The following is a 56,323-nucleotide window of genomic DNA, read 5'->3' on the forward strand; positions in this document are numbered from 1 at the left end:
AACGCCCGGTCTCATTCCGAACCCGGAAGCTAAGCCCTCCAGCGCCGATGGTACTGCACTCGGGAGGGTGTGGGAGAGTAGGACGCCGCCGGACTTAACGTTGGGGAAGGCCCACACCAGTGATGGTGTGGGCCTTTTTCATATTCGCATGGAGCCCACCTTGGGGACGGGGTGGGCTCTTCGGCGTTTCTAAAGCTTTTTCGGCCGGTGCCCGGTCAGCCCGCGGTTGGTGGCAGCTCGGACGCTGATTGCCGGTCAGGGTTGGGCCCATTGCCGGTCAGGGTTGAGGCGATACAGCGGCGATGCCGACCGTCGTGCGGGCGACGCACGGTGCCGACGTCACCCGGGCGACGTCGCCCGGGCCGACGTCACCCGCCGACGTCACCCGCCGACGTCACCCGCCGACGTCACCCGCCGACGCCACCCAGGCGACGTCACCCAGGCGACGTCACCTGGCCGGGGTCACCCGTCGACGCCACCCAGGCGACGTCACCCAGGCCGGGGCCACCCCGGCTAGACCATGGCTCGGCCAGCGTCGCAGCCGAGAGCGGACTCAGGCCGGCAAGCAGAGGAGGCCGCGGGGCAAGACGCCGGCGCGGACCGAGGCCGCGGACCAAGGTCGGTGGGGAGACGCCGGCGCCGACCGTGGCCGCGGACCAAGGTCGGTGGAGAGACGCCGGCGCCAACCGAGGCCGCGGAGCGAGACGCCGGCGCGGACCGAGGCCGCGGATTGGCCTCGGCCCCGCGGATGGGCCCCAAGAGCGTGACCTGAACAGAGCCGATCATCGCTCTTGTGCCGACGGGCTGCCGGTTGGCAGTCGCGGCGGAGCATCCCGCGCACGACTACGCCGTCACACGTAGCGGACGCGGGCACCGTCGATCGCGGTCAATCGTCGGTCGGAACGCAGGCCCAGCTGCGAACCGGGTTGTCTGACCCGTTGCGAAGCAGGGGGTGGCGTGATGGAGTCTGGCCGCGTGGTCGTGTAGTCGACGAAGGCGGTGGGTAATAGGTGAACGTGATTGTCCGGGTGGGCGCGTTCGCCGTGGCCGTGGGTCTGCTGGCCGGGTGTTCCGCTGCCGACGGTGGTGGACGGGACTACAACCCCGCCCATCAGCCTCGCTATGTCGTGCCTGACGAGTCCGACGGGGTTCCTGGTCCGGCTGCCACGTGGCCCGGGTCCGGCACCGGTCTCGGGCTGCCCGGCATCGGACAGGCCGCACCCAGCGAACCTGACCATGTCGTCCGCGGCGGGGCCGTTTCCGCGATCAAGGACAAGCCCGCGACTTTCTCGCTCGTGAACGCTGCTGACGTCGTACGGGTGACGGTTGGGGATCTTGGTCCTGATCTTTTTGAGGTCTCCACGCCGGCGGAGTCCAAGGTGGTGCCCAAGGTTGATGGTGACGGGCCTGCCGTTGTCGCCGGTTTGCGGGGCACCGGGCTCACCGGCCCGGCGCTGGTCACCGTGGTGCTCAGCGACGACGTGCGCTGGAGTGTTCGCCTGGCCGGTGGTGCCAGCGACCAGACCGTTGACCTCAAGGGCGGGCCTGGGGGCGATGTCGACTTCGCGGCCGGCACCAGCCGGGCCGAGGTGTGGCTTCCGGCCGCCACTGGCACCCAGCGGGTCGTTCTCGGCGGTGGGGCCAGCCAGCTGGTCGTCAACCTCACCGGGGCGGCGCCGGTGCGGGTCGCCGCGAAGAACGGGGCCGGCGAGGTCACGGTGGACGGGCAGACCAAGTCCGGCGTGCCCGGGGGTGCGGTGTACACCGCACCTGGCTGGGACGCGGCCGCCGACCGCTTCGACATCGACGCCACCAGCGGCGTCTCCTCCGTAACGGTCGCGCGCAGCTAGACCGATCGCCGGCGCGGTAAGTGGGATCCCTCCCGGAAAGCTGACCCGATCACTGGCGCGGGAAGTGGATCCCTGCCCGAAAGCTGACCTGATCGCCGGCGCGGGAGTGCGATTCCTGCCCGAAAGCTGACCTGATCGCTGGCGCGGGAAGTGGATCCCTGCCCGAAAGCTGACCCGATCGCCGGCGCGGGAAGCGAAATCCGTCCCCGCGCTGACCCGATCATCGGCCCGGGAGCGTGACGGTCAGCTGACCGCGGGCTGTCCGGCGGCCCGAAATCGCTGCGGTGGCACGCCTGCCGCGGTCAACCGGGTCGCCACCTCGGCGGACAGGTTCTCCATGAAGACGACGACCTGGTGGTCGTCCGCCAGGTCGCACAGCGCCGCCAAGGTCCCCAGGTTGATCGGATCCACGTCCGGCACATCGCCCAGGTCGACGATCAGGCGCGGCGGCCGAACCTTCCGGACCGTGTGCACCAGGATCTGGCGGAACTGCGCCGCGCAGTCCGTTCCCATCGGGCCGTGGGGCTGGACCACCACGCTTCCGTCCGCGTCCGTCCGGACGTCGACCGCGGTGTTCAACATCGGTCTGCCTTCCGCCACCCAGCGTTCGCCGGGCGGTCAGCGTATGACGGTTCGCGCGGCCCGTCGACCGGCTGTTTGTGCCAATCCACGAGCGGCGACGACAAGCGGCGAGGTGCTGATCCGCCCCGCAGCGGCAGAGGAAGGCAGTAAAAGAAGCGAGCCAGAAAGGAAGCGGGGAGAGGAAGGGGAGAAGGGGAAGGGAGACGGCTAGGGCAGGTCGGGGTCGCCGACTACCTTGCCGGGGTTGAAGAGGTTCTGCGGGTCCAGGGTCTGCTTCACCGCCTGCATCATCGCCAGCGCCGGCGCCTCCAGCTCCTGGCGCATTCCGCGCCGCTTCAACAGGCCCACCCCGTGCTCGCCGGTCACCGTGCCGCCCAGCCCGATTGCCGCTGCCAGGATTTCCTCGAATGCCGCCTGCGCCGCCGCCCGCGCCACCTCGTCACCCACCGGTGTCCGGATCAGCGGGTGCAGGTTTCCGTCCCCCGCGTGCGCGATGGTGGCGATCGCCACCCCGTGCCGTGCCGCGCTCTCCTCGATCGACGCGAGCATCGTCGGCACCGCCGACCGCGGCACGCAGACATCCTCGGTCAGCACCGGACCCAGCCGTTCCATCGCCGGATAGGCCAGCCGGCGCGCGGCGAACAGTGCCTCCGCCTCGAATTCGTCGGTCGACTGCTCGGCCCACTGCGCGCCCGCGTCGCGGAAGACCTGGGCCAGGGCGTCCGCTTCGGACTGGCCCGATTCTCCTGGCGTGTCGATCTGCGCCAGCAGCAATGCCTCGGCCGTCGCGGACAGGCCCAGGTGCTTCCATTCCTCCACCGCTTGCAGGCACGCCCGGTCCAGCAGTTCCAACGCTGTGGGGAGCAGACCCATCCGGGTGGTCGCGGCCACCGCGTCGCCGGCGGCGACGATGCTGTCGAAAGCCCCCACCACGGTACGGGGCGCAGCAGCGCGAGCCGGCCGCAGCCGCAACGTGACCTCGGTGACGATCCCCAGCGTCCCCTCGGCCCCGACGAACAGGCTGACCAGGTCGTAGCCGGCCACACCCTTCGTCGTGCGGTGGCCGAGGCGCACCGCCGTACCGTATGCGCCGGCCGGGCCGCCCACGACGGCCTGCAGGCCGAGCACGTAGTCGCGGGTCACGCCGTATTTCAGGCAGCACAGGCCGCCTGCGTTCGTCGCCACGTTCCCGCCGATGGTCGACCAGGGCGCGCTGGCCGGGTCGGGTGGATACCAGAGGCCGTGCGCGGCGACGGCCGCTTTCAGGTCGTCGTTGACGACGCCGGGCTGGACCACCGCGATCATGTTGTCCGGGTCGATCTCCAGAATCTTGTTCATCCGGGTCAGGTCGAGGATCAGGCTGCCGTCGACCGCGTTCGCGCCGCCGGACAGACCCGTGCCGGCTCCGCGCGCGATCACCGGGATGCCCCGGGCTGCGCACGCCGCGACGATGGCGCTCACCTCTTCCGTGCTGCGGGCGCGGATCGCGCCGACCGGCCGCCCTGCCGGGGCCCACTCGGCGTCGTCGTGGCTGAGGGAGTCGAGGACGTCCGGGTCGACGATCAGGTCCAGGCCCGGCAGGTCCGCCGCCAGCGAGCCGGTCATGCCAGGCCGGCCAGAAACTTGAGCAGTGCCTCGTTGACCAGGTCGGGTTGGTCGATGTTGGCCGCGTGGCCGCTGTCCTCGAGGATCAGGGCGGCCGCGCGTGAGTTCGTCGCGGCCGCGGCGGTGGCGTGCTCGCACGGCCACAGCTGGCTGTCGCGGCCGGCGATGAACAGGCTCGGCACCGCGACCCGGGCCACCACGTCACGCCAGTCCTGCTCGGCGTGGTCCTGCAGCAGGGGCCAGGTCTCCGGGGCGCGGGCGTCGCCCATCTGCGGCACCCGGCCCAGCGCCTCGATCAGCCGGCCCAGCCGCTGCACCGACTCGGCGACCGGGAGGCCGCGGCCGGTGTCCGGCACGCCGTCCTCGAAGAACGTGCCGAGGTTGTGCCGGGTCAGACCATAGAAGCCGTGCTGCCACACCTCGTCGTTGACCATCTTGGGGGTCTGGTCGACGGTGACGATGCCGCGCAGCCGGTCGGCGCCGAACAGGTCGTAGTAGGCCCAGATCGCGCTCGCGCCCATCGAACCGCCGACCAGGACGACCTGGTCCAGGCCGGTGGCGTCGAGGAAGTCGCGGATGTCCTTGCCGTGCCGCGCCATCCGCTGGCCGTACGCGGGATTGTCCGAACCGCCGTGCGAGCGCCGGTCCAGGCCGAGCACCCGGTGGCCGGCCCCGAGCAGGGCCCGGCGCTGCAGCTCCCAGGTCTCGGCCGAGGCGGTGAAGCCGGCGATGAGCACGACCGGCTGACCACCGCCCTCGTCGGTGTAGTGCAGGTTGACCCCGTCGCTGGTGGCGATCGTCGACATGCCTCGACACTACGGCGGGCTCACGGCACGCGCTGGAGGAACTGCCCGGGGGCCAGCGCCCGGGCGGTGATCCGGACGTCGCCGAGCCAGCCGTAGAAGCCCTGGCCGTAGCGCAGGTCGAAGGACGTGGCGCCGAGCACGAAGGGGCGGCCGAGGGTGGCGATGCCGTGCGAAGCCTCGCTCGGGTTGCGCAGGATCTTCGAGCCGTCGATCCACACGGTCGTCCGGCGGCCGTCGTTCACCACCGCCACGTGCATCCACCGGCCCACCGGCACGGCGTGGCTCCACGACGTCGGGTCGGCGTCGCGGTCGGCCGGGTAGACGACGTACTGCAGGAAGCGTTCGGGGGACACGTTGAGGCTGCAGGTCGGCTCCAGCGGCGACCAGCCGCTGTGCTTGCCGGCGTCCCCGCTGCGGCCCTCCCAGCTGAGGATGCCCATCCAGGCGTGGTCGCCGACGAACGGATCGGGCAGTTTCAGGAACGCCTCGATGGTGTAGCCACCCGTGAAGGTCATGCCGTTCAGTGCGGCGTCCGGGGCGGTGTGCAGGATCGCGCCGCGGTCGGGGCCCTTGCCGCCGTCGAAGCGGAGGCTGGCGTGGGCGGGCTGGCCCGGGTGGTGCTCGGTGGAGAGTGTCAGGACGTCGGGGCCGCTGTTCGCCAGTCGCCGTACCGTGAGGTCATTGCCCTTTCCGGTCAGGTCCCGGACCGTGGCGCCGTCGGCGACCGACTGCCCGGCCGTATCGAAACGCCAGTAGGCGGCCGTGTGGCGGTCGACGACCGCGGCGGCCGGCCGGGGCGCGGGCAGCGCGGGCGGGTCGAAGCCGGCGAACCGCTCCGCGAAGTCGATCTCCAGGCTGAACCGGTCGGCCGGGCCGGTGAGCTCGATGGTCTCCGCCGCCAGCGGCGTGCGCGCCGCCGGTCGCTCGGCCAGGAACCACGGTGCGAACGTCTCGACGTCGATGGTGTCGCGGGCGAGGTCGAACGTGTAGGTCCGGATCATCCCCGCGCCGCCGTAGTAGCGGTCCTGGTAGTTGGTGATGTGCACGTGGACGTCGTGCCCGGCGTCGTTCTTCAGCACGGTGCGCCCCGGCGGCCAGTAGTGCCCGTTGAGGGTCAGGAAGATCTGGTCGTTGCCCTTGATCAGGCGGTCCCACAGGCGCTGCCCGTGGGCGGACAGGGCCGCGACTCCGGCGTCGTCGGCGTAGGCCAGGTCGTGGGTGGTGACGATCGCCGGCACCCGCCGGTGCTTGTCCAGGATGCTCTGCGCCCAGGCGAGACCGCGGTCGGAAATGCGCCAGTCCAGGGCGAGCACCAGCCACTGCCGGCCGCCGGCCGTGAGCAGATGGGCGTTGTTGTAGCCGTCGGCCGATGCCCCGGCGAAGGTGGGCATCCGGGCGAAGCGGTGCGGACCAAAGGCATTCAGGTACGCCGAATCGCCCCGCTGATCGTCCGTGGACGAGTTCACGTCATGGTTGCCGGCGAGCACGCTGTACGGCAGCCGCCCGTCCAGCCGCCGGAAGCACTCCCCGGCCAGCCCGAGCTCCTCGGCCGTACCGTGCTCGGTGACGTCGCCGAGGTGGGTCATGAAGACGACCTCACGCTGGTCCAGCAGGTAGCGGAACGTCTCGCGCAGCGGCGCCGGGTCCGCGCTGTCGGCGTCGAAGAGGTACTGGGTGTCGGGCAGTACGGCGAGCGCGAAGCGTTCACCCGTACCGCCTCGGGTCTTGTCCGCCGCCTGGGCGGCCGATCCGGTCAGCAGGGGTACGGCCGGGGCGGCCACAGCCGCGCGCAGCAGGTTCCGTCGATCCACGGTGATCACTCTGCTCAAGTCGTGGCAACAGCCGACGTCGGCGAGGCGAAGAACGGGCGAACAGCGCTCTTGTCGCCCACCGTTCCCGTTCCCGTCACAACATCGTGGCCTGGTGGAGCGGGACCGCCACCCATCCTCTGCCCATGCGAATCGCGCTGGTCACGGAGTCCTTCCTGCCGGATGTCAACGGTGTCGCACACTCGGTCGTCCGGGCCGCCGAGCATCTCGTGCGGCGCGGGCACGCCCCGCTGGTGATCGCGCCGCAGCCGCCGCCCGGGGTCCGCGGCAGGGTCGGCGGGCTGCCCTATCCGGTGGTGCGCATCCCGTCGCTGCCGATGCCCGGTTATCCGCAGATCCGGCTCGGGCTGCCGACCCCGGCGCTGACCGCGGCGCTGCGGGCGCACGGGACCGACGTGGTGCACCTGGCGAGCCCGTTCGTGCTCGGTGCCTGGGGTGCGGCCGCCGCCCGGGCGCTGCGGGTACCGGCCGTCGCGGTCTATCAGACCGATGTCGCCGCGTACGCCCGGGCGTACAAGGTGTCGATGACCGAGCATGCCGCGTGGCGGTGGATCCGGACCGTCCACAACGCGGCGTTCCGGACGCTGGCGCCGTCGACGGAGTCGGTCGCCGCGCTGGACGGCCACGGTGTGCGCCGGGTGCACCTGTGGCGGCGCGGGGTCGATGACGTGCGGTTCCACCCGCGGCACCGCAGCGCCGGCCTGCGCCGGGCGCTGGCGCCGGGTGGCGAGGTGCTGGTCGGCTTCGTCGGGCGGCTGGCGGTGGAGAAGCAGGTCGATCTGCTCGCGGAGACCAGCCGGCTGCCGGGGGTACGGGTGGTGGTCGTCGGTGACGGTCCCGCCGCCGGTACGTTGCGCCAGGCCCTGCCCGATGCCGTGTTCCTGGGGGCCAGACACGGCGCCCAGCTGGCCCGGATCTACGCGAGCCTCGACGTGTTCGCGCACACCGGCCCGTACGAGACGTTCGGCCAGGCGATCCAGGAGGCGATGGCCAGCGGGCTGCCGGTGGTCGCGCCGGCCGCGGGTGGGCCGCTCGATCTGGTCGCGGACGGGCTGACCGGGCATCTCGTGCCGCCGTCCCGGGCCGAAGGCTTCACCGCGGCGATCGCCGGGCTGGTCGCGGACCCCACCCGGCGCGCGCTGTTCGGTGCCGCGGGCCGGGTCGCGGTCGAGGGCCGGACGTGGGCCGCTGTCGGTGACGAGCTGATCGGGCACTACGAGGCGGCGCTGCAGCCGGCCGCCGAGCGGGTGCTGGTGCCGGCATGAGACTGGTGCTGGCATGAGAATCGTGCGGCTGGCCAACTTCGTCACGGCCCGCTCGGGTGGGCTGCGGACCGCGCTGCGGGAACTGGGCGCCGGCTATCTCGCCGCCGGGCACTCGCCGGTCCTCATCGTGCCCGGCGCCCGGTTCGCCGACGTCGAGACCGAGCAGGGCCGGGTCATCACGGTGCCCGGGCCGGAGGTGCCGCGGCTGGGCGGCTACCGGGTGCTGCTCGACCGGCGCCGGGTCGCGGACACCTTGGCCCGGTTGCGGCCGGACCACCTCGAGGTCTCCGACCGGACGACGTTGCGCTGGACCGGCAACTGGGCACGGCGGCACGGCGTCCCGTCGATGATGGTGTCGCACGAGAGCCTGGACGGGCTGCTGCGGCTGTTCGGTGGCGGCAACGCGCGGTGGATGGCCGACCGGCTCAACGCGCGCAGCGCCGCCGGCTTCGACCGGATCGTGTGCACCACCGGCTGGGCGGCGGCCGAGTTCGAGCGGCTCGGGGTGCGTGACGTGGCTCGCGTACCGCTGGGTGTTGATCTTGATCTGTTCTCACCGGTCCGGCACGACCCGGCGCTGCGGCGCCGGTGGGCCGCACCCGGCGACGTGCTGCTGGTGCACTGTGGCCGGTTGTCGGTGGAGAAGCAGCCGCGGCGCTCGCTGGCCGCGCTGGCCGAGCTGCAAGCCGCCGGAGTGCCCGCGGTGCTCGTGGTGGCCGGCGGTGGGCCGCTGCGGCCCGCGCTGCAGGCGGAGGCGGCCGAGCGTGGCCTGCCGGTCCGCTTCGTCGGTCATCTGCGCGACCGGGGCGAGCTGGCCGCCCTGCTCGCCACGGCGGACGTGGCGCTGTCGCCCGGCCCGATCGAGACGTTCGGCCTGGCCGCACTCGAGGCCCTGGCCAGCGGTACGCCCGTGGTGGTCAGCGCCTCGAGCGCGTTGCCGGAAGTGATCGGGACGGCCGGGGTGGCCGCCACGACCGACGCCTCCTACGGCGCCGCGGTCCGCGCCCTGCTCGACCGCCCCGACCGCCGGATCGCCGCCCGCGCGCAGGCCGAACGGTTCCCCTGGTCGGCAGCGGTGGCCGGTTTCCTGTCGATCATCACCGCGGACCGGGCGAGCGCCGGTCGACGAGCCGCCGGTACGGCATGATGGCCGGGTGACCGGGGGTTATCTGAAGGGCCGGATCCGTCGGGAGGACATCATCACGACGGCCGTCGCCGTGTACGCGGAGGCCGGCTACCACGGCTCGTCCCTGCGCGAGATCGCCCGCCGCGTCGGCATCACCCACGCCGGCCTGCTGTACTACTTCCCGACCAAGGAGGCGCTGCTCGCCGCCGTGCTGGAGCGCCGGGACGCGCAGGACACCGAGCGGGAGCGCCTGGCCGTACCGCCCGGCCGGGAGGCCCTGGCCCACCTGGTCGCGCTGGCCGAGCACAACGTCCGGCACCCCGGCATCGTCGACGTGTACGCCCGGCTGGCCGCCGAAGCAGTCGCCGCGGACCATCCCGCGCACGACTACTTCGAACGGCACTACCGGATGGCCCGTGACTACGCGACCGCCTCGTTCCGGGTGCTGGCCGCGCGGGGCGAACTGCGCGCCGGTGTCGACCCCGAGCACGCGGGCCTGAATCTGGTCGCCCTGATGGACGGCCTCCAGGTGCAGTGGCTGTCCAACGGCAGCGCGGTCGACCTGGTCGGCGCGCTGCGTTCCTACGTCCAGGACCTGATCACCGTCCCGCTCGACTAGAGAGTCCGGGCGTAGGGATCCCAGTCGGCCGGCAGGGCGGGTGGCGTGTCGGCTGTGCTCTGCACGACCACCGGCCGCCGGTCGGCGATGGACTCCTCGATGGACTGCATCGCGTCGAGCACGTGGTAGGCGAGCGCTCCCGAGGCGCGTTCCGGCACGCCGGCCCGGATCGAGCGGGCCAGTTCGAGGACGCCGGTGCCGCGCGAGGCCTGATGCCCTTGCGGCGCCAGCTCCTGCGGGTCGCCGCCGGCCAGCAGGTGCAGCCGGGTCGGGCCGTCGAACCTGTTCGGATCGGGCAGGACGGCGGTGCCCAGCGTGCCGGCGACCTCCAGGGTGGTCCGGGGTAGCGCCGAGTCGAAGGTCAGCACCACCTGCGCGGTGCCGCCCCGGCTGAACTCCAGCAGAGCCGTGACGGTGGTCGGGACGGTGACCGGGAATTCCGTACCGGCTCGGGGGCCGGAGCCGATCACCCGGGTCTCGCGGGCCCGCCCGCCGGTAGCGGTCACCCGGCCGATCGGTCCCAGCAGCTGCACCAGCGCGGTCAGGTAGTACGGGCCCATGTCCAGCAGGGGACCGCCGCCGGTCTGGAACAGGAACTCCGGCGCCGGATGCCAGCTCTCCGGCCCGGGTGACTGGAACAGGGCCAGCGCCGTCCGCGGCACACCGATCCGGCCGGCGTCGACGGCCCGGCGCGCGGTCTGCAGGCCCGCACCGAGCACTGTGTCCGGTGCGCTGGCCACCCGCAGGTCCAGCTCGCGGGCCCGGTCCAGGAGCTTGCGGGCGGACGGACGGTCCAGCGCGAGCGGCTTCTCGGCCCACACGTGCTTGCCCGCCTCCAGAGCGGCCAGACCCACGTCGACGTGCGCGGCCGGGATGGTGAGGTTGACGATGAGCTCGATCGCCGGGTCGGCGAGCAGTTCCTGGGCCGTGCCCGCCGCCGGGATCCCGTGCTTGGCCGCCTGCTCGGCGGCCCGGGCGGTGTCCAGATCGGCGACCATGCGGACGTCGACATCCGGGAAGCTGGTCAGATTCCGCAGGTAGGTCTCGCTGATCGTGCCGGCCCCGATGACGCCGACCCGGACCGCTCCGCCGCTCACTGCCCCTCCCCGTCCTGCTGCTCGCGGTCGCGCAGGAACGCCAGGCTGGCCCCGAGCGCGGTGAAGATGTCCCCGTCGTAGCGGTCGAACTCGATGACCCGCAGGGCCTGCGGAGCCGCGGCCAGCACCTCGAGGACCGGAACCCGGCCCTGACCGGCGGGAACCTGACCGGAGCCGTCGGTGGCGAGGTCGCCGTCCTTCACGTGGATCGCGCGGACCCGGTCGCCGAGGCGGCGGAGCAGGGCCGGCGCCTCCGCGCCGCCGGCCGTCGCCCAGTACGTGTCCACCTCGAGGACCACGGCCGGGTCGAGCTGCTCGGCGAGCACCTCGAAGGCGGTCCGATCGGCGATCCGGGACTGGAGCTCCCAGAAGTGGTTGTGGTAGCCGACCGTGACGCCGTGCTCGGCGGCCACCTTCGCAGCGTCGTTGAGCCCGGCCGCGGTGGCGGCGATGTCGGCGGGGTCCTGCCAGCGGGCCGGCTCGACCATGGGGTCGATGACGATGCCGATGCCCAGTTCGGCGGCGGCGGCGAACACCGCGGGCTGGTCGATGCGCTGGTCGAGGAGCTGGGCGTGGGCGGTCGGCGCGGTCAGTCCGTGGTCCGGCAGCGCGGTGCGCAGCACGGCGAGGTTCTCCCGCACGCCGTACGGCTCGACCTGGGTGAAGCCGAGGCCGGCGAGCCGGGCGAGGGTGCCGGTGGGGTCCTGGGCGAAGGCGTCTCGGACTGAGTACAGCTGGACGGAAAGCTTGCTCATCGCTACCTCCAAGCGGTCTTCATCTTTTCTACCAGCTGGTCAAAATTGACACCAGAGAGCGCTTCCTCGATCAAGCAATCGGCATGATCCACCGGCTTTATCGCGTGTCGCTATTTCACGGCAATAAGAGAGGAATGACGGCTCCGCCAATGGGTATGAACCGGTCCTAATAGGCCGAAAGTATGAGCCCTTGTGACCGCTGGTTGAGCGCTCATCGGCCGTTCGGTGGATTAGTCGACGCGGGGAACGATTTTCGGGTTCTCTGCCTGGTATGCACGCGACACGGACTATCACCTAATCGGGTTAATGTGGACGTAGGTCCACAATTCCGGCACTGGATCATGATTCTGTGGATCTAGTAATAAACCTGCCGAGAAAAGGTGGTTCCATGAGTAAGGCAACACGAATGCTGGCCATGACCGGAATGGCGCTGGTCGCCGGTGTGACGATGGCCGCCGGCCCCGCGGCGGCGTCTTCGTCGACCGCCCAGGGAGCCACCTCCGCCAAGCAGCAGCAGGCGGGGAACCACGGCGACCGTGACCGCGACTGGGTCGCCGGCTACTACCGCACGCGCCTCCAGTGCGAGCGGGTCGGCCGGATCGGCGAGCGCTTCGACCGCTGGGACGACTACGAGTGCGAGCGCGTGCGCCGTGGCTTCCGGGTGATCTGGCGCCTCGACGTCGAGCGTAACCGTCACGGCGGCGACTGGGACAACCACAACGGTGGTGGCCACGACTGGGACAACGACAACGACCACCACGGTGGCGGCCACTGGAACAACAACCGCCCGCGTCGCTGACGCCCAGCACCAACTGACCCGACACAACGTCGCCGGCCCGCGGTCTCCGCGGGCCGGCGACGCCCTTTCCGCCCCGGAACGGCGGAAGGCCCCGGCCGGGCGGTCGGGGCCTTCCTTTTCCGGTACGGCGTTACTTGGTGATCTTCCGCGTGTAGCTCTTGCCGGCCGAGGTGTTACCGACCTTGTCGGAGCCCCAGTAGGTGACCGTCAAGGTGCCCTTCTTGACGCCCTTGAGGCCGAGACTCCAGGTGCCCCGGGCGGTCGGCGTCACGGTGAAGACCGTCGCCTTGGCCGAGGCCTTGCTCTTCGAGGAGGTCTTCACCCAGGTGCGGCCGGTGTAGTAGTACCACTTGCCGTTGCGCTGCTCGATGAGCTTCACCCGGACCCGGGCCACCCCGACGCCCTTGTCGGTCGCCGTACCCGTGATCTTCGACCAGGAGGACGCTTTGTCGGCGTGCTTCGGCACGTTGAAGGTCACGACCGGCTTGTAGGTGTCCTTGGTGACCTTGACCGAGCCGACCGTGACCGGCGTGCCGGCCCCGGCCTGGTTGAACAGCGTCACCTTGACCGTGAACGTGCCGGCCTTCGGGTAGACGTGCGCCGCGCTGCCGACGTTCGGCGACATCACCGAGGTCGCGCCGTCGCCCCAGGCCACGGAAACCTTGCTGGCCTGGCTGACGCCGCTGAGGCTGAGCTTGACGGACTGGCTCGCCCAGATCGACTTGCGGTCCAGGGCGTACCGGCCCGGCTGCGCCGCGACCACCACCGTGGACGGACCGGTGAAGCCGGCCGCCGCGGTGTTGCCCGCCTCGTCGGTCAGCGCGACCGACACCGGGAAGCTGCCCGCGGCCGCATAGGTGTGGGTCGCGGTCGTCGCGCCGGCCGCCAGGGTCTGCGGCGCGCTGCCGTCGCCCCACGTGACGACCCGCCGGATGCCCGCCGGTGCACTCACGTCGTCGGTCAGTACGGTCTGGGTCAGGGTGACCGTCTGGCCGGGCCAGAGCGCCGCCGCGTTCAGGGCGAAGGTGCCCGTCGGCGCGGTGGAGTCCGACACGCCCGCGGTCGCCCGCGGCGCCGGGTCGGCCGTGACCGGCGTGTGCGCGGCGAAGTAGCTGACCAGCATGGTCAGGTCGTTGTCGCCGGTCGTCACCTTGTTGCTGCCCCCAGCGAGGGCGGCGAAGTTGTCACCGCCGGTGGCGAGGAACGAGTTCGTCGTCACCCGGTAGGTGCCCGCCGGGTTCAGCGTGACCCCGTTGAGCTTCAGCGACGAGGCGATGATCCGCTGACCCTGCGGCTGGGCGGCGTCGTAGGAGTAGGTGAGCCCCTTCGACACGCCCAGGTGCAGCACCGGACGGGACGCCCCGGCGGGCTGCCACTGCTGCTCCAGCGCCAGCTTGATGTCGGCACCGGTCAGCGTCTGGGTGATGACGTCGTTGGCGAACGGCTGCACGGCGAACGCGTCGGCGTAGGTGACCGTGCCGTCGGTGCCGTACTTGAGGTCGGACCGGAGGCCGCCCGGGTTCATCAGGGCGATCTGCGCCCCGCCCCGGCCGGCGTCGCGGGTCTGGTCCAGCTGGACGTCGGCGATGAAGTTGCCCAGCACCGACTCGATGCCGCGGTCCTCGTTACCGGCGGCGGTGTAACCGCGCAGGATGTCCCCGGTGATCTTGCCCAGGGTCTGCTTGCCGAGCTCGGCGGCGTTGGCCTTGGCCTGGGCCACGAGGTCGGCGATCGCCGGGTCCGGCGTGACGCCCGTGACGGGGAGCAGCTCAGCCGTGGACGCGGTCACGGCCCGGGTGGCCGGGTCGTAGGTCAGCACGGCCTTGCCGAGCTTGACGCCGTAGTCCTCGGCCTGGATGACCGGCCGCGTCCGCGACGTGCCGGGGACCGGCACCTGGAACGCGTACGGCTGGTGGGTGTGGCCGCTGAGGATGGCGTCGATCTCGGGGCTGACCTGGGTGTACTTGCCGAAGACGGGGTCGGCGGCCAGCTCGGCGGCCGAACCGATGTGCTCCGACGCGGCACCCTCGTGAGCCAGCAGCACCAGGACGTCGGCCTCGCCGTTCGCCTCGTTGCCGTCGGACAGCTCGGTGGCGAGCTTGTTCGCCTCGGCCACCGGGTCACGGAACTCGACCCCGGCGATGCCGCCCGGCGCGACCAGCGAAGCGGTCTGCTCGGTGACCACGCCGATGTAGCCGACCTCGACGCCGCCCAGGCTCTGCACGGAGTAGCCCGGCAGCACCCGCTTGCCGTCCTTGTAGACGTTGGCCGCCAGGTACGGGAACTTCGCCCGGTCCTCGACCCGGCCCACCAGGTCGGCGAGGCCCTTGTCGAACTCGTGGTTGCCGACCGCGGCGACGTTCAGCCCGCCGGCGTTCAGCACGTCCAGGGTCGGGTTGTCGTTGTCGATCGCCGAGACGAACGTCGACGCCCCGATGTTGTCACCGGCGGAGACCCACGCGGTGTTCGGGTTGGCCGCGCGCAGCTGGTTGACCAGCCCGACGAGCTGAGCGGCGCCACCGACGGGCTGACCACCCGCGGTGGACGGCGACTCGAGCCGGCCGTGGAAGTCGTTGATGCTGAGCAGCTGCAGGTCGACCGGCGCGGTGAGCCCGGTCTCCAGGCCGATCACCACCGGGTCGTGGTCGCTGGCCCGGTACGGACCCGCGTCGTAGAACGGCGCGTACACGTCGTACTCGTAGGCGTACGACTCGACGGAGTTGATGTTCCAGATGTCGACGCCGGTGACCCGCTCGGCGAGCGAGGCGGTGGCCAGCCCGTGGTCGAGGGAGCCGGTCTCGCCGCCGAAGACGTACGAGTACTTGTCCGGCGCGCCGGTCGTGTGCACGTCGGTGAAGCCCTTGTCGTACAGGGCCTGCATCGGGTCTTCCCGCGTGTAGGCGTTGAAGTCGCCGAGCAGGAGCACCCGGTCGCTGCCGCTGCCGGCCTTCAGCTGGTCGACGAAGCCGGCCAGCGAGTTCGCCTGCCGGACCCGGTCGCCGTTGTACGGGCCCTGGCCGTCCCCACTGTCGACGTTGTCGCCGCTCGGCGGGGTCGAGGCGCTCTTGGACTTGAAGTGGTTGGCCACGACGGTGAAGGTGATCGCGCCCGAGGTGAACGTCTGCGCGATCGGCTCGCGGGCGTTCGACCACACCGACTCGTCGTTGATCGACCGGGCCGCGCCCTTCGGGGTGACCTTGGCCGGCTTGAAGATGATCGCCGTGGTGATGAAGTCCTGCTGAGCGGCGGCCGGCAGCTCCGCCGGCGACCGCACGTAGTCCCAGGTGCCCGCGCCGTCGACCGCGTTGAGCGCGCCGACCAGCGTCTTGAGTGCCAGCTGCGGGTCGTCGGCCTCGAACCGGACCGAGTTCTCGATCTCCATCAGCGCGATCACGTCGGCGTCCAGCGCGGTGATCGCCGAGACGATCTTCGCCTGCTGCTTGGCCAGCGCGGCCGCGTCGGTGGCGCCACGCGCCTCGCCACCGAAGTGGACGAAGTAGTTCAGCACGTTGAAGCTGGCCAGCTTGAGGTCACCGCCGACCGCGGCGGGCGCCGCGGTGCGCGGGTTGGTGTCCTTGAACGTCGTGCGGGCCGTGGGCGGGGTGGCCGCGTCGACCGGGATGGTCGGCTGCAGCCGCCACTCGCTGAATCCGAAGCCCAGGACCGCGGGACCGAACGCTTCGACGGTGTCACCCACGCGGACCGGGTCGGTCTTGGACAGGTACGGCGGGGCCAGGCCGGCCGAGGACAGGTTCGTCGTGCGCCCGTCGTCGAGCAGGATCCGGCCGAGCTTGTTCGCCGCCTTGACCTGGGCCGCGGCCTCGGTGCCGGGGCGGGCCACGTCGGTCGGCACGCGGGCCGGGGCATTGCCGGCGGCGAGCACGATCTCGCCGTACCGGTTGGTGTTGTAGACGTCGGAGACGGTGAACGCCCCGACCGGCGCGACCAGCATGCCCTCGGCGGACTCGCGGGCGTCGTCGGCCAGCGGCAGGCTCAGCGGTACGGGCGCCGGCAGCGGCGCGTCGTGCGCGCAGACCTGCACGTCGGTCTTGGCCGCGATGCTGAGCTGGGTGAACGCGTTGAACTCGTTCGCCGTGCCACTGACGCGGACCAGGTCACCGAGGGCGACCGTGGGAGCCGTGCCGGTGGGCAGGTAGACGAAGACGGCGTCCGAGGCCGTGCCCGCGGCGACCGGACGATCGCCGCCGCTGCCCGCGGTCTGCACGTAGATGCCGTTGTAGCCACCGGTGCGGTGGTCGGCGGTCACGACGCCCTCGACGGTGACCCGGGTGCCGGCCAGCGTGGTGGCGGCGCCGGTGCCCTGCACCTGGGCAATGGTGTGGTCGACCGCGACGGTGCAGCCCGGCGCGGGGTCCGGATCGGGATCCGGGTCCGGCGCGGCGGCGTTGCGCACGCCGAAGGTGTTCGCCGCCGATGCCTTCCAGACACCGTCGATCTTCTGCAGCGAGTCGGCCGCGGTGGTGCTCTGTCCCTCGGAGACGCCGATGTCGGCACCGGTGGTGCCGGCCGCCGGCCCGCCGGTCGCGGGGAAGGCTCCCTCGTAGGTGAGGAACTCGGCGACCGCACCGGCCGGGTTCACCAGGGCCACGCCGTCCGGGCCGTTCTGGATGCCGTCCACCGGATACCGCTGCACGACCACACCCGCGGCCGGCACGGTCCCGGCGAGCGTGTCGGTGTCGTAGACCACGCCGCCGTTGCCGTTGTAGAGCACGATCTGCCAGCCGGACAGATCAAATCCGGCGGGCGCCTCGATCTCGACGGCCTCACCGCTGTCAGTGCCGGAATTGTCGTAGTGAATTTCGCTGATGAATGGTTCCGCCACCGCTTCCGCCGCGCGTACCGGCGTTGTTTCCGCGGCGCGGGTCGGCGCTTCCGCGGCGTGAGCCGGACCGGTGAGACCGAGGCCGAGGGTGGTGGCCACGAACGCCGCACCGAAAGCGTGCCGCCCTGACCGGGATCGCGGAGCGACCCCGGCTGCGGGCATGTATCGACGCATTGAATTTTGTCCTTCCAAGGTGCTGATCGCCGGAGCGTAAGCAGGTCCAATGACGATCAACGCTCGTTCAGGTAACGAACAGGCATACGAGTCGACACCCGAGCACGAGCATGCCTCACGTATAGTCGCCGCCGATCACCGCAGCACACTTTCTCGACACGGGGGATTCTGCATGTTCCTGTTCCACCGCAAGGCTTTGACGGTCGCCGGCGTCACCGCGGCGGCGGTCGCCTCGACCACGCTCTTCGCGATGCCCGCCCAGGCGGCGTCCGCGGGCGCGGCGAAGGTCGTCGGCTCCTCGGCCGTGCAGTTCAACGCCCTGCTCGGCAAGAGCAACGGGCTGACCATCACCATCTCGGGCCGCACGGTCACGCTGGATGACAAGGTCGCCATCAAGGCCGGCAAGGGCTGCAAGGCGGTCAAGGGCGACAAGACCAAGGTCAAGTGCAAGACCAAGAAGAAGACGTCGCGGCTCAGCGTCGCCCTCGGTGACAAGAACGACTGGGTCGTCAACAAGACCTCCGTCTACATGCTCGCCGACGGTGGTTCCGGCACCGACAAGCTCACCGGTGGCTCGGCTGCCGACCAGCTGCAGGGCGGCACCGGCAACGACAAGCTGTACGGCAAGGGCGGCATCGACACGCTCTTCGGCGGCTCGGGCAACGACCACCTGGCCGGCAGCACCGGCAACGACCGCATCGACGCCGGCCCCGGCGCCGACAAGGCCTACGGCGAGGCCGGGAACGACCTGATCCTGGGCGGCTCGGGCAAGGACCTCCTGTCGGGCGCCGCCGGCAACGACGAGATCGCGGGCGGCTCGGACAACGACACGATCGCCGGCGCGGCCGGCAACGACGTGCTCGTCGGCGACGCGGGCAACGACAGGATCATCGCCTCGACCGGCGACGACATCCTCTACGGCGACGCCGGCAACGACACGATCGCCGGTGACGCGGGCAAGGACATCATCTTCGCCGAGGCGGGCAACGACAACATCGCCGGCGGCGACGGGGACGACATCCTGTACGGCAAGGCGGGCAACGACACGATCGCCGGCAACAAGGGCGACGACATCCTGATCGGCGAGGACATCGTGTCGGGCCGGCCGTACGGCAGCGACGCGGCCCTGGACCGGCTCGACGGCGGCGCCAACGCGACCGCGCTGGGCGACTACTGCCTGGCGCTGGCGGCGGCCACCGTGCGGAACTGCGAGGCCACTGCGGAGTCTGCTTCGGCGCGTACGGCTGCTCCGGCCGCACAGCTCGAGATCGCCCGGCAGGCCCAGACCCGGGCGGCCACCGCCCGGGCGGCGGTCAAGTAACAGCACGCACTGACGGACGGCCCGATTGCGCGGGATTTACCCCCCGCTTGATCGGGCCGTCTTCCGTGTACTGGTTTCGGGTGAATTCCGGTGGCATGCTGGCTTCGGAAAGCGGCCGGAGGTGCGCGGTGGAGACATCACCCCAGCGGGACGGGGCAGGCGACACCCCCTCAGCCGTGCGCGTTCTCGTCGGGGCCTACCTGCGGCAGTTGCGTGAGGACAGTGGCCTGACCAGGGCCGAGGCCGGCGCTCCGCTGCACCTCGCGGAGCCGGCGATCACCGGCATGGAGCTGGGCCGGGTCCCCCTCGAGGAGCCCGACGTCCTCGCTCTGCTGTCGCTCTACGGCATCCACGACGCTCACGAACGGGCAGCCCTGCTGGCGCGCGTCCGCGAGGCCAACGCGCCGGGCCGCTCGCATTCCTACAGCGACGTGACACCGAACTGGTTCCAGCGGTACCTGAGCCTGCAAGCGCGGGCGTCGCTGATCCGGACCTACGAGGTGCAGTCCGTGCCGGGCCTGCTGCAGACCGAGGCGTACGCCCGGGCAGTCGTCCCACGCCGGGTACGGCAGCGGCTGGCGCAGCAGCAGGTGCTCAACCGCCCCGACCCGCCGAAACTGTGGGCGCTGGTGCACGAGGCGGCACTGCGGCGCCCGGTCGGCGGCAGGGCGGTGCTGCGCGACCAGTTGGAGGCGCTGATCACCGTCGTGACCAAGTCGCCGAACGTACGGCTGCAGGTGCTGCCCCTGGCCGCGGGCGGGCACGCGACGGCCGGCGGCTCGTTCACGATCCTGCGGTTCCCGGAGCCGGACCTGCCGGACATGGTCTACCTCGAACAGCTCACCAGCGCGCTGTACCTGCACAGCCGCGCGGACATCGACTTCTACTTCCACGCGGCGAACCGCCTGTTCGTCGAGGCCGCGCCGCTGCGGGACACCGCCGGGATCCTGGAACGGATCATCGACGACCTGCACACTCCGCAACGGACCCGCACTCCACAACGGACCCGTTCTCCACGACGGACCCCACCGAACGAAGGGCATCCTCGATGACCGACGGACAGGCACCGCAGATCGACACCACCGTCCCGCAGACGGCCCGGGTCTGGAACTACTGGCTGGGCGGCAAGGACAACTACGCGGTGGACCGTGACCTCGGCGACCAGATCGCCAAGGAATACCCGATCATCGTCGACATCGCCCGGGCCGACCGCGCGGTGCTGAACCGGGCCGTCCGCTACCTGGCGGGCGAGGCCGGCGTCCGGCAGTTCCTGGACATCGGCACCGGCCTGCCGACCACGAACAACACCCACGAGGTGGCCCAGGAGGTGGCCCCGGAGTCCCGGATCGTCTACGTCGACTACGACCCGCTGGTGCTGGTGCACGCCCGGGCACTGCTGACCAGCGGCCCGGAAGGCGCGACGGACTACATCGACGCGGACCTGCGCGACACGGAGACGATCCTGCGGGAGGCGGGGCGCACTCTGGACTTCACGAAGCCGGTCGCGCTGATGCTGTCGGGGATCCTGGCGCATCTGCCGTCGGCCGAGGAGGCGGCGGCCATCGTGCGAAGGATCATGGACGCCTTGGCGCCGGGGAGCTATCTGGTGGTGGTGGACGGGACCAACACCAACCCGGAGCTGAACGAGGTCATGAAGATCTGGAACGCTACGGCGAATCCGCCTTATGCGATGCGGAGTCCGGAGGAGATCGCCGGCTATTTCGAGGGGCTGGAGCTGGTGGAGCCGGGTCTGGTGGATGTGACTCGGTGGCGGATCGAACCGGGGGAGACGCGGCCGCTGCACAACTTGGTCGGGGTGGGTCGCAAGCCTGCCTGACGTCGGGCCGGGCGCCGGGGAGAGGGTTGCCACTGCTCCCTGGAGCGGCCGCCGAGCACGGCGAATGTGATTGAGAAAACGACTCGCCGATCAGCAGCAGCACGATCACCGCGATCACATGCGACGTGATCAGCACGATCCGAAGCGGTTCGCGCTCTCCCCGGCGAGCGTTGTAGATGACCCAGCCCAGCCCGCCGAAGACCCCAGCGACCCGGTGTCCAGCAGGCCGGCAGGCCGGCAGGCCGGCAGCGATCATCGTTTCGGTCCACGCCCGGTTGCAGCTCTGCTCGCCGGAGAGCACCGAAAAGAAGAAGCTGTCCAGGAGCAGGACGAAGAACGACGGCAGCATGAGAACGTACGGCTAGGAGTCGTTCTCCCGTGGTTTTTGCTACCCGAGCATTCCAGTCCAGGTGGCTGCAGTTGTCCACGCGGGCCCCCAACGTTTCTCCGTAGGAGAACGAACGTTGCTCGATGTGGCAGTCCAGCGGACATCCGCCGATCATCCATTAAAAATGACGCGCGAAAGCCGGACAGCGGGACAGGCGCGAAGCCTGCACCGATTCCACTGATCGGACTATCACCGCCACCACCGGACGGCGCAAACAATCCGATCAGGAACGCGCCGCGTGCCCGACCGGCCGATGTGGAGGGACGCGTTTCGGGTCAACCATGTGCCTCGGCGACGCCGGTCGCCGGCTGACATGGGCCACGAAAGGTGGGAGACATCGCGTGCTGGTGGCAGCGGAACCCGCGGACCTGCCCGAGATCGCCGGCTACTATTCGCAGCTCGCCGGGGTGCTGGCGGGCTTCTCTTTCGCGGCCCTGGTCGCGGTCGCGACACTGCGGCCCGACATCGGCGCACCCACCGCCTTCCAGCGCAGCCTGGCGCCGTTGACGAGCGCCTTCGCCGCCCTCATCGCGTCCAGCCTCAATTACGCGGTGATGACGGGGGAACGGGCCGGCACCCCGCGCGTGGCAGTCCTCCAGGCGATTTCCGGCATGGGATTCAGCGTGGCCGGCATCATGCTCTTCTACTCCGTTCTGGTTCTGCTCAGCGATCTCTGGCGGGACAAGGGCCTGGTCGCCCTCGTGCTCCTGCGCAGATTGACGGTGTACGTGCTGCCGCCACTTCTCGTGCTCCTGATGTGGGGTGGAGTCCGTGATCACCTCGGTCAGAAGTACGGTCCTGACGTCGGCTTCGTCGCCGCGGACTGGGTGGCGATCGGTGCACTGGCGACGACCGTCATCGCGTGCGTATCCTTCCGCTTCCTCCCCTCAGAGGGCAGGGACGACCAGGGCGCCGCGTCCGACCGGATCGATTCCCGGCTGTCCGGAGCCGGCGCCGGTCTGGCGTTCTTCTCCCTGGTTTGTTCGGCCACGCTGATCTCACTGACTCCTGCGGACGCCGTGCTGCCGGACGCCCTGCCGGTCGTTGCCTTGCTCCTGGGCGCGGCCTTCAGCGTGGGAGTCGCCTATGCCGCCAGCGAGCGCCGCGCCGCTGTGGCGGCCGGAGATTCCGGTTCACCTTTGCCGGACGAGCCGCCCGAGCCGCCGGAGGGGAGCGGGCCGGCGACCGCCGTCGCGGAGAAGAAAGAGATGACCGAGCTGGAGCCGTTGAATACCGTGGTCCTGGCGCGGCGTTCGATTGAGATCTTTCCGCAGGGCTACCTGATGAACATCAGCATCATTCAAGGCGTGGCCCTGAGCGTGATCACGGTCGAGACGGTGAAATATTTGAAGGCGGCCGAGAGCGGTCAGCTCGCGCCAGCCATCGCCCAATCCGCTCTGAGCCTCGCCGGTCTGATCATTGTCTCGTACGAATATTTGTGGTTCAGCACGATCCTGCGCTGGACACCCACCTTCCGAGACACCGCCATCCCCGTGGTTCTCGGTGTTACGGAGATCATTCCCTCGCTGCTGCTCGACAGCGGCATGGCCTGGTGGATCGCGACAGCGGTATTCGCGCTGTTCGGCGCCGCGGCGTTCACCAACACGAACACCCGCCTCACCGAGCAGATGTTCGAAGGGGAGGGTTCAACTCCCCATGCTCTGGTGCGCCGGCTGCTCCGCGTCTGCGCCGCCATCTGTCTCGTCACGTCCGGTTTCGCGGTGGCGGTCGCGGTCCTGGTGCAAAGACTCCCGGAGCATGCCGCATGGATCTCCACCGCCGGCGCGTCGACGGTCGTCCTGCTGAGCGTCGTGGTGATGGCCGGCTACAGCGAGAACGTGCTGAACAAGGTGTACGCGGGCTTCGGGATCAGGCGCCGTCCGCCCGCGTTCAAGTGGATGCGCGACGTCCTACACCGTGATTGATCCGGGTCGGATCACAGGCACGGCGGGGTGTAGCGGTGGAAGCGCATGCCCCGGAAGGTCAGCTCGTTCGGGGTCTTGCCGACGAAGACCAGGCCGCGAGCCTCACTGATCGCCTCGGCGAACGAGTGGGCGGGGGCGCCGAGCTCAGGCACTGCCGTCCACGCCTCGGGCCGGAAGCTGAAGAACCTGGTCACCGTCCGCCCGTGGGTCGAGGGGATGGCGGTGGCCCATTGAGCGCCGCCGCTCCAGTGCGACGCGGGCCGTAGTTGCACGTACAGGTCGTCGGTCGCGCTGTAGGTCAGCCAGAATCCCCTGGATCTCGACAGGTCGACCTGGGCCTCGAACTGGTTGGCGAGCCAGACGACGACCACGTGCCATTCCGCGTTCAGGAAGGTGACTTCGGCTTTGTAGCCGGTGCGGGTGGGCACGAGCAGGCTGCCGGTCGCTGGGATGGTGGTGCCCTCGCCGCTGGCCAGCCATTGCTGGAGGCGATCGATCGACGGGGTCGCACACTCGTGGGTGCTTGGGGATGGTTGGTGAGCGTTCGCGGCTGTGGGGGCGATGAGCAGGCAGGCGGCGAACGCCGCCAGAGATGACCTCATTGCCACCGACAGTCGCTGCATGGACAGCCTCCCCGCTTCAGTTAACCTTGTTAAAGGTTGTCTGGCGGCTCAAAGGAAGTCAAGGGCATCGATGCCGTTCGGGTCGAGGCTTCGCCCGGGTGCTTGGCCAGCCACAGCTCCAGGCCGTCGAGCACCCGTTCGAAGGGGGCGGGGACCGGCCGGCATTACTCGGTCGGCGGAGGACCGGCTACCCGTACACGGAACGCGTCCGCAGAGGCAAGGATCGCCCCGATGTCGAACGCGGCTGGCGCCTCGTCAATGCTGGAGACCGGCGAACCGTTACCGGTGAACCACTCCTCGACCTGCCCTGGTGCGAACACCGCGGCCAGCCGTGCGGTCTCGCTGCGCACCAGATAGCTGTGCGCGACACCCCGCGGCCCGTAGGCGGCCTGCCCCGGCTCCAGGTCGAACGTCTCGTCGCCGACGAAGAAGCGGATTTTCCCGTCCAGGACGATCCAGACTTCCTCCTCGCCCTCGTGCACATGCATCGGTGGCGCGTGGCCGGCCGCGTCGGTGAACTCGACGACCGACAGGGTGCCGCCGGTGGTCTCGCCGGGCACGAGCACGCGGGCCTGCCCACCGAGGAACCAGAACGGGGAGCCGGCTTCCGGCAGCGTGGTCATTTCTTTCCTTTCAGGAAATGAAGCAGTAGGCCGGTCATCTGGGCCGGGTGCTCTTCGTAGACCCAGTGGCCGGAGTCGGCGACGGTGATCGGGGTGACGTGCCGGGCATACTCGGCGGCCTGTTCACCGACCAGCGGCCCGAGGCTGCCGGACGCGCCGATCGCGAGTACCGGCATGGTGAGCTTGATCTTTCGATTGCGCGCGTTGTCCGACATGTCCTGCGGCAGGGTGCGGAACCACGCCAGGCTCGCCCGCAGGTGGCCGGGTTCGCGCAGGTGCCCGGCGAACACGGCGACCTCCGCCGGAGTGATCGAGCCTTTCTTGACCTCGAGGTTGTCGATGAACTTGTCGATCCACAGCGCCTCGCGGCCCTGAATTACTTCCTCGGGCATGCCGTTGGCGAGAGCGAAGAAGCCGAAGTGCCATGCGCCGGGCCCGTCCTTGGTCAGCGAGGGGAAGTCGTAGATGCCCGGGTCGGAATCGGCGCCTCGCTGAGTACGAGCTTTGTCACGTCGGCGCGGTGCGCGGCGGCGTACGCGTAGGCGACCATCGTGCCGATGTCGTGCCCGACGATCCGGACGTCCCTGGTCCGGCCGAGCCGGCTCAGCAGCCCATGCAGGTCCGCGGCCAGGGTCTTCTTGTCGTAGCCGGTCGCCGGGGCGTCACTGCCGCCGGCGCCGCGCAGGTCGGGCGCAATGACCGTGTAGTGCTCGGCCAGGGTCGGCATGATGTGCCGCCACTCGTACCAGGTCTGCGGGTAGCCGTGGATCAGGACCAGGGTCGGCCCGTGCCCACCGATCACGTAGTGGATGCCGACCGGGCCGATCTGCGTCTTGTGCTCACTGAAGCCGGCGGGGATCTCCTCCGCGGCGGCCGCGCCGGAGACCGGTGGGACGGCGCCGGCCTGCCGGGTGACGACAGTACCGGTGAGGCCGGCCACCGCCATCACCGTGGCCAGGACGAGGCCGAACGGACGGGAAAGCGTACTGGGCAAGCGCATCGGGAACTCCTGGTGATCACAGGGTGCTGACGAGGCCGCCGTCGATGGCGAAGTCGGCGCCGGTGATGTTCGCGGCTCGGTCGCCGGCCAGGAACACCACGAGGTCGGCGACCTCTTCGGGCCGGGTGAACCGTCCGGTCACCGCATCGCCGGCGGCCTTCTTCGCGACGGCTGTCGGATCACCTCCGGTGGCCTTCGCGACGGTCTCAGCGACCCCGCCGTCACCCAGCCACAGCGCGGTCGCGACCGGGCCGGGACTGACCGTGTTGACCCGTACACCGGACGGCCCGAACTCCTTGGACAGCGATTTGCACAGGCTGGACAGCGCGGCCTTGGCGGCGCTGTAGTCGATCACCAGCGGATCGGGCAGCACGGCGTTGACCGAGCCGACCGTGACGATGCTGCCCCCGCCGCCCTCGACCAGCCGGGGAAGCGCGGCCCGGGTCATCCGGACCGCGGACAGCAGGTTGATGGCCAGCGTCGCGTCCCAGTCGTCGTCGGTGACCGACAGGAACCCGCCGACCCGGGGCCGGACCGCGCCGACGTTGTTGACCAGCACGTCCAGTCGCCCGAAGGCCGCGACCGCCGCCTCGACGACCTCGGCGGCCCCCTGCGGATCAGTGAGATCTGCTGGGACGGCCAGTACCTGCCCGGTCTCCTCCAGCGCCTTCAGGTCAGCCGAACCGTTCTTGGAGACCGCCACCACGGACGCGCCCTCGTCGGCGAGGGCGCGCGTGACGGCCAGGCCGATGCCCCGGCTCGCGCCGGTGACGATCACGCTCTTACCGGACACGCCGACATCCATGACAAACCCCTTTCGACGTACGGACTCAGAGCGACTGCCGGCGCAACCAGGTCAGCGCGGTGTCGGCGACCTCGCGCCAGCCGCTGTCGATGGTCAGCGAATGACCCTTGTCCGGGAACTCGACGATGTCGGTCACCGCCTCGGAGTGCCGGTACTGCTTGAGCGTCGCCCGCACCACCGCCTCCGGAACGGTGTGGTCCTTGCCCCCGGTCATCAGCAGCAGCGGGCCGCGCGATTCGTTGCCGGTGTCGACCTTGGCCGGCGAGTGCGGGCTGAAGTTCGCGGCGGCGGCCTCGAACAGCGGCTTGCCCGGCGCCGGGATGGTCCACTGCTCGAACAGCGCGTCCGACTCCGCCTCGGGGATCGCGTTGCCGAACGCGAACCGGAACTGCTCGGCGGTCAGCGAAACCGCGCGATGCTTGTTCGCCGGGTTCTTGAACACCGGCAGGGTGGCGCGTAGTGCCGACAGCGGCAGCGGCAGCACGCCCTTGATCTGCGCGGCGTCGATCGCCACGGCAGCCCGGGCCAGATCCTGCCCGAGCAGCTTCTGGGCGATCATCCCGCCGAACGAGTGACCGATCAGGATCGGCGGTGCGTCCAGTGTCTTGATGATTCCGGCGAAGTGCTCGACGACGTCGTCGATGCCGTGGTCGGCGATGCTCTCCGGGTTCTCCCGCGCCTCGGCCACGGTGTCCGGGTCGCCGGGCCAGCCGGGGGCGATCGGTGCGTAACCCTCCGCGGTGAACAGTTCGATCCACGGTTGCCATGAGGTGGCGTGCAGCCACAGCCCATGGATGAAGACGATGGGGGTCGGTGTCGTCATGAAGGTCCTCCGAGCGCTGAGCGGATCTCTCGGTCAGGACACCACCCGGACGGTGCCTTCGAATCAGGGAAAGGCCACAGTCCGGGTATCGGGGTTGCGCCGCACAGCTGGGGATTTCTAGAGTCGTCAGTTGCGGCCCGGGACGTCGCGGTGCAGGTTCAACGGGTGGTCGCCACGGTGCCCAAGGAGCGATCTTGACCAGTGGTGAACTCTTCGTGGGCCGGGTGCGCGATTCCGAACGGGTGCGGGACTGCGCCGACCAGGTCAGGGCCGGAGAGTCGTGGCTGGCCGTGGTCGAGGGCGAGCCCGGGATCGGCAAGACCTCTTTCGTCCGCAGATGTGCCGCCTCCCTGGACGACTTCACGGTCCTGTGGGCCACCGGTGACCCCTCGGAGGCCGACCTTCCGTACGGTGTGATCGAGCAACTCATCCGGCGTGCCGACCCGACCGCACTGCGGCAGTTCCCGCTGCTGACCGACCCCGCCGCGGAGACCGGCCCGCATGTGATCGGCGGGCTGCTGCTGCTCCTGCTGGGCGAGTTGCAGCAGCCCGGCAAGCCGGTTGCGGTGATCGTGGACGACCTGCAGTGGGCCGATCGGCAGTCGGTCCAGGCACTGAGTTTTGTGCTGCGCCGGCTGTGGGCCGACCGGATCCTCACCGTTCTGGTGACCCGGCCGGACGGCGGATCGTCCGCCGAGACGGTGGACCGGCTGCTGCGCGCCTCTGACCGTACGGTGAAAGTCGAGCTCGGCGGCCTGGACGACCGCGAAGTCGTACAGTTCGCCCACGCTCTGCTCGACGGCGCCTTGACGCCGGCCCTTGGCGACCGGCTGTACCAGTACACCCGCGGACACCCGCTGCACGTCCGTACCGTGCTGTCCGAGATCCCGCCGGACGTGCTGCGCGACGGCGCGCTGGAACGGTGGCCGGTGCCCGGCTCGCTTCTGGTCGGTATCCGGGCCCAGCTCGACAACCTGCCGGCCGAGTCGCGAGAGCTGCTGGAGGCGATGGCGGTCTTGGACGCGCGGGCGCCACTGGCCACGGTGGGCCGCCTCGCCGGCTCGCTGAACCCGACCCGCGCCTTCGGCCCGGTCCTGACCGCCGGACTCGCGCAGTGGTGGCCCACAGAGCCGGACAGCCCGGTCGCGCTGGTGCACGCCCTGCACCGGGACGCGATCTACGACACGCTTGGCCCGGAACGGCGCCGGAGCCTGCATGCCGGCGCGGCGGAGCTGGCGAACGCGGCCTCGAGCTGGGCACACCGGGTGGCGGCGGCCACCACCACCGACGAGGACCTCGCCGCCCGACTGGAGCGGTCCGGGATGGCGGAGGCCGCGCGCGGGCGCAGCGCGGTGGCCGCCACCCGCCTCGCGTGGGCGGCGTCGCTGTCCGCCGCCCGCCCTGATCGGGAGCGCCGGCTGCTCGCCTCGTGCGCCCAGACGCTGCGCACCCCGCAGCCCGCGGGCATCCCGGCGCTGCGCGAGCAGGTCGAGGACTGCTCGCCCGGTCCGCTGCGCAGTTGCGTCCTCGGAATCATGGACATGATGGCGGGCCGGCTGCCGGCCGCCGAGACGCATCTGGAACAAGCCTGGCAGGATGCCCGGCAAGCACCCGAAACCGGCTGGGTCGCCGCCTTGGCCGGCACGTTCCTGGCCCAGATGATGATCTGGACCGGCCGGGGCGCCGAGGCGGCGGGAATCGCCCGCCGCACGCTGACGATCGGTGATCTCGACCCGGCCACCGTCGATCTCACCCGGGCGCTGCTGGCGACCGGCCGGATGTGGCACGAGGGCCCGCGCGCCGCGCTCGGCGACCTCACCCACCTGCCGATGTCGAGTGCAGCGGTGCGCAACGACAACCTGGACACCCTGGCGACCCGCGGCGTCCTGCGGCTGTTCCTGGGTGATCTCGTGTCGGCGAGCGCCGATCTGTCGACCGCCGCGCTGCGCGACCGGCAGGGCGCCGGGTCCAAGCTCGGCCCCGTGACCCTGGCGCTGCAATCCGTCGTCCTCTACCTGGCCGGCGAGTGGGAGGAGAGCGAGTCCGCCGCGGAGCGGGCTCTGGCCGTGGTCCAGGCCCAGGAACTGACGGCCTTCGAGGCGGCGGCCCGGTTCGCGACCGTCTGCGTCGACGCGGGTCGCGGCGACTGGGACCGAGCCCAGGGGCGCCTCGTCGAGCTCTCCGATCTGGTGCAACGTCTCGGGTCCGCCCCGGAGACTGTTTACTCGTCACTGGCGGCGGCGACCATGGCGCAGGCTCGCGCCGACCATCCCGCCATGGCGAGCGCGCTGCGGCCACTGCTCGACGACCCCGGCGGGTTTCACCTGCGGTACAAGCCCTTCTGGCTGTGGCAGCAGTCGCTGCTCGTCGAGGCTCTGACCGGTATGGATCAGCTGGACGATGCCTCTGCCGCGCTGCACGACCTGCGTGCCCAGCATGACGGCACCGGCTATCTGCGGGACGTGGTGGCGCGGATGGACGGCCGGCTCGCCGAGGCCCGGCACCGTCCGCTCGACGCGGTGGAGATCTATCGGCAGGCCCTCAGTGCCGAGGCGGACGCGGACACCGCGCCGCTGTACCGGGCCATGCTGGAACACGCGTACGGCAAGGTCCTGCTGGCCACCGGAGCGTCGTCACGTCGCGACGCCGCGGGCTGGCTGCACCGCGCACACCGTCGCTTCGGTCTGCTGCGGGCCGTGCCGTTCCGGCGGCGGTGCGAGGCCGACCTGGTCGCGAACGGACTGATCGTGTCCGAGAACGATTCCGGTGTCCGGCCGACGTTGACCGAGCGGGAGACGTCGGTGGCCTATGTCATCGCGAGTGGGCGCACCAATCAGGAAGCCGCGGCGGAGCTCTACGTCAGCCAGAAGACCGTCGAATACCACTTGTCCAACATCTACGCCAAGCTCGGCATCTCCTCCCGCCGGCTGCTTGCCGACGCCCTCCGTGTCCCGGACCCCGGATCTGACGCCTAGGGTCCGACCCTAGGGCCCCCGGAAGCGTCCGATGTTCCCCTTGTTCCAGGCGGAACACGGGGGCGGTGCGGACATGGAACGGACGGGACTGTTCATCGGCCGGCATCGGGAGCGGCGCGTCCTGGCCGACCTGCTGGCCGGCGTCCGGGAGGGACGCAGCGGCACGCTCGTGCTGGTCGGTGAGCCCGGGACCGGCAAGACCAGCCTGCTCGATGAGGCCGCCGCCGGATGCCCGGACGTGCACACCGTACGGATCGCCGGGGTGGAATCGGAGATGCGCCTCGGCTTCGCCGCCCTGCACCGCCTGCTGCGTCCCTGGCTGTCCCGCATCGACGCGCTACCCGCACCGCAGCGCGACGCGTTGCACACCGCGTTCGGCCGTCTCGCCGGCGTCGCGCCGGACCGCTATCTCGCCGGAATGGCCGCACTCACCCTGCTCGCCGACGCCGCCGGACCCCAGCCCCTGCTGTGCGCGGTGGACGACGCGCAGTGGCTGGACCGGGAGTCAGCCGAAGTGCTGGCGTTCGTCGCCCGCCGCCTGCAGGCGGAGGCGATCGGGCTGCTCTTCGCCACTCGCCCGCACGGACCGGACCTGGTCAGCGGACTACCCGCGCTGACCGTGGCCGGGCTGCCCGACGACGACGCGCGGAGCCTGCTGTCGACCAGCATCACCGGACATCTCGACGGCGGGGTTGCCGCGAAGATTGTCGCCGGCACCGGCGGCAACCCGCTGGCGCTGCTCGAACTCGCACGTGCGCTCACCGCCGAGCAGCTGACCGGGATCACCCCGCTGCCCAGCCCGCTGCCGGTCGGCGCTTTCCTGGAGAACCACTTCCTCCGGCAGATCCAGCAGCTCCCGGCCGAGACTCAGACGCTACTGCTGCTCGTCTCCGCCACCCCGCCGGAGGACCCCTCGCTGCTCTGGCGGGCCGCCGACCATCTCGGCATCGCCGCCGACCGGGTCGACCCCGCGCTGTCCGCCGGCGTCCTGACCCCGCAGCTGCACTTCCGGCACCCGCTGATCCGTTCGGCGGTGTACCGCGGCGCCGATCCGGCCGGCCGGCGCCGGGCCCACGCCGCCCTGGCCGCCGTCTGCGATCCGGCGCTCGATCTCGACCGCCACGCCTGGCACCGCGCGGAAGCCACCATCGGGCTCGACGAGCAGGTGGCCGCGGAACTCGAACAAGCCTCCGAACGGGCCCGGGCTCGCGGCGGTAACGCCGAGCGGGCCGCTTTCCTGACCCGCGCGGCCGAGCTGTCCCCGGAACCCCGGGCCCAGGCCGCGCGCCTGGTCGCGGCGGCCCACGCCCATCTGGTCCTCGGCGACCCGGCGGCCGTCGGCCCGATGCTGGACCGGGCCGAGCGCGGTCTCGACCATCCGGTGCCGCGAGCCGTTGCCCGGCAGACCCGGGCGATCGCCGAGATGTACACCGGCCGGTTCGCCGGCGCCGCCACCATCCTGCTGGACGCGGCCGGGTCGATCGCCACGGTCGACGCCGGCCTCGCCCGGACCATGATGTTCGAGGCACTCCAAGCCGTCCTGTTCACTGACGACGGCGAAGCCGCCCTCACCCTGCAGGACCTGGCCCGCGCGGTGCTGGCTTCGCCGGCCTCGACCCGGACCGATGAATTCCGGTACGGCTACGCCGATCTTTTCCTGTACGGCTACACCACCCGCATCTCCGTCGGCTATCGCCCGGCCGTACCGCTGATGCGTGCCGCCTTGGCCGCGTTGACCAGCGCGAGCCTCGCCGAGGAGTGCTTGCCGCTCGCCGTGATCAGCATGTTCGCCGCCGAGGACGTGTGGGACGAGGACGGCGGCCGGCGGGCGTGGCGCCGGCTCGAGGCCCACGACCGCGACCACGGCGCACTGGGGACCCTGCGGACCACGCTGGTCGCCGGGGCCACGTGGGAGCTGCGGGCCGGCCGCTTCGAGGTCGCCGCCGCATTCCAGGACGAGCTGGCCGACCTTTCCGACGTGGTCGGCCAACCGCACCGTGGCGGCATCCAACGGATCGAGCTGCTCGCCTGGAGCGGACGCGAAGCCGAGACCCGGGCGGTCGCCGCCCAGCAGCTCGGCTTCGACGACTGCGTACGAAACTCGTTGGCCGTCCTGGAGATCAGTCTGGGACGTTACCGGGAAGCGCTGGTGCTGCTGCTGCCCACCTTCGGCCGCGACAAGCCCGGCGTCGCCACCCGCTCGCTGCACGAGATCGTCGAGGCCGGCGTCCGCGGCGGCGACGACCATGCCGCGAAGGCCGCGCTCACGCGGATGGAGGAACGCGCCCAGGCCAGCGGCACCCCCTGGGCGCTGGGCCTGCTCGCCCGCTGCCGGGCCCTGATGGCCGACGACGAGCAGGCCGAGGACTTCTACCGCGAGTCAGCGGACCTGCTCGCCCAGACCACCATCGTCACCGAACTGGCCCGAACCCACCTGCTCCACGGCGAGTGGCTCCGCCGTCGCCGCCGGCGCGCCGACGCCCGCGCCGAACTACGCACCGCCTACGAAATGTTCACCGACATGGGCGCCGCCGCCTTCGCCGAGCGGGCCCGAGCGGAGCTGCTGGCCACCGGTGAGAGACCCCGCAAGCGCAACGAGCAGGCCACCCGCGACCTCACTCCGCAGGAGAAGCAGGTCGCGAGCCTGGCCGCGGCCGGCGCCACCAACAGCGAAATCGCCGCCCGGCTGTTCCTCAGCACCTCCACCGTCGAATACCACCTCACCAAGGTCTTCCGGAAACTCACCATCACCTCCCGCCGCAATCTGGCCTCGGTCCTCGCGGAGCAGCGACGAGGTTAAGTGGGTCGGGTCAGGGCTCCCCGGCGGCTGCGTGGCGATCCGGAGCCGATTACAGGACCACCAGCCGGCGGCAGAGCTTCGCCAACGACACGTCACGACAACGTGAACCAGGGCAAGGGCGACCAAGACCCTTCGACCTGCAACCGTCGATCAGCTTCTACCGGTGCACCTACGCCAAATGGGGATCGCCGTGAAGTCGTACTGGGCACTCACGCTGCGGGCATCGGAGAAGACGGTCCTGCAGACAATGCGCAACACCTGCACGGCCTGAGCCTGTAGCGGTCCTGGCCGTCAGCGCCGCGCTCGGCCTTACGGGCGAGGGGCAGAGCGGATGTTCCGCTCTGCCCCTCTGATGTATGGGCGTGCTGTGGTGTTACCGGTGCACGCGCTTCGCCCACAGGGGGGCGACGACGGCGATCAAGCCCGCGGCGGCGGCGATCTGGATGATGTGGCGAATCCAATCGATGCCCTTGGTGTCCTCGACGCCCAGGGCGGAGGCGATGAGATTGCCGATGATGGCGCCGACCACACCCAGGAGGATGGTCAACCAGATCGGGATGTTCTGCCGGCCCGGCAGGATCGCTCGTGCGATCAGACCAATGATCAACCCGGCGATGATGGCCCAGATGAACGACATGAGGCGCCCTTCGGTGAGGTTTCCGGTGTGCTTGGGATGTCTGTGCACGTGCCGGGTGATACACGAGCCCGCCAGCGAGGACCCAGCAAAAGAATCATGCTGTGAGGTCGGTTGCGGCAAGCACGATCAACGATGACGGTTGTTTCCCTAACGCGTGACCGGCAAACACACGCGATGAGATCAGGTAGGACCTTGGCCAGTCAGTGCTGGAGGCAGCGGCTGGCCTTCTGATCTCGGACGCCGCCGACACGAATTCATGACCGTCGACCGCTGAGAGCCACCGGCGTTCCATCCGTACGCCGACGCACTCCTGGAACTCGTCCTCCTCGGACCTTTTCACGGTCCTCCTCCCACACGGCTCCGCGGGCACGACGGAACCACGGTGTTCGAGGTTGCACGCTGCGTGGTTCGGTAGCTGTCTCCTCGGCCACTGCGGAACCCGCCGCCTGCCGGACCACGCCGCTACGAGCCGGACCACGTCATGACCGCGTTCGGGCTGGTTGCTGCATGGTTGCTCGCAGATCCGGCAAGCTACGAACACCAACCCTGCTCAGCAGTCTGTTGCTCGGGCGGCATCCCTCTGAGCAGCGCAAACACCGACGCGCCAGGGACAGGGCACTTGTCACCAACCCTGGGCAGGTACCCTGATCGACGCGGGCTGCTAGCTCAATGGCAGAGCTGTGGACTTTTAATCCATAGGTTCCGGGTTCGAGTCCCGGGCGGCCCACTTTGACCTGCGATTATGTCACTGAGTAACCGGATCAATACGATGTATTCGCCCGGTTCCGGGTAGCCGGCGAGCAGTCCACGAGCAGCCACGACGGTGCATCAGTCCAGCCCTGATCCGCTTTGCATCCGCGGGACCTGCCTCGTGGGTGTCGCCTGTCCCTCGCCGCTGCGGTCGCTGGGCTCCTCAGTCCGGGCGACGCCGGCCCGGGGCCGCGAGATATGTCAGGACGGCGAGCACGCGACGGTGCCCGCCGTCGGTCGGGGCCAGGCCCAGCTTGCCGAAAATGGCGTTGATGTGCTTGTGCACGGCGTTCGCGGTGATGAACAGTCGGCCGGCGATCTCGGTGTTGTCGCGGCCCTCGGCCATCAGGGCGAGCACCTCCCGCTCCCGTGGGGTCAGCATGGAGACGGGGTCGTCGCTGGCCCGGGTCAGCAGCTGGGCGATGACCTCGGGGTCGAACGCGGTGCCGCCGCCGGCTACCCGGCGTAGCGATTCGATGAACTCGTCGATGCGGCTGACCCGGTCCTTGAGCAGGTAGCCGATGCCACGCGGGGCGCCGGCGAGTAGCTGGGTGGCGTACTCCCGCTCGACGTACTGGGAGAACACCATCACCGGGAGGTCCGGGTGGCGGCGGCGGGCCTCGATGGCGGCCCGGATGCCCTCGTCGCGGAACGTCGGTGGTAGCCGGACGTCGACGACGGTCACGTCGGGGCGGTGCTCGTCGACCGCGTCGAGGAAGGCGTCGGCGTCGGAGACGGTCGCGACCACTGTGAAGCCGTTAGTGCTGAGCATCAGCTCCAAGCCGCCGGACAGGAACTCGTTGTCCTCGGCGATCACCGCTCGGAGCACGGCACCTCCAGCGTGATCTCGGTCGGTCCGCCCGTCGGGCTGCGCACGTTGAGCGTGCCGTCGAGCGCGCCGGCCCGCCGGCGGATGCCGGCGAGGCCGGTTCCTCGCGCCTCGTCCGCCCCGCCGGCGCCGTCGTCGGTCACCGTCACGGTCAACAGATCGCCGTGACGGGACGCGCGGACGCCCGCCCGAGTTGCGCGACTGTGCCGGGTAACGTTGCTCAGCGCCTCGGTGACCGCGAAGTATGCCACCGTCTCCACCGCCACGGGTACCCGGCCGAGGCCACTGACGTCCACAGTGGTCGGTAGGCCGCTGCGGGCCGCCACAGCGACGAGCGCGCCGGCCAGGCCCCGGTCGGCCAGGATCGGTGGGTAGGTGGTACGGATTACCGTGCGTAGCTCGGCCATCGCCTCCTCGGTGCCCTGGTGCGCCTCGGCGACCAGCCGGTTCACCAGGTCGGGGTCGCCGGCCACCTGCCGGGCCACCGCGAGGCGCATCGCCACCGCGACGAGCCGGGCCTGCGCGCCGTCGTGCAGGTCACGTTCGATGCGACGCAGTTCGGCGCCGTGCGCGTCGAGCACGTCGGCCCGGGTGCGGGTGAGATCGACGACCCGGGCGGCCAGCCGCTCCGCCTCCGACGGCGTCAACGCCCAGCGAGTGACCCGGGCGTGGGCGCGGGCCAGCGCCGGGAACGTTCCGTAGGTCACCGCCGCGAGCACCGCGAGCTGCACGACGCCGAGCCCGACCGCGGTCGCCCACCCGGCGACCGGCACCTCGACGAACAGCGTGACCGGCTCATCGGCCGGGAACGCCCACCAGAGCGTCATGGCGATCATGGCGGTCACGAGGTTGCCGGCGACCAGCAGGGCGAACAGTCCCAGAGGCAGTCCGGTGGTGAAGTGGACGGTCAGCCAGAGCAGGTATCGGCGGAACCGCACCGGGTGCCACTGCCGGTCGCCGGCCAGCCGCAGGTGCCACCGGGCCCACCGCTCGCGCACGCCGGGCAGGCACAGCATCGGCAGGCCGGCCAGCGACACCACCGCCGTGCCGAGTATTGCCAGGAGGTAGGCCGTGGCCCGCCGACGCGTCATGACCACATCTGTACCCGAACCGATCATCGGCCCGCACTACAGCCAGCTGTAGCCGTCGGTACGGTAGCCAGCGGTATGGGGTGCGGCACCGCGGATTCCTAGGTTTCAAGGCATGAAACTTGTACGAATCGCAGTGGCAGCGGTCGCACTGGTCGCGGGAGTCGGCGTCACCGTTGACGCGCACGCCGGTTCCGGGCGGCTGACCGACCTTGACCGGCTCCGTCGTGACACCGCAGCCGTGCACGCCCTGGGCCTGCCGGGAGTGCAAGCGCGTCTGGTGACCCCGAACGGGCGCGCGGTCGTCGCGACCGCCGGCGTCGCCGATCTGCGGACCGGTCGCCGGGTGCCGCCGAACGGCCGGGCCCGCATCGCCAGCACCGGTAAGGCCTTCATCGCGACGGTGGTGTTGCAGCTGGTGGATGAGGGACAGATAGGCCTCGACGACCCGGTGGAGAAGTGGCTGCCGGGCGTGATCCGCGGCTACGGCAACGACGGCCGCGCCATCACGGTCCGGCACCTGCTCCAGCACACCAGCGGCCTGCACGACGACGTGCCCGACTTCGCCACCGCCGCCGACTACTACGAGCACCGGTACGACGTGCACACACCCGCTCAACTGCTTGCGCGGACCTTGCGGCACACGCCCGACTTCGCGCCCGGGACGACGTGGCGGTACGCGAACGTCGGCTACATCGTGGCCGAGATGGTGATCGACAAGGTCACCGGACGCCCGTGGCACGAGGAAGTGCGTCGGCGCGTCCTCGACCGTGCCGGTATGCGCGACACGACGTGGCCCGGCAACCTGCCGACACTGCCCGGCCCGCATGCACGCGGCTACCACGAGTTCGATGCCGGCGAGCTGACCGACGTCACCGAGCAGGTCATCGCCGACGGCGGTGCGGCGTTCATCTCAACCACCGCAGACATCAACCGCTTCTTCCGAGCGCTGCTCGGTGGCCGGCTGCTGCGGCCGGCGCAGCTCGCCGAGATGACCCGTACGGTGCCACTCGGGCCGGAGTTCGAGGAGCTGCTGCCGGGGGCCAGATACGGGCTGGGCCTGTTCGAGCGGCCCCTGCCGTGCGGCGGCACTTACTGGAGCCACCCGGGCGGTGGCAGCGGCTACACCAGCGACAACGGCGTCACCCGCGACGGCCGTCGCAGCGTGTCGGTGTCGGTGTCAGGTACCCGGCCGGACCTCGCTCTGCGGCACCAGCGAGCCACCGATGCGGTCGTCGAGAATGCACTGTGCGGGCAACGCGGAATATGAGTACTCGCTCCGGGCGGCGTGCCGAAGCGGTGCGGGGCACCCGAGGCAAGCGCCAAATCCTGTAGTGACCTCCGCGTTCAGACGACGCACCGAAACCCCTTGCGATGAGGAGTTTCAGGTAGGTCCATGACTTTCGGAGCGGTTGTAGGTCAGGAAAGCGGCACCGCTGCCCAGCACGGTGTGGTCCGTGAGTTGCCAGCCGCGCGGGTCGAATGTCGCGGTGCGGGAGAACAGTGGGATGCCCGTGCCGATGGTCAGGGCGCCCACTTTGAGGATCAGTTGGTCGATCTCCTGATAGAGCGCGCCGGCCAGTTCGGCGCCGCCGATCAGCCAGATGTCCTTGCCTTCCTGGCTTTTGAGGTCGCGTGCCGTCTCAGCCGGGTCGGTGGCGACCAGTTCGACGGTGGGGTCCGGGCTCTCGGTGAGGGTCCGGGAGAAGACCAGGTGGCGCAGGTGCGGGAAGGCGTTGGTTACCCCGGCCTTGAGCCCGATCTCGTAGCTGCGGCGCCCTTCCAGCACGGTGTCGAAGTGAGTGCCTTCGGCGGTGATGGACAGGGCGGCGCGGGCCGGGGCGGGCAGCGTCTCGGGGTAGTGGGTTGCGATGTGCCCGATGTAGTCGGCCGGCAGGGGCCAGAAGCCGTGCGGGCCGGTGGGATCGGCGCCGTCCGGGCCGGCGATGAAACCGTCGAGGGTGGTGGCGATGTAGTACACCAGCTTGCGCAACGGGAGCCTCTCTTTCCGGGACTGTCAGGCGGCGTGCGGAGTGGGCCACTCGACGAGGCCGCCGGCGACGGTGAAGACCAGGATCACACTGAGGAGAATCTTTCCATGGCCACCCCCGCACCCGCCGCGACCGCGGGGCTGCGCGAGACCAAGAACCAGTCGGCGTCAGAGGCCGTGGTGCATGGGCTGCCAACTGGGTCGGCAGGGCGGGGTAGCGGGCACGGTGGCCGCGCACCGCTCGGTGCAGAGCTACTGCCCGCCGCGGCGGTAAGGTCCGGGCCCACGAGGTGGCCGGGGATCGCCGAGGCGCTGGCGCGCCGCGGCGCCGTTGCCCTGGAGGTGCCGGACCGCACCACCTGGGTCGGTGACCGGTGGAGCGCTGCCACCGTACGGGTCCGGCGTGCGTACGGCCTCGATCTGACCGTGGTCTGGCCGCGGCTGTGGACCGTCCTGCCGGAACAGTCACGGACCGATATCGCCGCTGCTCAACTGGCGCCGCCGATCTCTACGGTCCTGCTCTCGCCGAACAACTGCGTGTGACCGTGTCGGGGCCGCTCACCACCGATGTCGGCGACGAGATCGTAATACGCGGCAGCCCGGCGCCGAGGCGCCGGGCTGCGGTAAGCGAAGGTCGGTGTGCCGGTCGCCGGAAGGCGAGTGGCGCGACACGGCTCCAGCCGAACGGTATTCCGTGAAGGCAAAGGGGTGAGGCCCTGGGACACTGAGCACACCGACACTCGTCACAACGGGACGGCGGTCCCGGGCAATCCCGGCCCGCCGGTGACGCCGATCACGTCCCGACGCGATCGGTCTGCTGACCGTCGGCATCACGGAAGCGGGAATCCCCTGGCTGTAGGGCTCGTCCGCACTCGGCACACTGCAAATCCTGCAACTCCTTGTTATTGCATCGAGGGGTATCTATTGTCCCCAGGTAAGCGCTTTCCTGCCTGTGGGCGGTGGTGCCACGTTCTCGATGACGAAGGTGAGACAGGGATGAAGAGATCAGTTGCCTTGCGGTGGATAGCCGGCGGGGCCACCGCGGCCACCAGCGCCGCGATCCTGCTGGCGATGCCGATGTCGCAAGCTTTGGCCGCCGACAACCTCAGCCTCGGCGCCGGTGCCGACGGCTCGAGCAAGGCCAGCGGCTCCAGCTACGGCAACGTCAAGGACGGCAGCACCAGCACCTACTGGGCGCCGGGCAGTTCCACTGGTTACGTCTCGGTCAAGTGGGGCAGTGCCACCACTGTCTCCTCGGCCGTCATCAAGCAGGCCTCGGGTGGCGGGTCGATCAGTTCCTGGCGGCTGCTCAACGCTGACAACGGCGCCGTCCTTGCCAGCGGCAGCGGCAGCCCGAGCAGCATCTCCTTCTCGTCGACGTCGCTGAAGAAGCTCACCCTCGACATCACCGCCGCGTCGAGCGCGCCGCGGATCGCCGAGTTCGAGACCTACGCGACCGGCGGCGGCTCCACCCCGACCAGTACCCCGACTGCCGGTCCGACCAGCAGCCCCACCCCCGGGCCGACCCCGACGAGCAACCCGGGCGCGCCGACCGGTGCGTGGCCGGCTTCGGCCGGCTCGGTCAGCATCTCCGGTACGGTCAACGTCTCGGGCACCTTCGACGGCGGCATGAAGACGTACTGCTGCATCGGCGACGGTTCGCAGAACGAGTCCCAGGATCCGATGTTCAAGATCGCCAACGGTGGCACCCTGCAGAACGTCATCATCGGCTCGCCCGCCGGTGACGGTGTGCACTGCGAGGGCACCTGCACCATCCGCAACGTGTGGTGGAACGACATCGGTGAGGACGCCGCGACCTTCAAGGGCACCGGCAACGGCACCAGCTACGTCATCGGTGGTGGCGCGCGGTCCGGCAGCGACAAGACGTTCCAGCACAACGGCAACGGCACGGTCAGCATCTCGGGCTTCTACCTGAGCGGCGCCGGCAAGCTGTACCGCGGCTGCGGCAACTGCACCAGCTCGTACGAGCGCCACGTCAAGATCGATAACGTGCTGCTGAACGACATCGACATGGTCGCCGGCATCAACAGCAACTGGGGCGACACCGCCACCATCACCCGCGTCACGATCAGCAACAGCTCCAGCGTCGTGGTCTGCGGCAAGTACAAGGGCGTCGCCAAGGGCAGCGAACCGAGCTACCTCGGCGAGGGCTGGAACGACAGCAACTGCAAGGTCAACCGGAGCGACATCACGATCAGGTAGATCTTGTGTCCTTCAGGGCGCCCGCCAGTCGGTGGGCGCCCTTCTGGTCACCAGGCGTGAGCCTGCGGGGCAGGCGCAGCGCGCCGAGGCCGAGCTCTGGGCCAGCGCCACGTCGCAGCCGGCGAAGTTGCTGCTGCCCACGTAGATGATCTTGCCTTCGCCGGCCAGCTGCTCGATCGCCTGCCGATCTCCTCCACGGCGGGGTGATGGCCGCGTCGATCGCGGCGCCCTGACGGCTCGGACTCGGCCTGGACGCGTTGCCCGTCGAGCCTGCGCCCGGCGACATCGACCTTGATGCCCTCCTCGGATACACCGGGAGCGAGTGTGGCTGAGCAGGACGGATTCGGTCCGGCAGTGACCGTTCGCTACGGGATGGTCGGGACCGAATAGCCGTTCGGCGAGCGGGGAGCCGGGGCGGGCGCCGGGTTGACGAACGGACCGCTCTGGCCCGCGCCTAGCACCAGCGTGTCGTCGTCGTCAGCCGGCATCACGAACTGCATCGGGTTCTGGTGGGCGGCCTTGAGCTGCTGGTGACGCCACTCCTGCAGGACCGTCTGGGCCACCTCGCGCTGCACGTCCACGATCTCCTGCACGAAGGCGTCGATCGAGGCGGTCTCCGCGGTGCGGCGGGCCTGGTTCTCGTACAGGGCCAGGTCCTGGCCGCCCTGCAGGTCGTCGGCGGCCACGTCATGGAAGGCCTCGTCCTTGCGCTCGCGCAGCCGGTCGTAGACGCTCGGGCTGCCGATACTCAGGAGGATCTTGAACAGCACCGGCAGCACCTCGAAGGCGGTCAGGAACAGGATCAGCACCAGGTGGGCCATGCTCAGCGTCGCGTTCGCGTCGGTCAGCCGGCTCATCGCGGTCATCCGGGCCAGCAGGCCCTCGTTGTTGCGTTCGGAGGCGGCGAACTCCGCCTGGGCGGCGTCGCGCGCCTCGATCGACTTCGCAAGCTCGGCCCGGGTGGCCTCCAGGTCCGTGCGAACCTGACCGAGGCTTCCGGTACGCGTACCGCGCGCGGCCGCCTCAGCCTGCGCGACGACCTCGGCCTGGGCGGCCCGTTCCCGCTTGAGCCGGTCCCGGTTGGCCTTCTTGAGCTGGTACGACGTGCCCTGTCCGGCCTTGCCGGTGCCGCACTTGCCGTCGTTCTCGCAGATGACCTGCTGCACAGCGTCCTGGTACTCCTTGTCGGCCGCGGCGTAGTCGGCGCGGGCCTTGGCCACGGCCGGGTTGCCGCTGACGTCGCCGCCCTTGTCCAGGTCGGCCTGCATGGCCGCCACCGACTCGGTGAGCTGGGGGATGCGGGCGAACCGCTCGTCGGTGGCCAGCTTGCGGGCGAAGGTGTCCTGGGCCTCACGCTGCATGACCTGCAGTTCGGCATTGATCTCGTCCTGGAAGATGCGCAGCGTCAGCGGGGTCGACACGACCAGGCCGATCAGGACGCCCAGCAGCACGCGCGGCGCGGCGAGCATCAGATTCTGCCCGATGGTCGCGCGGCGCTGGGTGCCCGAGATGAGCCAGCGGTCCAGGTTCATGATCGCCACACCCCAGGCGAGGGCGAGCACCACGGAGACGACCAGCGGCAGCCGCATCGCCATGTGCAGGGCGAAGCCGCAGGACAGCGCGCCCAGCATCGAGGTGGTGAGCACGGCGCCGCCGAGGCCGAGGTACTTGACGCGCTCACCGTACGGGCAGCTCCGGAGGATCTCGGGATCCGCGCCGGACAGCCAGATCAAGGGTGAGTTCATGGGTTGTGCCTTTCGATGTTGATGCGGTCGGTGTTCCGTGGGCGCCGGAACGACGGGAAGCGTGGTGGTGCGGAGCCGGCGAACCGCGGCGCGGCCGCGGGCAGCCGGGCCGCGACGGGATCCGGCAGGGCGGGCCGCTCGGCCAGGGGGATCGGCGAGGGCGGCCGGGCCGGCGGCGGTACGGGCGCACGGAAAGTCGCGTCCCCGGGCTCGCCCGCACCGGATCGCAACGACAGCGGGAAGCGCACCCGCACCGCGCCGAGCTGGGGCACCCGCAGCACCTCGATCCGCACGGTGCGGGCCTCGGCCACCCCGAACGGGCCGACGGCGTGCAGCACCACGGGACGGGGCCGGTCGATCGGCACCGCGACGCTGCCGTTGGCCGGCCCCGCGTCCCGGCCGTCGAGCAGGATCCGGTGCGCGAACCGCGTACGCCAGGAGACGGTGACGCTCTCACCGCTCAGCACGTAGCCGCGGTCGACACGCAACTCGTCGATGACCGGGTCACCGATCCACCGGCCGAGCGTGTGCACCCATGCGTCGGCCGCGGGCCGGGCCGTGCCGTCCTGCCAGCCGTGCTGGAAGGTCCGCGCGAAGAGGTCGTGCACCTCGGCGGGCAGGAGCCGCAGCGCGGCGGCATAGCGGTGCGCGAAAGCCGCCGAGCCGGCCAGGTGATGCTCCGGCCAGGTCCGGTTGCGCAGATAGCCGCCGATCACGCCGGGGCTCAGGTCCGGCAGGAAGTGGTACGGATGGTGCCCGGTCAGCACCTCGTGCAGGGCCACCGCCAGCGACCAGCGATCGGCGGCGGCGGTCGCGGCCTCGGGGTGCTCGCCGACGCCGTCGTACAGCTCGGGCGCGAGGTAGCCGGCAGCGGCACCGACGGCCAGCGGCAGGTGGCCCGCGTCCGACGCCATCGTCGCGGATTCCACCTCGGTGATCCGTACCCGGCGGCCGGCGACGTGCAGCAGCAGGGTGGACGCGTCCAGCCCGCCGTGCACCGCGCCGAGGCCGGCCAGGTCACCGGCCGCGGCGGCCAGCGCGTACGCCAGCTCGAAGCGGGTGCGCATCGGCTCCGCCGCGAGCAGGCCGGAGGTCAGCGCCTCGTGCAGCGACAGGTAGCCCTCGGCGTACGGGTCCGGGGCGAGCACCGCGTGTGTGCCGGGCCGGCCGGGCAGGTCCACCGTGCCGTGCCACACCGCGGCCGCCGCCAGCCCGTCCGGCAGCGGGTGGGTGAACGAGGCGAGCCGCCGGCAGAACTCGGCGGTGTGGGCGGCGTGCCGGTCCCCGAGCACCGGGAAGCCCAGCAGCAGCCCGGAAACCGGCCGGCCGTCCAGGCTCATGACCTGGTACCCGTACGTGCCGACGCCGCCCGGCCGGGGGCGGAAGCCGAGCGTGGCACCGACCATCGGCAGCCCGGGGCCGGCGCTGGTCCGGACCGTGCGTACGTTCACCGTCCGGGTGCTCATCGCAGCAGCACCGTGTGCCGCCGCCGGGAACGCAGCTCGGCGAGCCGGACCCACCACTCCTCGGCGAGGTCGGTGGGATCGTCCACCGCGGACAGCAGGACGCGCAGGTCGTCGGGGCAGACGACGTGGGCACCGGGGGAGACGAGGGCGAGCACGTCGACTGCGCCGGGCAGCCCGTCGGGGGTGTGGGCGAGGAACTGCTCGGCGAGATCGGCGAGTGCCACGGTCGCGCCGTCCGTGCGGGCCGCGGTGGGGCAGGGCACCCACAGGTCCCACGGCGGCGGGGTGCCGACCGGGATAACGCGTACCAGGTCGCAGCCGTAGACGACGGCCGCGAAGCCGTGGTCGTCACCGCCGGGTGCGGCGTCGACCCGGGCGATGGTCTGCGCGATCGCGTCGCCGACGAGCCGGCGTCCGCCCGGGTCGTCGCAGTAACCGGCGTCCACGGTGAAGACGACCAGGCGGTGCGCCGCGCGGGGCCGGGGTGGCCGGGCGCCGGTCACGGGAGCCTGCCCTCGGCGCGGACCGTGCGCAGGACCGGCAGGAAGCCGTGCCGGCGTACGGCGGCTTTGATCTGCCGGAAGCCGTCGCCGTACACCGGGTCGGGATCCCGCGCGATCGCCTCGCGCAGCAGTCGGGCCCGCGGGTCGCGTTGCCGTTCCAGCCAGCCGTCGGAGGCGAACTGGCTCAGCCCTTCGGCGATCGGCGGTGCCACGATGCCGAAGCCCCGCTGGACCATCCACGCGTGCATGCATTCGTGCGCCACCACGGCACCGAACTGCGGTGCGGGCAGGCCGGCGACGATCGCCAGGTCGACGACCTCCGCGTCGATCGACATCGTGCAGCCGGTCACGGTGCCGGCCGGGGCGCCGCTCATGGCCACCATCTCGCCCGTGGAGACCAGGCGTACCCGTACCGGGGTAGTCAGGCGCAGGCCGAGCCCGTGCAGGCCGGTACGGATCCGCGGCAGCAACGCCTTCACCCCGTCCTGGGTCACCACCGCGGTACGCGTACAGCGTGGACAGAGGCCGTCGGCGTCCGCGCCGGGCACGGCACAGGACCGGCAGGACGGCTCGGTGTGCCGGAGGCAGACCCGCTCACCCATCGGTGTCTCCCACCACGTGTCGCCGAGCGGGGCGTCGCACAGCCGGCACCCGTACGGATCAGGCCGGGATCCAGCCATGCGGCCCGCGCCTCCATCCGGTCTCGCGGGGCTGCCGGATGGGCACGGCGGCGGGGACCACCGGCATGGCCGCGATGCCGAGCCGGGAGCGCAGGTAGAAGACCCATTCCCGGGCCAGCGGACGCCCGGCCGGGTCGGCGCCGAGGCCCAGCTTCAGCAGCCGCAGGCCCTGGGTGTCCAGCACCGCCGACGCGCTGCGCCAGTCCCGGTTGAGGGACGAGCCCTTGCCGGGCACGAGGCAGCGCAGCACGAACAGCGCCAGCTTGTAGCGGTCGGTCGTGAAGCTCTGCCCACCCGAACGTTCCGGCGGATCCCAGTCCGGGCTGTGCTGCTGCTTGTTGACCGCGGCGCTGCCGTGCACCCGCGCCGCGTCACAGTCGACCAGCAGGACATCCGGCCGTGGCCGGAGCTGGTAGAGGACATTGCGGGCGGACACATCACCGTAAACGAGGTTGGCGCCGTGCAGGATCGACAGGATGTAGGAGAAGCGCTCGCAGATGCGCAGCCGGGTGTGCGGATCGCCGTCGGCCGGCACGTCGACCTCGCGGCGCCGGGCCACCGCCGCCTCGAAGATCAGGTGCTGGACCTCGCGGGGCACCTGGTCGCGGCGGCCGGACGGCAGGGCCATCTGCTCGAAGTAGCCGCCGGGAATCAGCTTCATCAGCACGCCCAGCGGTTCGTCGGCCGGACCGGCGACCGCGCACAGCGGCCACACGGTCATCTCGTCCAGCACGGCCCGGCGCTGGGCGGCCAGGCTGCGCCGGACGTCGACCAGCTTCTCCAGGCCGCCCAGCGACGCCCGCACGACGCTGAGGTTGTACTCCTTGAAGACCAGCTCACCCGGCTCGTCCACGAGCTGGAAATCGTCGAGCCGGTGGATCGTGCCGTTCGCTCCGGAGTTCAGCCGGGTCATCGGGCCCAGCGCCGACACCGGTACCGATCCCCGGCGACGGGTGGCGGCGCCCGGCCCGGCTGGGCTCATCGTGGTTCCTGCGGACTCGCCGGCCAGATCGCCACGACCGTACGGTCGTCGTCGTAGCTGCGCCGGCCGAAGCCGACCTGGTCGGCGAAGGCCAGCGGGGCCGGCGGCCGCTGCCACCACTCGGCGAGCTGCGCGGCGACCTCGCCGCGGGCCTCGGCGATCGGGTCGCCGGTGCCGTCGGTCATCAGCAGCAGGGTGGACCGGTGGTCCAGCATGTGCTCCTGGTACGGCAACGCGCCGGGGTCCCGGGGCACCTTGGGTAACGCGACGACCCGGGAGCTGCCGACCTCCTCGCCCTCGCCCTTGACGGCGGACAGGCTGGTCCAGGCGCCGTCCGGCGCGATCGCCCAGGCGGGGGAGTCGCCGGTCCACGCCACGTAGACGTGCCGCAGGCCGTGCCGCTGGTAACCGGTCTCGCAGACCAGGAAGGTGGCGGTCGTCGCCATCGCCGCGGCGACGTCCGTCTCGGTGGGAGCGTCCGTGGCGTACCGCTCGGGGTCGTATCGGCGCAGGCTGCGGGTGCCCTCGGTGAGGATCGTGGCGGCCAGGCCGGTGAAGATCTCGTGCCACGGCAGCTCGGCCGCTTCCGTACCGTCGTCGAGGCGGCGCACGACCTCCCGCGGACCGCGGCGCGCCACGAAGGACGCGGCCTCGTGGGACAGGTGACCCGCCGAGACGCCGTCGGCGACCACCGCCACCAGCCAGTCCTGTCCCGCCGTGACCGCGAAGCCGTAGGCGTCCTGGCGTGGGATGCCGTTCTGGCGGTGCGACAGGCCGCGAACGCTCGCCGCGCGGATCTCCAGATCACGGACCGAGCCGTGATCGACCGTGGTGTCCGGTGGGTGGGCGGGATCGGTGCGCAGCAGCGGGCGGACCTCGGCGTGGGCCCGGCCGGGATCGCCGATGGTCGCGGGTGGGTCGGCGACCGCCCGCGGGTCCTGCAGCGCGATGTCGACGTCGGATTCGATGGTCACGGTCAGCTCAGCCAGTCGTCGTCGACGTCGATGGTCGGCGGGAGCTGGCTCTTGTCCGGCAGGACGAAGCCCGAGTTGCCGTCCACCGCGCTCTGCCCCGAGGACAGCACCGACGAGATCAGGATCTCGGCCATCGCCTTGATCGCGGCGGCCGCGTCGGCGCCCGAGGTCATCGTGTAGAGCTTGCTCTTGCCGGGCGGATGCACGAGCTGGCGCATGGTGTCCTTGCTGGCATCGGCGACCCCGCAGGGCACGAGGACCGGGTACCACTTGAAGCCCTGGCCGGTCTCCTTGTCGTACGTGGTCAGCGCCGCGAAGTCGTTCTGCCAGCCCTCCATCGGCTCGCCGTCGCTGAGGAAGAAGACCGCCGGCCGGTGCACCTTGAAGCCGTCGGCCCGCAGCTGACCGATGTCCTGCTGCAACTGACTGCGCAGCAGCCGGAACGCCGCGCCGTAGTCGGTGCCGCCCCGCACGACCAGTTTCGGCAGGTAGTCCTGGCCGCTCATGTCGGACAGCGGCAGGACGACCTGGGCGTCGTCGGAGAAGTCGAGCAGGCCGAAACGGATCTTGTCGGCCAGGATCGGGTTCTTGGCCAGGGCGTCGGCCACCGACGGCAGAATCTCGTTGGCGGCGTCGATGTTGCGGCCGGCCATCGAGTACGAGACGTCGACGACCAGGTAGAACGGCAACAGGATTCCCTGTTCGGACATGGTTTCCTCCGTGCTGGGGGGTGCTCAGGACAGGGTCTGGACGATCTCGGCGATGCCCTGGGCGGCGCCGGCCACGGCACCGACCTCACCGGCGCCGACGGAAAGGTCCCGCAGCAGGGCGAGCAGGCGGTCCTTGCGTGGCCGCGGTTCGCCGGCCTCGGCGCGCAGGGCCAGCGCGGCCGCCTTGACCCGTTCAGGCTCGGCCAGCGCGGCGCGGTTGCGGTTGACGACCTCGAACAGCGCGGCGATCGCGGCGGTCAGCTGGTCGGCGGGGGTGCCGTACTGGTGCACCGTGCCGTTCGGGCCGATGACCTGGGTGCCGCCGCTGATGTGCTTGATCTCGACGTTCATCTCGGGCTCCTCGCTACGGGATGGCCGCGGGCGCCCACGGCGCCGCGGTGGGCTGACCCGGTACGGCGGCGGACGGCTGCTGCACGACGGTGCCGTTCGCGCCGATCACGGTGTTGCCATTGGTGATCGAGCCGATGCTGATGCTCTGGTTGACGATGCTGGTCTGCTGCCGGGTGAACTCGGAGGTGTCGATCCCGTGCGCGCTCAGGAAGTCGAAGATCGACTCCAGCATCGCCTGGCGCAGGATGCCCAGGTCACGGTCCTCGTCGGCGTACTGGAAGAGGCCGATCCGCTCCGCGCTGGCGGCATCCTCACGCAGCCCGCTGCCGGCGCCGTAGTCGTAGATGGGACTGCGCCGGGCCTGCTTGCGCTGCCGGTTGGCGGCTCGCGCCCGGCGGGCCGTGCCGCGCGCGCCGCGCAGCAGAGCACCGGGGCTGCGCAGCAGCTCCCCCAGCGTGCCGGTCACCGAGCGCAGCACCACCCGCCAGGCCACGTTGCTGGGCAGGTACGCCGCGACGCACAACTCGGCCCGCAGCGGCAGCAGTACAAAGGCGTGATGCTCGACGAACAGGTACGCGGCGGTCCGCTCGACCCGGACGAACACCTCGACGACCAGGTCACCGCCCCACGAGACCTTGCGCAGGCACAGGTACGTACGAGTCGTCGGCTGCGGCTGGTCGATCCCGGCGCGCAACGCGGCTGAGCTCACGGTGGTGAGCGGACGGTTCATCGGATCGGGATGCAGCCCCGGTACGGTGCCCGCCGCGGTGCCGGCCACGAACAGCCGGTTGTGCACGTCCAGTCCCGGAATGCCGGTGCGCCGGGCCGCCAGCGTCAGATCCTTGTGCAGGTCGGCGGCGGTGAACGGGCGGACGGCCGTACCCGCCCGCGCGGGCCGGGTGCAGTTGATGTTGAGCTTCCAGCGGGCCAGCAGGGACCCGGAGCCGACGAACGGCTCCCCGCCGGAGAAGACGACCACGTTCGAGGTCATCACCGAGGCCAGGTACGCCTCCGTCGCCCTGTCCAGCGGCGGTGCCAGGTCCCGGGGCTGGGCCGGATCGTCCCGTACGGCCAGCGCCCGGCGGTAACCGTCGAGGCGATGCACCAGCAGCACCGTGAAACCGGCGATCCAGCCGCCCAGCATCACCATGATCAGCAGGGGCACCGCCGCCTCGCCGCCGGCCACCAGCACCGGCAGGGCCAGGGCCAGCGTGCCCGCCAGCACCCCGGCGAGCAGGCCGCGCTGCCGCCGGTGCCGGGTCACGGCGAGATCGGCGTGCCGGGCCAGCGCCACCAGGTCCATCCCCGGGCTGGGCCCCAGGGCGTCCAGCGAGTCACCGGTGAGGACGCCGAGCACGTAGCCGGCGAACCCGTCGGAGAGGTGCACGGCCGAGCACAGGTAGCGGTCGGCGTACGAACCGGTGCTCGTGGTGGGGGTGGTCATGGGACCGGCACGGAACCCTTCGTCTATGCGTTCGTTAGCTGCAGAGAGAGAACTTAGGGACGCTCTGGCGCAGCTATGGCGCACGAGGATCGGGGGAACGGTTCGTGACGGGGGGCGACTCGGGGCGGCAGGGACGCTGCACAGCCGAGCTGCGCCGCCTGCTGGAAGGCCCGTACCGGTACGTCTGGCTGCGGTCGGTGAGCCGCGCGCACGGCGAGCAGATCAACTTCAGCGCGGTGGCGAAGGTGCTGGCCCGGACGGCTGAACTGGACCGCCCGGAGGGTGTGCACCACCGCGAGCTCCGCGATCGGGTGCGCCGCGCGCTGACGCACGACCGCCTGACGAACGACACCCTGGACCTGTTCATCCGGGCGTTCGGGATCCGCACCCCGGACGCCGAGCGGCTGTGGATCTTGCTGCTGGAACGGCCCGCGGTGCCGGAACCACGAACACCGCAGCACAGCGACAGCGGTGTCGAGATCGACGGCCGCTGACGCAAAAGGCCCCGCCGAGCTGCGCCGGGCAGCTCGGCGGGGCCTCCGCCGTCAGGGGTCAGGGCAGGTTGACGGGGCGCAGCACGCGGTCGACGGCGTGCGCGATCTGCCGGTTGCCGGCGTTGATGTTGAAGACGACGACGCGCGGGTCTTGAGCTTGGCGTTGTCGGCCTTCTTCTCGCCCGGCGTCCTGCCCGCCTTCGTCGCCTCCTTGGCCAGCTGCTGGAACGCGCCGTCGGTGGGCAGGAACGCGGTGTGGTCGAAGCCGCTCTTGTCTCTTGTCCTTCATCAGCGGACCTTCCTGTTCGAGCGGCGGGTCGTGACTGCTGTCACGACTACTGCTTCGCGCGGGAGGCCCTGGTGGATGCGGCGGACGACCGCCTTCTCGCCGGAACAATCCGGTGCCGCCGTTGGTTACGACAGTCAGCGCAGGTGGAAACCGGGCCTGAGAAGGTGATGAAGGCCATGGCTCAGCCGGACCGCACCTGAGACGATGCTTGTGGCAGTGGCCGGGGCACGCTACCTTTAGCGCAGTCGGGACCTGGACGTAGGCGGCACTACCCGCCCCTGGGAATCCCAAATCGGCCGAGTTTCAGACACCGGCCCCCTGTTTCTTTTTTCCGGCGCACGGGCTGTCGTCGATCTTCCGCAGCCGCGCCGACGCGTATCCGCGTACCTCAGATGAGGAGTAGTTCATGACAGAGCGTGACGTTCGCTCCGGCGAACGCCGTACCACCAGTGCCCGCCGCCGGCCCGCCGGCACCGGGCCCCGCAACCGCCCGGCCGATACCGGCCCCGGCGCCCCCGGCGCCGATGTCGCGGTCGACGGCCTGCTCGACATCGTCGACGACAAGGCCTGGCTGCGCGCCGACGGCTACCTGCCCGGCCCCGACGACATCGCGGTGTCCTCGGCCCAGGTCCGCAGCCACGGCCTGCGCCGCGGTGACCACGTCACCGGCATCGCGCACGTCCCGAGCGGCCGCAAGCCGGCCACCCTGGACGTCGTCACCATCAACGGCGAGGACCCGCTGCGGGCCACCCGCCGGCCTGATTTCTACCAGCTGACCGCCCTGTACCCGCAGGAGCGGTTGCGGCTCGCGACCGAGCCGCACGTCCTCACCACCCGGGTCATCGACCTGGTGATGCCCATCGGCAAGGGGCAGCGCGCGCTGATCGTGTCGCCGCCCAAGGCCGGCAAGACGATGGTGCTGCAGGCGATCGCCAACGCGATCACCCACAACAATCCCGAGGTGCACCTGATGGTCGTGCTCGTGGACGAGCGGCCCGAAGAGGTCACCGACATGCAGCGCTCGGTGCAGGGCGAGGTCATCGCGGCCACCTTCGACCGGCCGCCGACGGATCACACCGCACTGGCCGAGCTGGCCATCGAGCGGGCCAAGCGCCTGGTCGAGACCGGCCGCGACGTGGTCGTGCTGCTGGACTCCATCACCCGGCTGGGCCGGTCGTACAACCTGGCCGCGCCGGGCCGCGGCCGCACGATGTCCGGCGGCCTGGACTCCACGGCGCTGTACCCGCCAAAGCGCTTCCTCGGCGCCGCCCGCAACATCGAGCACGGCGGCTCGCTGACCATCATCGCGACCGCGCTGGTCGACACCGGGTCGGCGATGGACACCGTCATCTTCGAGGAGTTCAAGAGCACCGGTAACGCCGAGCTCAAGCTCGACCGTTCGCTCGCCGAGTCCCGGCTGTTCCCGGCGATCGACGTGACCGGCTCGGGCACCCGGCACGACGAGGCGCTGGTGGCGCCGGCGGAGCTGGCCCTGATGCACCAACTCCGCCGGGCACTCGGTGGTGAGGACCGCAAGCAGAGCATGCGGCAGTTGCTCGACCACCTCAAGGCGACCAGCACGAACGCCGAGTTCCTGCGTCGCGCGACACGAAATTAAGGCAGGTCGACCGGGCGCAGCACGCGGTCGATGGCGTGCGCGATCTGCTTGTTGCCCTTGTTGATGTCGAAGGCGGCGACCCGCGGGTTGCGGTCGTTGCGGTCGGCGTCGATCAGCGCCACCTTCTTGCTCCGCCACCAGGACCGGTAGACGTCGACGGTGATCGTCGCGCCCGCGGCGGTGGTGAGCCTGGCGCCGTCGGCCTTCAGCGCGGCCTTGCGGTCGATCGTGGCCCCCGGTACGACGTGGTAGAGCAGCACCGCCTCGACGGTGTTGATGCCCAGGCCGGCGACCGTGGTGAACGCCGCCTTCTCGGAGGGCAGCCGGCGGGACTTGCTGACCTCCTTGGCGAGCTGACGGAACGCACCGTCGGTGGGCACGAAGGCGGTCAGGGCGACCGTACCGTCGGTGAGGACCTTGACCGGGCTCGCGGGCTTGGCGTCCAGCACGGCCAGCACGGCCGCGGTGAGCACGTCGAAGTCCTTGGAGTTGCGGTCGAAGCCGCTCTTGTCCGCGGTGAGCACGGCGGCGAGCGACTTGGTGCCGAGCGGTTTGGTCTTGCCGTGGGCCTGCGCGGGCGCCCCGAGAGCAGCGGTGGCGAGAACGGTGGCCGTGGCCCCTGCGGCGATGCGGGTGGCCAGTCGAGCGATGTTCATCAACACGCCTTTCGTCATCCGTACCGGTCGGCGGCGAGTGCCGCCTCCTGGTGTTCGCCCACGATCGGGGCGCTGGATGCACGTGGCGCTCAGCGGTCCAGGAATTCACCCAGCAGCCGCTGCCAGGCGGCCGGCTGGTCGAGGTGCGCGTCGTGGCCCGAGTCCGGGATCGTCACCAGTTCGACGTCGGGACGCAGCTCGAGCATGCGCGCGACCTCCTCGTCCGGGATCCGGCTCTCCGCGCCGCGGACCAGCAGTGTCGGCACGCGGAGCCGCTGCCAGCTCTCCCATTGCGCGGTCGCGGCGACCTCGCGGATGGCGGCCTCCATGATGTCGGCGTCGAAGCGCGGCCAGTAGCCGTCCGGTCGGTGCTCCAGCTCCTCGGCCCAGGCGCGGGCCAGTGAGCCTTCCCCCAAAAACTCGACCGCGGCCGTACGGGACGGGAACGGCACCGGCCAGGAGGCGAACCACTTGCCCAGCCGGCCGGGGTAGTCGTCCTCGCTGCCGCCGACCCCGCCCTCCAGCATGATCAGCCGGCCGACCAGCTCCGGATGCCACGCCGCGGTCAGCATCGCGGTGTGGGCGCCCATCGACTGGCCGGCCAGAGCCACCGGGCCACCACCGGCCAGCGTCTCTATGACCTTGACCACGTCGGCCACGTAAGCCGCGCGGGAGACGTCGGCCGGCCGCCGGAGGCTGTGACCGTGGCCGCGCTGGTCCGGGGCGATGACCAGGTGTCCGGGCCGGGCCACCGCCAGCTCCTGTGCGCTGCCGGCGAGGCCGTGCAGGAGCACCAGCGGCGGACCGTCCGCATCGGAGACCAGACAGGACAGATGATCAACCATGACACGCCGCATGTCCCCATCATCGGTTCGCCGCACCGGGGTCCGCACACCGGACTTTCGGGCAGCTAACCTCCGCGCTACGGACAATTCAGCTCACGGCAGAGCGAAGTCGCTGGTCGTCGACCATTTCGGCGTGCCAGGCTCTGCTGGTGAACTCAGACCCCGCCACAGTGCCCGCCCGGGTGTACACCGCCGAGCAGACGGATGCCGGATGGCGTTCCATGTCCCTGCTGGTCCGGCATGTGCAGCGGGGTGGTCACCCGGTCGCCGTGACACCGACGGTCGAGCTGGAGGCCGAGGAGAAGCAGTACGGCTCCTTCCTGGTCGACGCGTCCGCGTACTTCTCCACCAAGGTGGACTATTCGAGCAGCATCTTCGCCAGCGGCGGGCTGTTCTTCACCGGGCACAGCGCCGAGCAGAGCAGCGAGGCCCGGGCAGGCTGGAGCGACGGTGAGCGGCGGGCCGCGACCGTCACCAGTCAGCGGCTGCTGGTCGGCGACACGGCTTACGACTTCCGCTCGCTGATCATGATCCAGCCCAACCCGCTCGACTGGTCGGTCAACCTCTACTTCCAGGGCGCCCAGCCGATCATGCTGCGCGGGCCGTGGGTGCCGTGGATGACCGTGGTCATGTGCGCCGAGCTCTACGGCTCGCCCTGGCCGCCCGGGCACGCGCCGGAGATGGACATCCCGATCAAGGACATGTGCGAAAACGCGCAATAGCGCGGGCGCGGCCCGGGAAATCCTGTCACGCTGAGGCCCGTGTATGACTACGACGTGTTGGTCCTGGGCTCCGGGCCCAGCGGTCAGAAGGCCGCCATCGCCGCCGCCAAGCTGGGCAGGCGGGTCGCCATCGTCGACCGTCGCGACATGCTCGGCGGAGTGTGCATCAACACCGGCACAGTGCCCTCCAAGACCCTGCGCGAGGCCGTGCTCTACCTGACCGGCCTGAGCCAGCGGGACCTGTACGGCAGCAGCTACCGGGTCAAGGAGCAGATCACGGTCAGCGACCTCGCGGCGCGGACCCAGCACGTGATCACCCGGCAGACCGACGTCATCCGCAATCAGCTGGCCCGCAACCACATCGCCATGCTCACCGGCACCGGCCGCTTCGCCGACCCGCACGCGATCTGGCTCGATGGCGGCACCGGGCACGACGCCAAGGTCAGCGCCGACAAGATCATCATCGCCGCGGGCACCCGGCCGGCCCGGCCGGACAGCGTCGACTTCGACGACCGGACCATCGTCGACTCGGACGGCGTGATCAACCTGGAGGCCGTGCCGCGCAGCATGGTGGTGGTCGGCGCCGGGGTGATCGGCATGGAGTACGCCTCCATGTTCGCCGCCCTGGGCACCAAGGTCACCGTGGTCGAGCGGCGCGACAAGATGCTCGACTTCTGCGACGAGGAGATCGTCGAGTCGCTGAAGTACCACCTGCGCGACCTGTCGGTGACGTTCCGGTTCGGCGAGGAGGTCGCCGCCGTCGAGCGTCACCAGACCGCCGCCCTGTGCATCCTCAAGAGCGGCAAGAAGATCGTCGCCGACACGGTGATGTATTCGGCCGGTCGCCAGGGGCAGACCGACGACCTGGCCCTCGAGGCTGCCGGGCTGAGCGCGGACAAGCGCGGCCGGATCGACGTCGACACCAACTACCGCACCGCGGTCGACAACATCTATGCGGTCGGGGACGTCATCGGCTTCCCGGCGCTCGCCTCGACGTCGATGGAGCAGGGCCGGCTCGCGGCCCAGCACGCGTGCGGCGAGCCGGCGCGCGAGATGCACGAGTTGCAGCCGATCGGCATCTACACGATTCCGGAGATCAGCTTCGTCGGGAAGACCGAGGACGAGCTGACCGACAGCGCGACCCCGTTCGAGGTGGGCATCGCCCGCTATCGCGAGCTGGCCCGCGGGCAGATCGTCGGTGACTCGTACGGGATGCTGAAGCTGCTCGTCTCCCCGGACGACGGCCGGCTGCTGGGCGTGCACGTCTTCGGCACCGCGGCCACCGACATCGTGCACATCGGCCAGGCCGTGATGGGCTGCGGCGGCACGGTGGACTACCTGGTCGACGCGGTGTTCAACTACCCGACCCTGTCGGAGGCGTACAAGGTGGCGGCCCTGGACGCCAGCAACAAGATTCGCAACATCACGAGAATCGACGGCTAATAGACCCAGACCCGGGTGTCGACCGGGATCTTGTCGTTGGTCCACAGCCAGTTCATCGCGGCGATGGACACCCGTGCGCAGCCGTGCGACGCCGGGTACGGCGGCACACTGTTCGCCCCGTGCACGGCGATGCCGCCGTTGAAGTACTTCGGCCGCCAGAGCAGACCCAGCGGTGCGTGCCGCCAGCCGTCGATCTGCCGCGACACCCGGAACTTGCCGCTGGGGGTGTCGGCCAGGAACGTCGCGCCGTTCTGCTCGTAGTGCTCCATCGAGCCGGTCGAGGTGTTGAAGACGTGGCTGACGGTGCCGTTGTCGACCAGCATCAGCAGCTGACGCTTGAGGTTGATCTCGATGACCCGGCCGTTCTTGCTCTTCGCCTTGGGCCGTACGCCCTGGTCCAGGGCTTTCTGGGTCTTGGGTCCGACGACGCCGTCGCGGTTGAGGCCCGCCGCCTTCTGCAGCGCGTAGACCGCCTGCTGGGTCCGGCCGCCGAAGGTGCCGTCGGCCTTGCCGTTCCAGTAACCGAGGTCGGTGAGGCGCTGTTGCAGCGCGACGACCCGGGCGCCCTTGACGCCGGTCTTCAGCTTCTGCGGCTTCGGCGGGGCGGTCGGCTTCGGGCTCGGCGACGTTGAGGGCTCCGGCTCGGCGGACGGGGGCGCGGTCGTGGGGGTCGAGGCCGGGGCCGTCGAGGGGACGGAGGTGGGCGCCGCGGCCTGCTCGGAGCCGCCGGTGTCGCACCCGGCGGCCAGCGTGACGAGGGCCGCCACCGTCGTCGCGTACGTCAGAGCTCTTCGCATGGTCACAGGCGAAAACTTCTCAGTGCGGCCAGCGCGCCGTCAAGCGCGGCCTCCAGCGGGGCGATGGAGTCGCGGGCCTGCATCAGCAGCAGCCCGCCCTGCAACGCGGCGAAGACCGCCACGCCCAGCCGCTCCGGATCGGCGTCGGCGCGCAGCTTGCCCTGCTCGCTCATCCGGCGCAGGCCGGCGGTCAGGTACGCGCACCAGCGCTCGGCGTGTCCGTTGACCTCGGCGGCCCGCTCGGGGTCGTGGACCAGCAGGTCGGTGACCATCGAGCTGATCGCGCAGCAATTGTGGGTCTGCGACGCGTAGTGCTCGACCACCGCGTCCCGCCACGCGTCCCAGTCCTCCCAGGTGTCGAGCGTGTCCAGCCAGGGGCGCTGCGCGGCCAGGACCCGTTCCATCTGGAAGGCGGCGATGGCGCTGACCAGCTCGCTCTTGCCGCCGGGGAAGTAGTGGAAGAGCTGGCTCTTGCTGGTCGCGGTGCCGGCCCGGATGTCGTCGAGGCTGGTCCCGTTCACCCCGCGGGCCAGCACGAGGTCGGTCGCGGCCTCGACGATCCGCCCGCGGGTCGCCGCGCCCTTGGCGGTCAGTCGGGTCATGAGCACCACACTAGC

The 56,323-nt window shown here is 70.7% G+C and carries 48 protein-coding genes, 1 tRNA gene, 1 rRNA gene and 1 pseudogene; 20 read left to right on the top strand and 31 right to left on the bottom strand.

The genetic code is table 11. The features are described 5' to 3' along the window. Together rrf and ACZ6S4_RS42970 are read left to right on the top strand one after the other, a co-directional pair. Nucleotides 1-94: ribosomal RNA gene (gene rrf, locus ACZ6S4_RS42965) — 5S ribosomal RNA — on the top strand; the annotation flags it as partial. Nucleotides 95-1,010: 916 nt separating this feature from the next. Next, complete coding sequence (locus ACZ6S4_RS42970; protein WP_465480398.1) at nucleotides 1,011-1,850, top strand: hypothetical protein; 840 nt, start codon at nucleotides 1,011-1,013, stop codon at nucleotides 1,848-1,850. A 243-nt stretch (nucleotides 1,851-2,093) separates the two neighbouring features. On the opposite strand, the gene ACZ6S4_RS42975 is transcribed toward ACZ6S4_RS42970, so the two are convergent. The 4 genes from ACZ6S4_RS42975 to ACZ6S4_RS42990 form a co-directional block, all read right to left on the bottom strand. Continuing rightward, nucleotides 2,094-2,432, bottom strand: a complete 339-nt coding sequence (locus ACZ6S4_RS42975; RefSeq protein ID WP_465480399.1) for an STAS domain-containing protein — start codon at nucleotides 2,430-2,432, stop codon at nucleotides 2,094-2,096. A 207-nt stretch (nucleotides 2,433-2,639) separates the two neighbouring features. Beyond that, nucleotides 2,640-4,037 carry an FAD-binding oxidoreductase gene (locus ACZ6S4_RS42980; RefSeq protein WP_465480400.1) on the bottom strand — a complete coding sequence of 466 codons (1,398 nt, stop codon included), beginning with the start codon at nucleotides 4,035-4,037 and terminating at the stop codon, nucleotides 2,640-2,642. Further along, nucleotides 4,034-4,843 (bottom strand): alpha/beta fold hydrolase, encoded by an 810-nt coding sequence (locus ACZ6S4_RS42985; RefSeq protein WP_465480401.1) that lies wholly within the window; start codon nucleotides 4,841-4,843, stop codon nucleotides 4,034-4,036. Before ACZ6S4_RS42985 ends, ACZ6S4_RS42980 begins: the two co-directional genes overlap by 4 nt. A 20-nt stretch (nucleotides 4,844-4,863) precedes the next feature. Continuing rightward, entirely contained in the window at nucleotides 4,864-6,654 is a 1,791-nt protein-coding gene (locus ACZ6S4_RS42990) for a LamG-like jellyroll fold domain-containing protein (protein ID WP_465480402.1), read from the bottom strand. Between the two features lie 143 nt (nucleotides 6,655-6,797). Between ACZ6S4_RS42990 and ACZ6S4_RS42995 the strand changes: the two genes are divergently transcribed. From ACZ6S4_RS42995 to ACZ6S4_RS43005, 3 genes are read left to right on the top strand one after another with little or no spacing between them, the layout of a single operon-like run. Then, a complete protein-coding gene (locus tag ACZ6S4_RS42995; protein ID WP_465480403.1) occupies nucleotides 6,798-7,937 on the top strand; it encodes a glycosyltransferase family 4 protein in 1,140 nt (379 codons plus the stop codon). Nucleotides 7,938-7,950: 13 nt separating this feature from the next. Next, nucleotides 7,951-9,084, top strand: a complete 1,134-nt coding sequence (locus ACZ6S4_RS43000) for a glycosyltransferase (RefSeq protein WP_465480404.1) — start codon at nucleotides 7,951-7,953, stop codon at nucleotides 9,082-9,084. A 7-nt stretch (nucleotides 9,085-9,091) separates the two neighbouring features. Next, nucleotides 9,092-9,682 (top strand): TetR/AcrR family transcriptional regulator, encoded by a 591-nt coding sequence (locus ACZ6S4_RS43005; RefSeq protein ID WP_465480405.1) that lies wholly within the window; start codon nucleotides 9,092-9,094, stop codon nucleotides 9,680-9,682. Here the strand turns inward: ACZ6S4_RS43005 and ACZ6S4_RS43010 are convergent. Together ACZ6S4_RS43010 and ACZ6S4_RS43015 are read right to left on the bottom strand one after the other, a co-directional pair. Beyond that, nucleotides 9,679-10,779, bottom strand: coding sequence for a Gfo/Idh/MocA family protein (locus ACZ6S4_RS43010; RefSeq protein ID WP_465480406.1), 1,101 nt, complete (start codon nucleotides 10,777-10,779; stop codon nucleotides 9,679-9,681). The genes ACZ6S4_RS43005 and ACZ6S4_RS43010 overlap by 4 nt on opposite strands. Then, nucleotides 10,776-11,534 (bottom strand): sugar phosphate isomerase/epimerase family protein, encoded by a 759-nt coding sequence (locus tag ACZ6S4_RS43015; protein ID WP_465480407.1) that lies wholly within the window; start codon nucleotides 11,532-11,534, stop codon nucleotides 10,776-10,778. The genes ACZ6S4_RS43010 and ACZ6S4_RS43015 overlap by 4 nt, the downstream gene beginning before the upstream one ends. 388 nt (nucleotides 11,535-11,922) lie before the next feature. Between ACZ6S4_RS43015 and ACZ6S4_RS43020 the strand changes: the two genes are divergently transcribed. Continuing rightward, on the top strand, nucleotides 11,923-12,333 hold the full coding sequence (locus ACZ6S4_RS43020) for a hypothetical protein (protein ID WP_465480408.1): 411 nt from the start codon (nucleotides 11,923-11,925) through the stop codon (nucleotides 12,331-12,333). A gap of 130 nt (nucleotides 12,334-12,463) precedes the next feature. On the opposite strand, the gene ACZ6S4_RS43025 is transcribed toward ACZ6S4_RS43020, so the two are convergent. Beyond that, entirely contained in the window at nucleotides 12,464-17,275 is a 4,812-nt protein-coding gene (locus ACZ6S4_RS43025; protein ID WP_465480409.1) for an ExeM/NucH family extracellular endonuclease, read from the bottom strand. A 247-nt stretch (nucleotides 17,276-17,522) separates the two neighbouring features. Between ACZ6S4_RS43025 and ACZ6S4_RS43030 the strand changes: the two genes are divergently transcribed. From ACZ6S4_RS43030 to ACZ6S4_RS43045, 4 genes are all read left to right on the top strand, one after another. Continuing rightward, nucleotides 17,523-18,671: a calcium-binding protein gene (locus ACZ6S4_RS43030; RefSeq protein WP_465480410.1), complete on the top strand. Its 1,149-nt coding sequence runs from the start codon at nucleotides 17,523-17,525 to the stop codon at nucleotides 18,669-18,671. A gap of 95 nt (nucleotides 18,672-18,766) precedes the next feature. After that, complete coding sequence (locus ACZ6S4_RS43035) at nucleotides 18,767-19,723, top strand: helix-turn-helix domain-containing protein (protein WP_465480411.1); 957 nt, start codon at nucleotides 18,767-18,769, stop codon at nucleotides 19,721-19,723. Further along, nucleotides 19,720-20,508: an SAM-dependent methyltransferase gene (locus tag ACZ6S4_RS43040; RefSeq protein WP_465480412.1), complete on the top strand. Its 789-nt coding sequence runs from the start codon at nucleotides 19,720-19,722 to the stop codon at nucleotides 20,506-20,508. The genes ACZ6S4_RS43035 and ACZ6S4_RS43040 overlap by 4 nt, the downstream gene beginning before the upstream one ends. Before the next feature lie 729 nt (nucleotides 20,509-21,237). Continuing rightward, complete coding sequence (locus tag ACZ6S4_RS43045; protein ID WP_465480413.1) at nucleotides 21,238-22,821, top strand: hypothetical protein; 1,584 nt, start codon at nucleotides 21,238-21,240, stop codon at nucleotides 22,819-22,821. 11 nt (nucleotides 22,822-22,832) lie between these two features. Here the strand turns inward: ACZ6S4_RS43045 and ACZ6S4_RS43050 are convergent, their stop codons facing one another. From ACZ6S4_RS43050 to ACZ6S4_RS43075, 6 genes are all read right to left on the bottom strand, one after another. Then, nucleotides 22,833-23,423, bottom strand: coding sequence for a hypothetical protein (locus ACZ6S4_RS43050; RefSeq protein WP_465480414.1), 591 nt, complete (start codon nucleotides 23,421-23,423; stop codon nucleotides 22,833-22,835). Nucleotides 23,424-23,608: 185 nt separating this feature from the next. Beyond that, nucleotides 23,609-24,067 carry a cupin domain-containing protein gene (locus tag ACZ6S4_RS43055; RefSeq protein WP_465480415.1) on the bottom strand — a complete coding sequence of 153 codons (459 nt, stop codon included), beginning with the start codon at nucleotides 24,065-24,067 and terminating at the stop codon, nucleotides 23,609-23,611. Next, nucleotides 24,064-24,459 carry an alpha/beta fold hydrolase gene (locus ACZ6S4_RS43060; protein ID WP_465480416.1) on the bottom strand — a complete coding sequence of 132 codons (396 nt, stop codon included), beginning with the start codon at nucleotides 24,457-24,459 and terminating at the stop codon, nucleotides 24,064-24,066. Before ACZ6S4_RS43060 ends, ACZ6S4_RS43055 begins: the two co-directional genes overlap by 4 nt. A gap of 53 nt (nucleotides 24,460-24,512) precedes the next feature. After that, nucleotides 24,513-25,067, bottom strand: a complete 555-nt coding sequence (locus ACZ6S4_RS43065) for an alpha/beta fold hydrolase (RefSeq protein WP_465480417.1) — start codon at nucleotides 25,065-25,067, stop codon at nucleotides 24,513-24,515. Between the two features lie 16 nt (nucleotides 25,068-25,083). Further along, nucleotides 25,084-25,872, bottom strand: coding sequence for an SDR family NAD(P)-dependent oxidoreductase (locus ACZ6S4_RS43070; protein WP_465480418.1), 789 nt, complete (start codon nucleotides 25,870-25,872; stop codon nucleotides 25,084-25,086). A gap of 25 nt (nucleotides 25,873-25,897) precedes the next feature. After that, entirely contained in the window at nucleotides 25,898-26,695 is a 798-nt protein-coding gene (locus ACZ6S4_RS43075) for an alpha/beta hydrolase (RefSeq protein ID WP_465480419.1), read from the bottom strand. 194 nt (nucleotides 26,696-26,889) lie between these two features. On the opposite strand from ACZ6S4_RS43075, the gene ACZ6S4_RS43080 reads away from it, so the two are divergent. Next, nucleotides 26,890-29,670: an AAA family ATPase gene (locus ACZ6S4_RS43080; RefSeq protein WP_465480420.1), complete on the top strand. Its 2,781-nt coding sequence runs from the start codon at nucleotides 26,890-26,892 to the stop codon at nucleotides 29,668-29,670. A gap of 73 nt (nucleotides 29,671-29,743) precedes the next feature. After that, a complete protein-coding gene (locus ACZ6S4_RS43085; RefSeq protein ID WP_465480421.1) occupies nucleotides 29,744-32,470 on the top strand; it encodes a helix-turn-helix transcriptional regulator in 2,727 nt (908 codons plus the stop codon). 373 nt (nucleotides 32,471-32,843) lie between these two features. Here ACZ6S4_RS43085 and ACZ6S4_RS43090 read toward each other — a convergent pair whose 3' ends face one another. Then, complete coding sequence (locus tag ACZ6S4_RS43090) at nucleotides 32,844-33,107, bottom strand: GlsB/YeaQ/YmgE family stress response membrane protein (protein WP_465480422.1); 264 nt, start codon at nucleotides 33,105-33,107, stop codon at nucleotides 32,844-32,846. A 655-nt stretch (nucleotides 33,108-33,762) separates the two neighbouring features. Here ACZ6S4_RS43090 and ACZ6S4_RS43095 point away from each other — a divergent pair. Further along, nucleotides 33,763-33,834, top strand: a tRNA-Lys gene (locus ACZ6S4_RS43095). Nucleotides 33,835-34,020: 186 nt separating this feature from the next. On the opposite strand, the gene ACZ6S4_RS43100 is transcribed toward ACZ6S4_RS43095, so the two are convergent. Together ACZ6S4_RS43100 and ACZ6S4_RS43105 are read right to left on the bottom strand one after the other, a co-directional pair. After that, nucleotides 34,021-34,629 carry a LuxR C-terminal-related transcriptional regulator gene (locus ACZ6S4_RS43100; protein WP_465480446.1) on the bottom strand — a complete coding sequence of 203 codons (609 nt, stop codon included), beginning with the start codon at nucleotides 34,627-34,629 and terminating at the stop codon, nucleotides 34,021-34,023. Nucleotides 34,630-34,670: 41 nt separating this feature from the next. Further along, on the bottom strand, nucleotides 34,671-35,777 hold the full coding sequence (locus ACZ6S4_RS43105; RefSeq protein ID WP_465480423.1) for a sensor histidine kinase: 1,107 nt from the start codon (nucleotides 35,775-35,777) through the stop codon (nucleotides 34,671-34,673). A 112-nt stretch (nucleotides 35,778-35,889) separates the two neighbouring features. Here ACZ6S4_RS43105 and ACZ6S4_RS43110 point away from each other — a divergent pair, with 112 nt between their 5' ends. Then, nucleotides 35,890-37,044: a serine hydrolase domain-containing protein gene (locus ACZ6S4_RS43110; RefSeq protein WP_465480424.1), complete on the top strand. Its 1,155-nt coding sequence runs from the start codon at nucleotides 35,890-35,892 to the stop codon at nucleotides 37,042-37,044. A gap of 114 nt (nucleotides 37,045-37,158) precedes the next feature. Here the strand turns inward: ACZ6S4_RS43110 and ACZ6S4_RS43115 are convergent, their stop codons facing one another. Continuing rightward, the gene (locus tag ACZ6S4_RS43115; RefSeq protein WP_465480425.1) at nucleotides 37,159-37,767 is read right to left on the bottom strand and encodes a dihydrofolate reductase family protein; all 609 of its coding nucleotides are present in this window, start codon (nucleotides 37,765-37,767) and stop codon (nucleotides 37,159-37,161) included. Nucleotides 37,768-37,872: 105 nt separating this feature from the next. On the opposite strand from ACZ6S4_RS43115, the gene ACZ6S4_RS43120 reads away from it, so the two are divergent. Next, a complete protein-coding gene (locus ACZ6S4_RS43120) occupies nucleotides 37,873-38,307 on the top strand; it encodes a hypothetical protein (protein ID WP_465480426.1) in 435 nt (144 codons plus the stop codon). 453 nt (nucleotides 38,308-38,760) lie between these two features. Further along, the gene (locus tag ACZ6S4_RS43125) at nucleotides 38,761-39,987 is read left to right on the top strand and encodes a pectate lyase (RefSeq protein WP_465480427.1); all 1,227 of its coding nucleotides are present in this window, start codon (nucleotides 38,761-38,763) and stop codon (nucleotides 39,985-39,987) included. A 365-nt stretch (nucleotides 39,988-40,352) separates the two neighbouring features. On the opposite strand, the gene ACZ6S4_RS43130 is transcribed toward ACZ6S4_RS43125, so the two are convergent. Genes ACZ6S4_RS43130 through ACZ6S4_RS43170 form a run of 9 tightly spaced genes read right to left on the bottom strand, consistent with a single transcriptional unit; the run spans nucleotide 40,353 to nucleotide 48,842 of the window. Then, nucleotides 40,353-41,732, bottom strand: coding sequence for a DUF4407 domain-containing protein (locus ACZ6S4_RS43130; protein ID WP_465480428.1), 1,380 nt, complete (start codon nucleotides 41,730-41,732; stop codon nucleotides 40,353-40,355). Continuing rightward, nucleotides 41,729-43,198 carry a serine/threonine-protein kinase gene (locus ACZ6S4_RS43135; protein ID WP_465480429.1) on the bottom strand — a complete coding sequence of 490 codons (1,470 nt, stop codon included), beginning with the start codon at nucleotides 43,196-43,198 and terminating at the stop codon, nucleotides 41,729-41,731. The genes ACZ6S4_RS43130 and ACZ6S4_RS43135 overlap by 4 nt, the downstream gene beginning before the upstream one ends. Then, entirely contained in the window at nucleotides 43,195-43,701 is a 507-nt protein-coding gene (locus ACZ6S4_RS43140; RefSeq protein ID WP_465480430.1) for a hypothetical protein, read from the bottom strand. The genes ACZ6S4_RS43135 and ACZ6S4_RS43140 overlap by 4 nt, the downstream gene beginning before the upstream one ends. Continuing rightward, nucleotides 43,698-44,381, bottom strand: coding sequence for a protein DA1 (locus ACZ6S4_RS43145; RefSeq protein ID WP_465480431.1), 684 nt, complete (start codon nucleotides 44,379-44,381; stop codon nucleotides 43,698-43,700). Before ACZ6S4_RS43145 ends, ACZ6S4_RS43140 begins: the two co-directional genes overlap by 4 nt. Next, nucleotides 44,362-45,363 (bottom strand): hypothetical protein, encoded by a 1,002-nt coding sequence (locus ACZ6S4_RS43150; RefSeq protein WP_465480432.1) that lies wholly within the window; start codon nucleotides 45,361-45,363, stop codon nucleotides 44,362-44,364. The genes ACZ6S4_RS43145 and ACZ6S4_RS43150 overlap by 20 nt, the downstream gene beginning before the upstream one ends. After that, on the bottom strand, nucleotides 45,360-46,337 hold the full coding sequence (locus ACZ6S4_RS43155; RefSeq protein ID WP_465480433.1) for a protein phosphatase 2C domain-containing protein: 978 nt from the start codon (nucleotides 46,335-46,337) through the stop codon (nucleotides 45,360-45,362). The genes ACZ6S4_RS43150 and ACZ6S4_RS43155 overlap by 4 nt, the downstream gene beginning before the upstream one ends. A 2-nt stretch (nucleotides 46,338-46,339) precedes the next feature. Next, entirely contained in the window at nucleotides 46,340-47,047 is a 708-nt protein-coding gene (locus tag ACZ6S4_RS43160; protein ID WP_465480434.1) for a vWA domain-containing protein, read from the bottom strand. 24 nt (nucleotides 47,048-47,071) lie between these two features. Further along, nucleotides 47,072-47,398 carry a hypothetical protein gene (locus tag ACZ6S4_RS43165; protein ID WP_465480435.1) on the bottom strand — a complete coding sequence of 109 codons (327 nt, stop codon included), beginning with the start codon at nucleotides 47,396-47,398 and terminating at the stop codon, nucleotides 47,072-47,074. 13 nt (nucleotides 47,399-47,411) lie between these two features. Continuing rightward, a complete protein-coding gene (locus ACZ6S4_RS43170; protein WP_465480436.1) occupies nucleotides 47,412-48,842 on the bottom strand; it encodes a hypothetical protein in 1,431 nt (476 codons plus the stop codon). Nucleotides 48,843-48,946: 104 nt separating this feature from the next. Here ACZ6S4_RS43170 and ACZ6S4_RS43175 point away from each other — a divergent pair, with 104 nt between their 5' ends. Further along, nucleotides 48,947-49,336, top strand: coding sequence for a hypothetical protein (locus ACZ6S4_RS43175; protein WP_465480437.1), 390 nt, complete (start codon nucleotides 48,947-48,949; stop codon nucleotides 49,334-49,336). 58 nt (nucleotides 49,337-49,394) lie between these two features. On the opposite strand, the gene ACZ6S4_RS43180 is transcribed toward ACZ6S4_RS43175, so the two are convergent. Then, the gene (locus tag ACZ6S4_RS43180) at nucleotides 49,395-49,625 is read right to left on the bottom strand and encodes a hypothetical protein (RefSeq protein ID WP_465480438.1); all 231 of its coding nucleotides are present in this window, start codon (nucleotides 49,623-49,625) and stop codon (nucleotides 49,395-49,397) included. 412 nt (nucleotides 49,626-50,037) lie between these two features. On the opposite strand from ACZ6S4_RS43180, the pseudogene rho reads away from it, so the two are divergent. Beyond that, nucleotides 50,038-51,243: pseudogene (rho, locus tag ACZ6S4_RS43185) on the top strand (transcription termination factor Rho); the annotation flags it as partial. On the opposite strand, the gene ACZ6S4_RS43190 reads toward rho, so the two are convergent. Together ACZ6S4_RS43190 and ACZ6S4_RS43195 are read right to left on the bottom strand one after the other, a co-directional pair. Then, complete coding sequence (locus ACZ6S4_RS43190) at nucleotides 51,240-51,899, bottom strand: fasciclin domain-containing protein (protein WP_465480439.1); 660 nt, start codon at nucleotides 51,897-51,899, stop codon at nucleotides 51,240-51,242. The pseudogene rho and the gene ACZ6S4_RS43190 overlap by 4 nt on opposite strands. Nucleotides 51,900-51,988: 89 nt before the next feature. Continuing rightward, nucleotides 51,989-52,756 carry an alpha/beta fold hydrolase gene (locus ACZ6S4_RS43195; protein WP_465480440.1) on the bottom strand — a complete coding sequence of 256 codons (768 nt, stop codon included), beginning with the start codon at nucleotides 52,754-52,756 and terminating at the stop codon, nucleotides 51,989-51,991. A gap of 137 nt (nucleotides 52,757-52,893) precedes the next feature. Between ACZ6S4_RS43195 and ACZ6S4_RS43200 the strand changes: the two genes are divergently transcribed. Together ACZ6S4_RS43200 and sthA are read left to right on the top strand one after the other, a co-directional pair. Continuing rightward, on the top strand, nucleotides 52,894-53,466 hold the full coding sequence (locus tag ACZ6S4_RS43200) for a hypothetical protein (RefSeq protein ID WP_465480441.1): 573 nt from the start codon (nucleotides 52,894-52,896) through the stop codon (nucleotides 53,464-53,466). 39 nt (nucleotides 53,467-53,505) lie between these two features. After that, the gene (gene sthA, locus ACZ6S4_RS43205) at nucleotides 53,506-54,909 is read left to right on the top strand and encodes a Si-specific NAD(P)(+) transhydrogenase (protein WP_465480442.1); all 1,404 of its coding nucleotides are present in this window, start codon (nucleotides 53,506-53,508) and stop codon (nucleotides 54,907-54,909) included. Here sthA and ACZ6S4_RS43210 read toward each other — a convergent pair. Together ACZ6S4_RS43210 and ACZ6S4_RS43215 are read right to left on the bottom strand one after the other, a co-directional pair. After that, on the bottom strand, nucleotides 54,906-55,706 hold the full coding sequence (locus ACZ6S4_RS43210) for a L,D-transpeptidase family protein (protein WP_465480443.1): 801 nt from the start codon (nucleotides 55,704-55,706) through the stop codon (nucleotides 54,906-54,908). The genes sthA and ACZ6S4_RS43210 overlap by 4 nt on opposite strands. 2 nt (nucleotides 55,707-55,708) lie before the next feature. Beyond that, a complete protein-coding gene (locus ACZ6S4_RS43215) occupies nucleotides 55,709-56,308 on the bottom strand; it encodes a TetR/AcrR family transcriptional regulator (RefSeq protein WP_465480444.1) in 600 nt (199 codons plus the stop codon). Nucleotides 56,309-56,323 lie beyond the last annotated feature (15 nt).

The sequence above is a fragment of the Actinoplanes sp. NPDC051405 genome (assembly GCF_055586185.1).

Coding starts and splice junctions, on each gene's coding strand:
- ACZ6S4_RS42975 (WP_465480399.1), bottom strand. CDS start 2,432: ATGTTGAACACCGCGGTCGACGTCCGGACGGACGCGGACGGAAGCGTG.
- ACZ6S4_RS42980 (WP_465480400.1), bottom strand. CDS start 4,037: ATGACCGGCTCGCTGGCGGCGGACCTGCCGGGCCTGGACCTGATCGTC.
- ACZ6S4_RS42985 (WP_465480401.1), bottom strand. CDS start 4,843: ATGTCGACGATCGCCACCAGCGACGGGGTCAACCTGCACTACACCGAC.
- ACZ6S4_RS42995 (WP_465480403.1), top strand. CDS start 6,798: ATGCGAATCGCGCTGGTCACGGAGTCCTTCCTGCCGGATGTCAACGGT.
- ACZ6S4_RS43000 (WP_465480404.1), top strand. CDS start 7,951: ATGAGAATCGTGCGGCTGGCCAACTTCGTCACGGCCCGCTCGGGTGGG.
- ACZ6S4_RS43015 (WP_465480407.1), bottom strand. CDS start 11,534: ATGAGCAAGCTTTCCGTCCAGCTGTACTCAGTCCGAGACGCCTTCGCC.
- ACZ6S4_RS43020 (WP_465480408.1), top strand. CDS start 11,923: ATGAGTAAGGCAACACGAATGCTGGCCATGACCGGAATGGCGCTGGTC.
- ACZ6S4_RS43030 (WP_465480410.1), top strand. CDS start 17,523: ATGTTCCTGTTCCACCGCAAGGCTTTGACGGTCGCCGGCGTCACCGCG.
- ACZ6S4_RS43035 (WP_465480411.1), top strand. CDS start 18,767: ATGCTGGCTTCGGAAAGCGGCCGGAGGTGCGCGGTGGAGACATCACCC.
- ACZ6S4_RS43040 (WP_465480412.1), top strand. CDS start 19,720: ATGACCGACGGACAGGCACCGCAGATCGACACCACCGTCCCGCAGACG.
- ACZ6S4_RS43050 (WP_465480414.1), bottom strand. CDS start 23,423: ATGAGGTCATCTCTGGCGGCGTTCGCCGCCTGCCTGCTCATCGCCCCC.
- ACZ6S4_RS43055 (WP_465480415.1), bottom strand. CDS start 24,067: ATGACCACGCTGCCGGAAGCCGGCTCCCCGTTCTGGTTCCTCGGTGGG.
- ACZ6S4_RS43060 (WP_465480416.1), bottom strand. CDS start 24,459: ATGCCCGAGGAAGTAATTCAGGGCCGCGAGGCGCTGTGGATCGACAAG.
- ACZ6S4_RS43065 (WP_465480417.1), bottom strand. CDS start 25,067: ATGCGCTTGCCCAGTACGCTTTCCCGTCCGTTCGGCCTCGTCCTGGCC.
- ACZ6S4_RS43070 (WP_465480418.1), bottom strand. CDS start 25,872: ATGGATGTCGGCGTGTCCGGTAAGAGCGTGATCGTCACCGGCGCGAGC.
- ACZ6S4_RS43075 (WP_465480419.1), bottom strand. CDS start 26,695: ATGACGACACCGACCCCCATCGTCTTCATCCATGGGCTGTGGCTGCAC.
- ACZ6S4_RS43085 (WP_465480421.1), top strand. CDS start 29,744: ATGGAACGGACGGGACTGTTCATCGGCCGGCATCGGGAGCGGCGCGTC.
- ACZ6S4_RS43090 (WP_465480422.1), bottom strand. CDS start 33,107: ATGTCGTTCATCTGGGCCATCATCGCCGGGTTGATCATTGGTCTGATC.
- ACZ6S4_RS43100 (WP_465480446.1), bottom strand. CDS start 34,629: ATGCTCAGCACTAACGGCTTCACAGTGGTCGCGACCGTCTCCGACGCC.
- ACZ6S4_RS43105 (WP_465480423.1), bottom strand. CDS start 35,777: ATGACGCGTCGGCGGGCCACGGCCTACCTCCTGGCAATACTCGGCACG.
- ACZ6S4_RS43110 (WP_465480424.1), top strand. CDS start 35,890: ATGAAACTTGTACGAATCGCAGTGGCAGCGGTCGCACTGGTCGCGGGA.
- ACZ6S4_RS43120 (WP_465480426.1), top strand. CDS start 37,873: ATGGCCACCCCCGCACCCGCCGCGACCGCGGGGCTGCGCGAGACCAAG.
- ACZ6S4_RS43125 (WP_465480427.1), top strand. CDS start 38,761: ATGAAGAGATCAGTTGCCTTGCGGTGGATAGCCGGCGGGGCCACCGCG.
- ACZ6S4_RS43130 (WP_465480428.1), bottom strand. CDS start 41,732: ATGAACTCACCCTTGATCTGGCTGTCCGGCGCGGATCCCGAGATCCTC.
- ACZ6S4_RS43135 (WP_465480429.1), bottom strand. CDS start 43,198: ATGAGCACCCGGACGGTGAACGTACGCACGGTCCGGACCAGCGCCGGC.
- ACZ6S4_RS43145 (WP_465480431.1), bottom strand. CDS start 44,381: ATGGCTGGATCCCGGCCTGATCCGTACGGGTGCCGGCTGTGCGACGCC.
- ACZ6S4_RS43150 (WP_465480432.1), bottom strand. CDS start 45,363: ATGAGCCCAGCCGGGCCGGGCGCCGCCACCCGTCGCCGGGGATCGGTA.
- ACZ6S4_RS43160 (WP_465480434.1), bottom strand. CDS start 47,047: ATGTCCGAACAGGGAATCCTGTTGCCGTTCTACCTGGTCGTCGACGTC.
- ACZ6S4_RS43165 (WP_465480435.1), bottom strand. CDS start 47,398: ATGAACGTCGAGATCAAGCACATCAGCGGCGGCACCCAGGTCATCGGC.
- ACZ6S4_RS43170 (WP_465480436.1), bottom strand. CDS start 48,842: ATGACCACCCCCACCACGAGCACCGGTTCGTACGCCGACCGCTACCTG.
- ACZ6S4_RS43180 (WP_465480438.1), bottom strand. CDS start 49,625: ATGAAGGACAAGAGACAAGAGCGGCTTCGACCACACCGCGTTCCTGCC.
- ACZ6S4_RS43190 (WP_465480439.1), bottom strand. CDS start 51,899: ATGAACATCGCTCGACTGGCCACCCGCATCGCCGCAGGGGCCACGGCC.
- ACZ6S4_RS43195 (WP_465480440.1), bottom strand. CDS start 52,756: ATGCGGCGTGTCATGGTTGATCATCTGTCCTGTCTGGTCTCCGATGCG.
- ACZ6S4_RS43210 (WP_465480443.1), bottom strand. CDS start 55,706: ATGCGAAGAGCTCTGACGTACGCGACGACGGTGGCGGCCCTCGTCACG.
- ACZ6S4_RS43215 (WP_465480444.1), bottom strand. CDS start 56,308: ATGACCCGACTGACCGCCAAGGGCGCGGCGACCCGCGGGCGGATCGTC.